This window comes from Thauera sp. (assembly GCF_047601425.1).
GTDB lineage: Bacteria > Pseudomonadota > Gammaproteobacteria > Burkholderiales > Rhodocyclaceae > Thauera.
Map to the genome: position 1 here is coordinate 2,142,555 of NZ_JASGJL010000001.1, position 57,671 is coordinate 2,200,225.

The following is a 57,671-nucleotide window of genomic DNA, read 5'->3' on the forward strand; positions in this document are numbered from 1 at the left end:
CGGCGATCGCCTCGCCGACGAGCCGCCGCAATTCGCGGTTCTCGCCGTTGAGCGCGGCGGCCAGGCTGCCGCCGACGATCGCCAGGCCGTCGCGGCGGGCGAGGATGTCGCCCGCCACCTGGTTCAGCCGCAGGATGCGGCCATCGCGGTCGAGCAGCACCGCGCCCACCGACAGGCGGTCGAGCATGCCGACGTAGAAATGGCGCTCGACCTCGGCGATGTCCAGGCTGGCGCGCAACTGCACGGCGGCGAGCAGATGCGGCAGCAGCAGGTTGCACAGCGCGCGCTCGCGTTCGCCGAAACGTTCGGCGCCGTGCGGGCGCGACACGCGCAGGCGACAGGCCGGTTCGGCCTCCATGCCGATGTCGGCGCCCATGTGGTAGCGCAGGTTCAGCGGTTCGTGGAAGGAACGGTAATAGCTGCTGGCCTGCCAGGCTTCCTCGTCGATCAGCTCGTCGAGCATCACCGTGCGGTCGCGCGGCAGGTTGACGAAGGGATCGACCGCGGCCAATTCAGCTTCGTAGGGCTGCACGATCGCCGGCCGCGCCTCGCCGGCGAACACCACCTGCAAGGGCTGGCCCTCGCGCTGCGAGCGCAGGATCAGCGTGACGTAGTTGGCCTGCAACTGCCTGCGCAGCGTTTCGAGCAGGCGCATCCACGGCACATCCTCCTGGGTGCCGGAATAGGTCATCGCCACCAGGCGGTCGTAATCGCCGAAATCCAGCGCGGCGCGCTGGAACAGCGCATCCCGTCCGCCCGGGTCGAGCGCACGCAGCGGCACCCGCAAGCCGGGCGGCAGCGGCGTCAGCGACGGCCGTGCGCCGCTTTCGTCCTTCGTCATCGTCCCCTCTATCGGTGGTCTGTGCATGACGGCCGCTGCATCGGCGGCCGTGCCAGGAATCCTTTCTGGCGCCGACTCTGCCACGGCCGTGCCCACCGCCTCATCACCAGAATGGATTAGATCCGGCGGCAGACCGGCCGCTCTTCTCCGAAAAAGCCCGGCACCCTAAACAATTTGCACGATGACCGTGCCGGCCGCATGCGAATAATGCTTCGAGACACCCCTGCCTCAAGGAGCTTCCAGTGCGTCTCGACCCGCAAGCCCAGGCCATCGCCGACCAGCTCGCCGCCCTGCCCCGTGCCGACCCCACGACGCTCGACGTCCCGAGCTACCGGGCCGCCCTCGCCGCGATGGCGCCGCCACCTGCCGTGGCCGAGCCGGACGTGGCACGCAGCGACATCGTGCTGCCCGGTCCCGTGGCTCCGCTCAGGGCCCGCCTCTACTACCCACCCGCAGCGGAGGCGGGAACGCTGCCGCTGGTGGCCTACTTCCACGGCGGCGGCTTCGTCAGTTGCAGCCTCGACACCCACGACAACATCTGCGCCCGGCTGGCTGCACGCAGTGGCGCACTGGTCGCGTCGATCGACTATCGCCTCGCCCCCGAGCACCGCTTTCCCGCTGCCTGCGACGATGCGGTCGCGGCCGTGCAGGCTGTTCACGGCCTGGCAGCCTCGTTCGGCGCCGACCCCGCGCGCATCGCCGTCGCCGGCGACAGCGCAGGCGCCACGCTCGCCACCGTCGCCGCCCGCCTGAGCGCCGAAACCGGCCTGAAGCTCGTGCATCAACTGCTGCTCTACCCTGCCACCGACAGCGCCTGCGATACCCCCTCGCACCACGAACACCACGACGCGCCGATGCTCGGCAGCGCGCTGATGGCCTGGTTCTGGCGCCAGTACCTGGCGCGCCCCGAGGACGGCCTCGATCCGCGCGCCTCGCCGCTGCGCGCCGCCTCGCTTGCCAACCTGCCGCCGGCGACCGTGATCACCGCCGGCTTCGACCCGCTGCGCGACGAAGGCGAAGCCTATGCCCGGGCGCTGGCGGCTGCCGGCGTGCCGGCCACGCTGCGGCGCTGGCCGGGACAGTTCCACGGTTTCGCCAGCCTGCTCGGCGCGCTCGACGCCGCCGACGAGGCGCTGGACTTCGCCGCCGCCCAGTTGCGCGCCGCCTTCGCGGCCTGAAAGCACGCCCTGCCCCGATCTGGAGACACGCATGAGCACCGACACCGCCACTCCACCCAGCTTCGCCCCCGTCTACGCCCCGACTGCCCCGGCCACCCGCCGCCTGCGCATCGCCGTCATCGGCGCCGGCATGGCCGGCATCCTCGCCGCCATCCGCCTGAAGCCCTGCGGCCACGAAGTCGTCGTGTTCGAAAAGGCCGACCGCATCGGCGGCACCTGGCGCGAGAACACCTACCCCGGCCTGACCTGCGACGTGCCTGCGCACGCCTACACCTACTCCTTCGCGCCGAACCCGGAATGGAGCAGCTTCCTCGCCCCCGGCGCGGAAATCCAGCGCTACTTCGAGAACGTCGTCCGCGGGCACGGCATTGCGCCGCTGATCCGCTTCAGCACCGCGGTCACGACCTGCGTCTTCGACGACGAACGGCGCCGCTGGACACTGACCGACAGCCACGGCAAGGCAGAAAACTTCGACGTCGTCGTCGCCGCCACCGGCGTGCTGCACCATCCGAACATGCCGGCGCTGCCCGGCCTCGAGCGCTTTGCCGGCGACGCCTTCCATTCCGCGCGCTGGGATCATTCGGTGCCGCTCGACGGCCGCCGCGTCGCCGTGGTCGGCAGCGGCTCGACCGGCGTGCAGATCATCTCCGCGCTCGCCGGCCGCGCCGCACGCCTGTTCCACATCCAGCGCACACCGCAGTGGATCATGCCGATGCCCAACGAGCCCTACACCGACGAGCAGCGCGCCGCCTTCCGCGCCGACCCCGGCCTGATCGACGAGATGCGCTACGGCGAGCAGTACACCGGCCTGGTGCGCCGCTTCACCGAAGCCATCATCGACAAGGACTCGCCCGAGATCCAGCAGATCGAGGCCATCGTCCGCGACAACCTCGAACGCAGCGTGCGCGATCCGCAACTGCGCGAAGCCCTGCGCCCGCGCTACCGCGCCGCCTGCAAGCGCCTGATCTATTCGCCCGACTACTACGACAAGCTGCAGCAGCCCGGCGTCGAAGCGGTGATCGGCGAAATCGACCGCATCGAGCCCGAAGGCGTGCGCATGCGCGACGGCAGCCTGAAGGCCGCCGACGTGCTGGTACTCGCCACCGGCTACCAGGCCGACCGCTTCGTGCGCCCGATGCAGGTACGCGGCCGCGGCGGCGCCGAACTCAACGCCTTCTGGTCGCCCCGGCCCGCGGCCTATCTCGGCATCGCGATGCCGGCCTTCCCGAACTTCTTCATGCTCAACGGCCCCACCGGGCCGGTCGGCAACTTCTCGCTGATCGACATCGCCGAGCGCCAGTGGGCCTACATCGAGCAACTGCTCGCGCCGCTCGCCGGCGGCCGGTACGCCGAGGTCGAACTGCGCGAGGAGACGATGCGCGGCTACGAAGCCGAACGCATCGCCGCCGCCAGCCACACGATCTTCGCCTCCGGTTGTTCGAGCTGGTATCTCGACGCCACCGGCGTGCCGGCAAGCTGGCCCTGGAGCTACGACGAATTCGCCAGGCGCACCGCGCAGCCCGACGGCGCGGACTACCTGTTCCTGGAATGAGGCCAGCCTGCCCCGCCGGCCGGCGGGGCAGGCTTTCAGCGCTGCGAGGAGATGTTGCCGCCGTTGACGACGATCTCGGCGGCGGTGATGTAGCTGGCCTCGTCGGACAGCAGGAAGCGCACCACCCGGCCCACTTCCTCGGCGGCGCCGATGCGCTGCAGCAGGATGCGCCGCTCGAAGAAACCCGGCGCCAGCGCCTCGATCGCCGGCCGGGTCATCGGCGTCTCGATCTGCCCCGGCGACACGCTGTTGATGCGGATGCCGTCGCGCGCCAGCCGGTCGGCAAGCGAGCGCACCAGCGACAGCACGCCTCCCTTTGCCGCCGAATAGACCGGATTGATGCCATTTCCGAGCGTGGCGTTGATCGACGCGGTCGCCACCACCGCCGAACCCGGCTGCCGTTTCAGGTCGTCAAGGAAGACTTGCAGCAGCAGCACGATCGGGCGCAGATGGACGTCCATGCCGTCGGCCCAGCTTTCGAGCGTCACGCCTTCGAGCGAACCGGTGTCGACGATGCCGGCGCAATGCACGATGCCGCCGATCGACGACAGGCCTTGCCGCGTTTCCCCGGCGGCGTCGGCAATCGCCTGCGGGCTGCGCACGTTGACGCCCAGGCCGAGCGTGCGGACGCCATCGAACTCCTCGGCGATCGCCGCCGCCGCATCCTGCGCCCGGCGCCGGTCCAGATCCCAGATCGCCACCGCGCGCCCCACCGCGGCCAGCGCGCGCGCCGACGCCAGCCCGATACCCGATGCTCCGCCGGTGATGACCACCCCCGAAGACGGCGACGACAGCGCCGGTTGCACGTTCTGCATGATTTCCCCCCTGTGAATGGACATGGACGGCGCACGCGGCGGCACCGGCATCCACCTTAGGTGCGGGCCCTCCATCCGCCATCACCAGAATTGATTAAGCCGCCGCCACTCCTCGCGCAAGCGGAGGGCAAACACGGAAGGCAAAAAAAACCGCCTTCCCTGGCGGGAGAGGCGGCGACAAAGAGGAGACACGGGAAGAAATCAGCGCGACGACGAAGTCACATGTACAGGATCACCAGATCATTGATCACCGACGGCCGCTCGCTGCCGACGACGTGGGTGACGATCTCCATGGTCATCTGTGTGCCCTTGGGCAGCTTCTGCACCGCCTTCACACGCGAGCGCGCATGGATGCGCGAGCCGGCGGGCACCGGTGCCGGGAAACGCAGGCGGTCGGAGCCGTAATTGAGCATGTTGTTGAAGCCGGTGACCTCGAAATCGAGCGATATGCGCAGCCGCGATTGCAGCACCTGGACCAGCGCGCCATGGGCGATGGTGCCGCCGAAAGGGCTCTGCTTGCTCGCGCGCTCGGGGTCCGTGTGAATCCAGTAGTCGTCGCCGGAAAGCCGGGCGAACTCGTCGATCAGCGCCTGATCGACGACGACCTGGTTGCTCCACGGCGAGTACTCCTCGCTGACCAGGGCCTGCATCGCCGCCTCGTCGTCGAAGCGCACCTGGCGCCTGGGTTCCGTCGCCGTTGCTGCAGCCGCTTGCTCGGCGGCCGCGGCGAGCGCAGCCGGCGTGCTGTCGATGCGCGCCGGGAAATCCTTGTCCGCGGCGGTGAAGCGCAGCAGCGCGGTGCCGTCCGTGGCGACGGTGTCGATCACCGGCTTGAGCCGCATGCCGACCGCGATCTCGGCTTCGTCGAGGCCGATAAGCGTGGTGTTGATGCGCACGCCTTCGTCGAGCTCGACCACCGCCATCTTCTGCGGCATCTCGTCGGCGAAGTCGGGCATCGTCGGCACACGCGTCAGGGTGTAGGTGTAGAGCGTGCCGGTGCCCTTCACTTCCTTCCATTCCAGATCCTGCGACCAGCACTTGTCGCAATGGCGGCGCGGGAAGAAGATCCAGTGGCCGCAGGACTGGCACTGCGGAATGGTCACGCGGCCTTCCTTGAGGCCGTTCCAGAACGGCGCCGAAATCCCGGTCGGCGTCGGCATCGGTTTGTTGCTCGACATGCTCGTCATGCTCCCTGGAGAATCAGTGCGCCCTGCTCGCTCATCACGCCGCCGGTGCCGGATACGAACACCGTGTCGCAGCGTTCGAGCTGGCGCTCGCCCGCGCGGCCGGCGATCTGGTGGAAGGCCTCGATGACCTGCGACATGCCGCCCGCGGTGCCGCTCTGGCCGAAGCTCAACTGGCCGCCGTGGGTGTTCATCGGGAAGTCGCCCTTGTAGCTCAGGTCGTGCTCGCGCACCCAGCGCATGCCCTCGCCCTTGGGCGCGAAGCCGGCGTCTTCCAGCGTCAGCAGCACGGTGATGGTATAGCAGTCGTAAATCTGCGCGGCGTGGATGTCGCTGCGCTTGATGCCGGCCATGGCGAAGGCGCGCTCGGCCGCCGGGCCGATCGGCGTGTCGGTCATCTCGGCGGCGTAGGTCGGCGACTTGAACGACAGGTGCTCGCCGAAGCCGGTGACGCAGGCGCCGCGATTCCTCGCCCGCGCCGCCACTTCCTTCGAGGCGACGATCACCGCCGCGCCGCCGGCCACCGGCATCACGATCTCCAGCACCCGCAGCGGCTCGGCCACCATCTTGCTGGCCAGCACGTCCTCGATCGTCAGCGGCTTGCCGAAAAAGCTGGCGTCCGGATTGGCGAGCGCATTGGTGCGCTGGTCGACCGCGATCTTGGCCATCGCCACCGGGTCGTAGCCGTACTTGGCGGCGTAGCGCTGGGCGATCATCGCGTAGCCGGTGTTCTGGCCCATGTGGCCGTAGGGCAGGTCGAATTCGGCCTCGGGCGCGCCGAAAGCGGTGCTGTGGCCGCCGAAGCGCATCGCCCGCGCCATCCAGCTCGGGTCCTCGTCGGGGCTGAACGGTGCCATGCGCGACGGAATCACGCACAGCACGGCCTGGCACAGCCCCAGCTCGATCGCCGCCGCCGCGCGCCATACCGCCGCCACCGACGAGCAGCCGCCCAGGTCCACGACTTCGGCGAAGTTGAGCGACAGCCCCAGGTATTCGGCGGCCATCGCCGGCACGAACACCTGGGCTTCGTGGAACTGCGGGCCATGCACCACCAGGCCGTCGATGTCGGACGCCTTCAGCCCGGCGTCGGCCAGCGCGCGGCCGGCCAGGTCGGCCACCTGCTCCAGGTGGAACATGCGCGGCGCAGTCGCGTACTTTTCGGGCTTGTACTGCGCGGCGCCGACGATTGCTGCGTTTCCTTTCAGACCCATGCTTCCTCACCTCGCTGATCGGGGCCGCTTTCGGCCCTGCATTGGCTGCCACGATGCCACAGCGGCCGGCGGCGACAATCGTTCATATCGACTAGGCGGAGCGAACGAGTGCGCTGATGGACGATTTCCCGGCGCACGGCGCACCTGCGGCCGCCGCACGCCGGCCCAGCGCCAAACCCCGCGGCTGCAGCGGCAGCGCGGGGACGCGGGAGATGCTTCGGAACTGCCTCATGCTCCGCCATGCCAGGGCGGCACGGCGCAGTGCGGCTGAATTCAGTGCGACGACAGCATCGCGAAGAACTGGGTGGTCGAAGCCTTGGCAGGCGAGCCGGCATGCTGGCAATGCGCTTCACCAAGCTGACAGGCCGCCGGCATCTGCACCAGCGAATCGACCACGCGCCCATGCCCTTCGTCGAGCATGGTTGCAAAACCTGCGATGCCACTCAGGGCGGCACTCAGAACGACGACTTTGGTGATGACCATGTGCCTCTCCTCCATTCCTGCGATGCGCGGTCCGCGCTGGGGTCTCGCAGGGTTCCGGTACGACGCCGCTTTGCCGCGACTGCCATCCGGCTGCCTCCTCCTGCGTGAACCGGAGAATGCGCGCGGCGCGCAAGACGCTCATCGTCCAAAAGGACTAGATTGCGAAGAGCACGAAAAAAAAGGAGCCCGCAGGCTCCTTGTCGCGCAGCGAAAGCTGCCCGCCAGCCTTCAGGCGAAGGGCGGCAGGCCCGCATTCCTCAGCGCTTCCTCGGAATACGGCTGATAGGTGCCGGCCTTCTCGTCGCGGACGTAGAGCGGATCGTCGAAGGCCGCCGGGTCGTAGCCCTGGCGCTGCAGGTCGACCTTGCGCAGCTTGAAGGTCGTCGTCAGGTCCGCGACGCTCGACACCCGCACGAACTGCGGCGCCGCGTAGCGCGGAATCCGCTGCTCGGTCAGCTCGTAGAAGAGCCTGGGATCGAACACGTGGCCGGGCTGCATCACGATCGCCGCCATGCCGGCGCGGCCTTCGTGCTGCGGCACCTGCACGCCGTAGATGTTGATCAGCTCCATGCCCGGATAATCCGCCAGCGCGTCGGCCACTTCGGCGGTGGACACGTTCTCGCTCTTCCAGCGGAAGGTGTCGCCGATGCGGTCGACGAAGTAGAAATAGCCTTCTTCGTCGTAGCGCAGCAGGTCGCCGGAACTCCAGTAGGCATCGCCATCGACGAAGACGTTGCGCAGGATCTTCTTCTCGGTGGCTTCGGCCGAGGTATAGCCCTCGAAGCGGCCGGCGCCGATCTCCGGATGATCGACGATGAAGCCGATGCCTTCGCCGACCTCGCCCGGCTTGCACAGGATGCAGCGGCCGTCGGCGTCGAGCAGGTGGCTGTCGGTCTCGACGTCGTAGCGTATCAGGCGGAAATTGGATTTTTCCCAGTAGGGGATGCGGCCGACCGAGCCGGGATGATTGTCGATGTTGATCACCGCGGTGTTGGCCTCGGTCGAGCCCCAGCCCTCGAAGATCTGCACGTCGCCGAAGCGTTCGATCCAGCGCCCCCAGCTCTCGGGCGTCAGGCCCGCGCCCAGCATGCAGCGCAGACTGTGGTCCCGATCCTCGGGCTGCGGCGGGGCGTTGAGCAGATAGCGACAGATCTCGCCGATGTACTGCACCACGGTGATGCGGTTGCGGCGCACGTCCTGCCAGAACTCGCGCGTGCTGAACTTGCGCCGCAGCACGATGCTGGCGCCGGCCTTCAATGCGGTCGAAGTGACAGAGGTGGCGGCCGCGCCGTGATACAGCGGCAGGCAGCAATAAAAGACGTCGTGCCCGCCGGCGTCCAGCGTCACTTCCATGACGTCGCCCGACGACATCCAGCGCATGTGGCTGTAGCGCGCCGCCTTGGGCAGGCCGGTGGTGCCGGAGGTGAAGATCAGCAGCATCGTCGTCTCGGCGCGCACGCCGGCGCGGCCCTCGCGCGGGAAGGCGGTGCGCGGCGCCGCCGCCACTTCGGCGCTGATGTCGGCCGACACGATGCTGCGGTGTTCGGTCTCGGCCGGCTTTTCGGCATCGGCGACGAGGTAGAGCGGCTGTTCCGGCCGCCCTTCGGTCAGGGCGAAGTTGGCCAGGCATTCCTCACCGACGATCACCGCGCTGGCCTTGACCACCTCCAGCGCATGCACCAGCGGTCGCCCGCTGACCTGGGTATTGATGACGGCGACGACGGCGCCGAGCTTGGCCAGGCCGAACCAGTAGAAGAAGAATTCCGGCCGGTTCTCCATCGCCAGCGCGCAGACGTCGCCGCAACGCAGGCCGCGATGATGCAGCGCGTGCGCGACCTGGTTGGCGCGCGCATCCAGTTCGGCATAGCTGAAACGCTGTCCGCCGTAGATGAGGAAGTCCTTGCCGCCGAGTCTGGCGGCCTGTTCCTCGACGCGGTCCGCCACGGTATACAGGTCGCCCGGCTTGATCTGCATCGCCGCGCGCGAACGGACGTCCAGCTTGGCCTGGGTTTCGTCGCGCGGCACGACGCCGCCGGCCGGGCTCTTGAAGGGCTTGGATTCGGGCATCTGCCTCTCCAGCTTGTTCGTCGGATGAACGCGCGCCGCTTCAGCGCACGCGGATCCGGGGATCGGGGGTACCGCGGCGCATCGTCGCCAGGAACTTCTCCATCGGCGCGGGCGCGGCCACTTCGGGCAGGCTGTCCTTGTCCGGCCGCTGGGCCCAGAACTCCTGCCAGGACGGGAACAGCGCATGGAACGTGCCCTGGTAGGGTTCGCGTCCCGGCCAGCGCATCTTGCGGTCGCCGATCGGCGGCTTGTTGAGGTCGGAGGCGTACCAGTAGCAGGGCAGGCGGCGACGGAAATACCAGCAGCCGTCGATGCGCTCGTAGTCGTCCCAGTACAGCATCTGCATGACGACCCACTCCGGGCCGGTCTCGTGCTCGTTCTTCGAATACACCACGCCGGTGGCGTGATCCGGATCGGAGAACTCGATGATGTGCTGCCCGAGGTGGTGCGAGGTGCCCGAGAACTGGTTGCGCAAGGTGTCATCCACCCAGGCTTTCAGGTGGGCGCGCCCGGTCTTCTCGCGGCCGACGCGGATGTCGGGCGCGAACAGGTTCACATGGGCATCGAGGTCGCGCATGTCGAGCGACAGTGAATACTTGCCGGCCAGTTGGCGGATGGCATCGAGCGATTCGAGGCGGTCGATGCGCGCGAGCAGGTCGGCCGGGGCCGAAGGCATTGGAGTCGTCATGCCGCTGCTCAGATGAAGGCCATGCCGCCGTTGACGGCGATGTTCTGCCCGGTGATGAAGCCGGCGTCTTCGCTGGCGAGGAAGGCCGCGACGCGCGCGATCTCCTCCGGCTCGCACATGCGGCCGAGCGGGATCGCCTTGATCATCGACTGCATCCACTCGTCGGGGATGCCGGCCATCATCGGCGTATTGGTCGGCCCCGGCACGATGGTGTTGACGCGGATGCCGCTGGCGGCAAGCTCGCGCGCGATGCTGCGCGTCAGCCCCATCACCCCGGCCTTGGAGGCGCAGTAGTGGCTGGGCCCCTCGCCCGACATCGCCGCGGTGCTCGACACGTTGATGATCGCGCCCTTGACCCCGCCCTGCTGCATCAGGCGCGCGCCCTCGCGGCAGCACAGGAAGGTGCCGGTGAGATTGACGCCGACGACGCGCAGCCAGTTGTCGTCCGGCGTGTCGAGGAAGGCATCGACCGAACCGATACCCGCGCTGTTCGACGACGACATCGACACGGCCGAAACGCCCGACGACGGCGGCGAAGGCAGCCTTGACCGAGGCCGGCTCGGCCACGTTGCAGGCCAGCGCCAGCCCCCTGTCGCCGAACCCGGCCACGGCCGCGGCGGCGGCATCGGCATTGATGTCGGCCGCGACGACTTTCGCCCCGGCAGCGCCGAAATGCTGCACGATCGCCTGCCCCATGCCCTGCCCGGCCCCGGTCACGAAAACCACCTTGTCCGCAAAACTCATCTCTCGCCTCCTTGCGTATGTCCGTTCCGGGCCCGCCCTCGCGGCGGACGACCGGCCATGTGGAACGCAGTTTTCTCGGCTTGAGGAGACAGGACATCGTCCACTAAGACTAATGCCGGCGGACTCGGCCCATGCCGGCGGCTTCGCGGCCGCTTGGCGGCATGGCGCGCCGTCGTCTGAATGGACGATGCCGCGCACCGGGCGGGCACCGACGATACGCAGCACTTCGAGGCGGCGCCGCTCCGCCTTCATTCCGGAACCTTGCCGAGGAGGCAGTTCGTGAACGCAAGCCAAGGCCACCCGCAGCGCATCACCTGGCACACCCATTACGCCTTGTCGGTACTGGCGGTCATCTACGTCTTCAACTACATCGACCGCCTGGTGATCTCGATCCTGATCGAACCGATCAAGCTCGAATTCGGCATCTCGGACACCCAGATCGGCCTGCTGTCGGGGGTGGCGTTCGCGATCTTCTACACGGTGTTCGGTTTTCCCTTCGGCCGCCTGTCCGACCGCATCGGCCGCAAGCCGGTGATCGCGCTGGCCTGCATCGCCTGGAGCGGCATGACCATGCTGTGCGGCGTGGCCACCAGCTTCATGATGCTGCTGCTGTTCCGCATCGGCGTCGCGGTCGGCGAGGCCGGCGGCACCGCGCCGTCGGTGGCGATGGTGTCGGACATGTATCCGCCGCAGCAGCGTTCGCGGGCGATGTCGGTGTTCCTGATGGGGCCGAGCCTGGGCGCGGTGCTCGGCCTCGGCCTCGGCGGCTGGATCGCCCAGACCTACGGCTGGCGCAGCGCCTTCCTGATCATCGGCGCGCCCGGCGTGCTGCTCGGCCTGCTGCTGTGGCTGACGGTGCGCAGCCCGGCCGCGCCGGCGCCCGCCGCTTCAGCCAGCGGCGCGAAGGAAAACTGGCGCGACACCTTGCGCGAGCTGCTCGCCACCCCGGCCTTCCTGCTGATCGTGCTGGCCGGCACGCTGGCGGCCGTCATGGGTTATGCCTTCGGCACCTGGAACCCGAGCTTCCTGATCCGCTCGCACGGCCTCAACATGCAGCACGCCGGCCTGCTCGTGGGCCTGGGCGGCGGCATCTGCGCCACCGTCGGCACCCTGATGTGCGGCAGCGTCACCGACCGCCTGGTGGCGCGCGATCCGGGCTGGCAGCTCGGCGTGCCGCTGATCGCCTGCCTCGTCAGCGTGCCGCTGGCCGCGGCCTTCTACCTGTGGCCGGCGGGCACGGCCTTCCATCTCGGCTCGATCGCGGTACCCGAGGCCTACCTGTTCTACCTCGGCTTCAGCTTCGCCGGCACCTGGTGGGCCGCGCCCTGCTTCAGCGCCATCAGCCACCTGTTCCCGGCCAACCGCATGGCGCAGGCGACCTCGATCTTCGTCATGGGCATGACCCTGCTCGGCGTCGGCCTCGGCCCGATCATCGTCGGCAGCCTCAGCGACTTCTTCACCGCCAAGGCCGGCGCCGAAGCCCTGCGCCAGGCCCTGGTCAGCACGGTCGGGTTGTATGCGCTGACCTCGCTGTGCCTGGCGATCGCCATTCCCGCCTACCGCCGCCAGGTGAAGCTGCGCGCTTCGCTGCAGGCCGCCGAAACCCGCGCCTGAACACCCGGCGCCCCCGAATCGACAGGAGACATCCCGATGAACTCACCCGACCTGCCCATCCCGCTCGGCCAGTTCGCCGAACTCGGCAACGGCCTGCGCCTGCACTACCTCGACGTCGGCCAGGGGCCGGCCGTGGTCTGGCTGCACGGCAGCGGCCCCGGCGCCAGCGGCTACAGCAACTTCAAGGGCAACTACCCGGCTTTCGCCGCCGCCGGCTTCCGCAACATCGTGCTCGACCTGCCCGGTTTCGGCCGTTCGGACAAGCCGGCGGACGTGCATTACGACCTCGATTTCTTCGTCGCCAGCCTGGACGCCTTCCTGCGTTGCATCGGCGTCGAGCGCTGCACCCTGCTCGGCAATTCGCTGGGCGGCGCGATCGCGCTCGGCCAGGCGCTGGCGCATCCGCACACGGTCGAGCGGCTGATCCTGATGGCGCCCGGCGGCGTCGAGGAGCGCGAGACCTATTTCCGCATGGAAGGCATCGTGCGCATGGTCGAGACCTTCGCCAGGGGGCCGATGGGGCCGGCCGAGATGCGCCACGTCATGAGCCTGCAGGTGTTCGATCCGGAACTGCTCGACGACACCATCATCACCGAGCGCGCCGCCATCGCGCCATCGCAGCCGGCCAACCTGTTCTCGACCATGATGGTGCCGAACATGACCGGACGCCTGCACGAGATCCAGGCGCCGATCTTCGGTTTCTGGGGCTGCAACGACAAGTTCAACCCGCACGCCGGCGCGCTGAAGCTGATCGAGAACGCGCCCGACGCGCGCATGATCCTGCTCAACCGCTGCGGGCACTGGGTGCAGGTCGAGCATCGCGAGCTGTTCAACCGCAGCTGCATCGATTTCCTGACCGAGGGGTAAGCAGACCATGGGCGCTTTCGACAATCTGCTGCAGCCCGGCCGCATCGGCAGCATGGAGGTGCGCAACCGCATCGTCATGGCGCCGATGGGGTCGAACTTCGCCGAAGCCGACGGCACCTGCGGCGAACGCATCCAGGCCTATTACGAAGCGCGCGCCGCCGGCGGCGCCGGGCTGATCGTCATGGGCGTGGGCGCCATCGCCTATCCGCTGGGCACCGCCGAACCCTACCAGGTCGGGCTGTCCGACGACCGCTTCATCCCCGGCCTGCAGGGCATCACCGAGCGCGTGCACAAGCACGGCGCCAAGATCGCGATCCAGCTCCAGCATGCCGGCAAGAGCTCGATCCGCGACCTCGCCGCAGGCCGCGAACTGTGGGTGCCGTCGATGCCGCCGGCGACGAAGACCGACATGTTCGCCGCGCTGACGCAGGAGGAGCTGGGCGCCTTCATCAGCTCGTCCAAGAGCCGCGAGAAGTCCGGCGTCAAGATCCGCGTCATGGACAAGGCCGACATCGCGCAGATGGTGGAATGGTTCGCCGCCGCCGCCGAGCGCGCCCGCCGCGCCGGCTTCGACGGCGTCGAGCTCCACGCTGCCCACACCTACATCATCGCCGGCTTCCTGTCCGGCCACTTCAACAAACGCGACGACGAATACGGCGGCTCGCTGCAGAACCGCGCCCGCTTCATGCTCGAAGTCATCGCCGCGGTGCGCGCCCGCGTCGGCGCCGGCTACCCGGTGTGGCTGCGCCTGGACGCCTGCGAGCTGCACATGGAAGGCGGCATCACGCTGGACGAGGCCAAGGCCTTCGCCCGCATGGCCGAAGCCGCTGGCTGCGACGCAGTCAGCGTGTCGGCCTACGCCAACACCAGCAGCGGCGTCGCCTTCACCGAAGCGCCGCTGGTGCAGCAGAAAGCGGGCTTCCTGCAGTGGGCGGCCGAGATCAAGGACAAGCTGGCGATCCCGGTCATCGCCGTCGGCCGCCTGGAACCGGAAGTCGCCGACAACGCCGTCGCCGCCGGCCAGTGCGACTTCGTCGCCATGGCGCGCAAGCTGCTGGCCGATCCCGAACTGCCGCGCAAGCTGATCGAGGACCGCCCCGAGGACATCCGTCCCTGTATCTACTGCTACGCCTGTGTCAGCCAGATCTTCGTCAACGAGCGGGTCAAATGCGCGGTCAACCCGATGACCGGCCATGAAGCCGAAATCCGCCTGCTGCCGGCCGAGAAACCCGGCCACGTGCTGGTCGTCGGCGGCGGCCCGGCCGGCATGGAAGCCGCCCGCAGCGCCGCCTTGCGCGGCCACAAGGTGACCCTGGTCGAGCGCAGCGCCCGCCTGGGCGGCACGCTGTTCTTCGCCGCGCTGGCCTATGCCGAGAACGGCGCCCTGCTCGACTACCTGGCGACGCAGATGAAGAAGCTGGACATCGACGTGCGCCTGGACACCGTCGCCACGCCCGAGCTGGTGCGCAGCATCGGCGCCACCGCGGTCGTCGTCGCCACCGGCGCCGAACGCAGCGCGCCGCCGATCCCCGGCGCCGAGCTCGGCCACGTCTGGTCGGGCGACGAACTGCGGCGGCTGATGACCGACGACCGCGCCGACGAGATTGCCCGCCAGAAGCTGTCGCTCACCCAGCGCGCGCTGATGAAGGCCGGCAGCCTGGTCGGCGTCACCGACAGCACCGACGCCATCCAGAACCTGTCGCGGGTGTGGATGCCGCTGGGCAGGAAGGTCGCGATCGTCGGCGGTGGCCTGGTCGGACTCGAACTGGCGGAATTCCTCGTCGATCGCGGCCGCGAAGTCGTGGTGCTGGAAGAAGGCCCCAGCCTGGGCCGCGAACTGTCGATCGTGCGCCGCTGGCGCGTGCTCGACACCCTGCGCCGGCACGACGTGGCCCTGCACACCCGGGTGAAGATCGAGTCGATCGGCAAGAAGACGCTGCACTACACCGACGCCGACGGCAACCGCCACGAACTGGCCGCCGAATCGGTGGTGCTCGCGGTCGGCGCCCGCCCCGACGACAGCCTCGCCCGCAGCCTCGAAGCCGCCGGCGTGCCGGTCAGCGCGGTGGGCGACGGCGCCCGCATCGGCTACATCGAAGGCGCGGTCCGGTCGGGCATGCTCGCCGGCCTGTCGGCCTGAACCCCTCACCCTGGAGCCTCCGATGAGCCAGTCCGCCACCGAAATCTGCAACCTGCTGTACCGCTACGCCGAAGCCATCGACGGCGGCCGCCTGGAAGACGCCGCCGCGCTGTTCCGCCACGCCCGCATCGAAGCGGGCGCCGGCGAGCCGCTCGACGCCGACGGGCTGCTGGCGCTGTGGCGCCGCATCCTGGTCATCTACCCTTGCGGCACGCCGCGCACGCGGCACCTGATCAGCAACCCGATCCTCGACATCGACGAGGAAGCCGGCACCGCCGAGGCACGCTCCTGCTACACGGTGCTGCAGGCCACCGACGCGCTGCCGCTGCAGATCATCGCCAGCGGCCGCTACCTGGATCGCTTCGCCCGCGTCGACGGCAACTGGCAGTTCGTCGCCCGCGACTACCGGCATCTGGATTTCCGCGGCGACATGAGTCAGCACCTGCAGGCGGGCAGCCTGCGCAAGCCGGCAGCGGCAGCCTGAACGCTTCCTGAACCCGAGCCGGCTCTCGTCCGATCGGACGATGCTCCGCCCCTGCCCGCTCTCGTAGCGTAGGAAGCATCGCGCGGCCCGGCATTCCTGCCGCCGCGCCCACTTCCACGGAGACGGACAGATGCTCATCGACAACACCCGGACAATCGGCGTCATCGGCGGCACCGGCAAGCTGGGCGCCGCGCTCGCCCGGCGCTGGGCCAAGGCCGGCCTGCGCGTGGCGATCGGCTCGCGCGATGCCGCCAGGGCCGCCGAGGCCGCCGCCGCGCTGGCGGCGGAGACCGGCGCCAAAGTCGGTTCGGGCAGCAATGCCGAAGTCGCCGCCCGCGCCGGGCTGATCGTCGTCAGCGTGCCCTTCGCCTCGCAGCTCGCCACCCTCGCCGAAATCCGCGACGCCGCCGCCGGCAAGATCCTCATCGACACTACGGTGCCGCTGGTGCCGCCGAAAGTGATGCGGGTTCAGTTGCCGCCCGAAGGCAGCGCCGCGGTGCGCGCCCAGCAGGCGCTGGGCGAAGCCGTGCGCGTGGTGTCGGCCTTCCACAACGTCGCCGCGCACAAGCTCGCCACCGACGAGCACATCGCCTGCGACGTGCTGGTGTTCGGCGACGACAGGGACGACCGCGCCGAAGTCGTCGCCCTGGCCGATGCCGCCGGCCTGCGCGGCCTGCACGGCGGTGCGCTGGCCAATTCGGCGGCGGCCGAGGCGATGACATCGGTGCTGATCTTTCTGAACAAGACCTACCGCGTTGACGGCGCCGGCCTGTGCATCACCGGCGAACTCGACCTGGACGCCGGCGCCTGAGCATACCGCCATGGGACGCCGCCTGAGTTTCGACGCCCTTGCCGGCCTACCGGAGATCCGGCCCGGCGACGCGCTGGCGCCGCTGATCGCCGCCGCGCTGGCACAAAACGGCATCACGCTGGCGGCGGACAGCATCGTCGTCGTGGCGCAGAAGATCGTCTCGAAGTCCGAAGGCCGCTTCGCCTGGCTGGACGAAGTCTCGCCTTCGGCCAGGGCGCGCGAGCTGGCAGCGGTCACCGGCAAGGATGCGCGCATCGTCGAGCTGGTGCTGTCCGAATCCAGCGACGTACTGCGTGCCGTGCCCGGCGTGCTGATCGTGCGCCACCGTCTCGGCTACGTGATGGCCAACGCCGGCATCGACCTGTCGAACGTGCCCGCCGCAGCAGGCCGCGAACGCGCGCTGCTGCTGCCGCTCGACCCGCACACATCGGCGGCCGCGCTGCGCGACGCGCTGCAGGCGCTGACCGGCCAGGCCGCCGGCGTCATCGTCAGCGACAGCTTCGGCCGCCCCTGGCGCAACGGTGTGGTCAACGTCGCGCTCGGCGCGGCCGGCATCCCGGCATTGATCGACCGCCGCGGCGACCACGATCGCCACGGCCGCACGCTGCAGGTCACCCAGACCGCCTTTGCCGACGCGATCGCAGCCGGCGCGGCGGTCGTCATGGGCGAAGGCGGCGAAGGCCTGCCGGTCGCGGTGGCGCAAGGCTTCATGCCCGACGCGCCGCTGGCCGACGCCAGGGCGCTGCTGCGCCCGCTGGAATCGGACCTGTTCCGATGAGGGGCACCCACGTCCTCGCCCTGAGCGGCGGCGTCGGCGGCGCCAAGCTCGCCGACGGGCTGATGCAGGCCGTCGGCGACGGCCGGCTGAGCGTGGCCGTCAACACCGGCGACGACTTCAGCCACCTCGGGCTGCACATCTCGCCGGACATCGACACCGCGCTGTACACCCTGGCCGGCCTGGCCAACCCCGCAACCGGCTGGGGCCGCCGCGACGAAACCTGGACCTTCATGGCGGCGCTGGAGCGGCTCGGCGGCGAAACCTGGTTCCGCCTCGGCGACGGCGACCTGGCCACCCACGTCGAGCGCACCCGGCGCCTGGCCGCGGGCGAGCCGCTGTCGGCGATCGTCGGCGACTTCGCCCGCCGCCTCGGCATCGCCGCCGCCATCGTGCCGATGTCCGACCAGCCGCTGCGCACCCGGGTGCATAGCGACGAGGGCGTGTTCGACTTCCAGGACTACTTCGTGCGCCTGCAATGCCGGCCAGTCACACGCTCGATCGAATTCGTCGGCGCCGACAAGGCCAGCCCCTGCCCCGCGCTGCTGCAGGTGCTGGCCGATCCCGCGCTCGGCGCGATCGTGATCTGCCCCTCCAACCCCTATCTCAGCATCGCCCCCATCCTCGCCGTCCCCGGCCTGCGCGAAGCGCTGCGCGCGGCCGGCGTGCCGGTCGTCGCCGTCTCGCCCCTGGTCGGCGGCGCCGCGGTGAAAGGGCCGACGGCCAAGATCATGGCCGAGCTCGGCATCTCGGTGAGCGCCGACGAGATCGCCCGCCACTACGGCGAGCTGCTAGACGGCTTCGTGCTCGACGTGCGCGATGCCGCACTGCGCACCCGCATCACCCAGCCGGTGCATGTCACCGACACGCTAATGCTGACGCCGGCCGACCGCGTCCGCGTCGCCGGCGAAACCCTGGATTTCGCTCGCCGCCTGCGCGCCCCGCGCTGAGCCTCGGCGGGCACGCTGCATCCCGCCGGCGTCCGCCGCAAAAACCGAGCTTTCTCACTTTCATTCGAAAAGCATCGGCATCGGCTCCGCAGCCATCTGATTCATAAAGATTTTCTCCGCCATTCCGGTGACAGCGCAAGGCGCCAAAGCGAGTAGCGGCAGCCATACCTGAGGTGATTCAATTTTCCCCAGGAACTCACCAAGACCATGCGGACACGAGCCATGCTCCTCTCTTTCGACACCTGTTTCGGCCACCCCGGCAGCGACGGCACAAGCCGCCTGCCGGGCATCGCCGCGGGAGCGCGCCCATGAGCCGCTGGGCCCTGGTGCCGCTGAAGGCACGCCAGCTCGGCAAGAGCCGGCTGGCCGGCCTGCTGGACGCTGCGGGCCGCGCCGAGCTGGTCAACGCGATGCTCGACCAGGTGCTGTCCGCGCTCGCCGCCGCGCGCGAAATCGACCATGTCGCCGTCGTGACCGGCGAACCGGCACGCCTGCCTGCCGGCGTGCTCGCACTTCCGGACGCCGGCCGCGGGCTCAATGCCGCGCTCGGCGACGGCGCCGCGATGCTGCAGGCGCTCGGCGCAAGCGAGCTGCTGATCGTCCATGCCGACCTGCCCGGCGTGCAGGCCGGCGACATCGACCGCTTCGTCCGCGCCGGCCGCCCGGCCGGCATGGCGCTGGCCGCGGATCGCCACGGCAGCGGCACCAATGCGCTGCTGATCGGCGGGGCCGCCGGTTTTCCCGTCAGCGGATTCCCGTTCGCCTTCGGCCCGCACAGCCTGGCCCGCCACCTGGCGGCTGCCCGCGCTCGCGGCCTGTCGCCGGCGCTGCCGCGGATCGGCGGACTCGCGCTCGACATCGACACCCCGGACGACCTGGCCTGCCTCACGGCCCCCGCCGTCGGCACCGCAGCCTTCGCCTCGCCTTCGTCCCCGCTTCTTGCCCAACCCACCGCCAGCCGGAGAACCATGCCATGCCTGACCGCATCCTGAGCCTGCTCGACCATGCCCGCAGCGGCGGCATGCTGGCGGACGACGACATCCATCTGCTCGCCGAACAGGCGCCGCTGGCCGCCCTGCTCGGCACCGCCGAAGCGATGACGCTGGCGGGCCACGGCCGCAGCGTCGGCTATTCGCGCAAGGTCTTCATCCCCCTCACCAGGCTGTGCCGCAACACCTGCGGCTACTGCACCTTCGCCACCACGCCGGGCCGCGTGCCGAGCGCCTACCTGAGCGCCGACGAAGTCCTCGCCATCGCCCGCGCCGGCGTCGCCGCCGGCTGCCACGAAGCCCTGTTCACGCTGGGCGAGCGCCCCGAGTCGCGCTACCGCGCGGCCCGCGACGCCCTCGCCGCGCTCGGCCACGACTCGACCATCGGCTACCTGGCCGAAATGGCCGCGCTGGTGCAGCGCGAAACCGGACTGCTGCCGCATGTGAATCCGGGAACGATGGACGCGGACGAAATCGCCCTGCTGCGTCCGATGTCGGCCTCGATGGGCATCATGCTCGAATCGTCCTCCACCCGCCTGTGCGAGCGCGGCGGCCCGCACTGGAAGTGCGAGGACAAGCTGCCCGGCGTGCGCCTCGACACCCTGCGCCGCGCCGGCGAACTCGGCGTACCGATGACCACCGGCATCCTGATCGGCATCGGCGAAACCCGCCGCGAGCGCATCGATTCGCTGCTCGCGCTGCGCGAGCTGCACCGCCGATACGGCCACCTGCAGGAAATCATCGTACAGAACTTCCGCGCCAAGCCCGGCACGGTGATGGCCGGCGCAGAAGAACCTGCGCTGGACGATCACGCATGGACGATCGCGATGGCGCGCCTGGTGTTCGGCGCCGCGATGTCGATCCAGGCGCCGCCCAACCTGCGCCCCGGCGAACTGGAAGCGCTGCTGCGCGCCGGCATCAACGACTGGGGCGGCATCTCGCCGGTCACGCTGGACCACGTCAATCCGGAAGCCGCCTGGCCGCAGATCGACGCCCTCGCCGCCGAAACCGCGCTGCATGGCCGCCAGCTGCGGCTGCGCCTGCCGCTGGTGCCGTCCTACGTCCGCGAAGCGGCGCGCTGGGTGCCGGCGCCGATCGCCACTGCACTGCTGCGCCGCGCCGACGCCAGCGGCTTCGCCCGGCCCGACGACTGGCTGGCGGGCACCGGCACGCCGCCGTCGGCCGCGGCGCTGCAGCCTTTCGCGCGGCGAGCGGCGGCGATGTCATCCACTGCCTCCGCCCCGGTATCCGCCCCTCTCCGCGCGGCCATCGAACGCGCCGAGCAGGGCCGGACGCTGGGCGAAGACGACATCGTCCGCCTGTTCGATGCCCACGGCGACGAGCTGCACGCGGTCATCGACGCCGCCGACCGCCTGCGCCGGCAGACCGTCGGCGAGGCCGTGAGCCACGTGCGCAACTGCAACATCAACTACACCAACATCTGCCAGCACCGCTGCGGCTTCTGCGCCTTCGCCAAGAGCCACGCCGCATCGACGCTGCGCGGCCCCGCCTACCGGCTCGACGCCGCGCAGGTCGCCGCCCGCGCCGAGGAAGCCTGGCTGCGCGGCGCCACCGAAGTCTGCATGCAGGGCGGCATCCACCCGCACTACACAGGCGACAGCTATCTCGAACTGCTGGCGGCGGTGAAGCAGGCGACGCCGGCGATGCACATCCACGCCTTCTCGCCGCTCGAGATCCGCCACGGCGCCGCCACGCTCGGCCTGCCGCTGCGCGACTACCTGATCCGCCTGCGCGACGCCGGCCTGCGCACGCTGCCGGGCACCGCCGCCGAAATCCTCGACGACGAAGTGCGCGCCCTCATCTGCGCCGACAAGCTCGACACCGCGCAATGGCTGGAAGTGATGGAGATCGCGCACGAGGTCGGCATCCGCAGCACGGCGACGATCATGTTCGGCCACGTCGAGGAACCGCGGCACTGGGCCCGCCACCTGCTGGCGATCCGCGCGCTGCAAGCCAGGACCGGCGGCTTCACCGAGTTCGTGCCGCTGCCCTTCGTGCATATGGAATCGCCGCTGTGGCACAAGGGCGGCGCGCGCTCAGGCCCGACGCTGCGCGAAGCGGTGCTGATGCACGCCGTCGCCCGGCTGGTGCTGCACCCGCTGATCCCGAACATCCAGACCTCGTGGGTGAAGATGGGTGCCACCGGCGCCGCGCTGTGCCTGCAAGCCGGCGCCAACGACCTCGGCGGCACGCTGATGTACGAATCGATCACCCGCGCCGCCGGCGGCGCCAACGGCCAGTCGATGGAAACCGGCGACCTGCGCGCCATCGCCGCAAGCTGCGGCCGCCCGCTGCAGCAGCGCAGCACCTTGTACGAAGTCCTGCCACAGAACGCGGCCGGGCTGCCCCTGACCGGCGGCAGCCCGCCGCCGGACTCCGACCCCAGGCGTATGATCGCGCTCCACAGCAGCGCCTGAGTTTTCCCCTTCCCTTCGCTTCACGCACTTCACCGCACGGCAAGGCCGCGCAGCGGGTGCCCCTACGTCCCCGAAACCTGCATGCAGGCTGGAGAACCCATGACACTGACCCATCTACAACGTCTCGAAGCCGAGAGCATCCACATTCTGCGCGAGGTGGTGGCCGAGGCCGACAAGCCGGTGATGCTGTACTCCATCGGCAAGGACAGCGCGGTGATGCTGCACCTGGCGATGAAGGCCTTCTACCCGGCGGTGCCGCCCTTCCCGCTGCTGCACGTCGATACGCGCTGGAAGTTCCAGGACATGTACCGCTTCCGCGACCGCATGGTGCGCGAGACCGGCATGGAGCTGCTGGTGCACGTCAACCCGGAAGGCGTCGACAAGGACATCAACCCCTTCACCCACGGCTCGGCGATCCACACCGACGTCATGAAGACCGAGGGCCTGAAGCAGGCGTTGGACAAGTACGGCTTCGACGCGGCCTTCGGCGGCGCCCGCCGCGACGAAGAGAAGTCGCGCGCCAAGGAGCGCGTGTTCTCCTTCCGCAGCGCGCAGCACCGCTGGGACCCGAAGAACCAGCGGCCCGAGCTGTGGAAGCTCTACAACGCCCGCAAGCACAAGGGCGAGTCGATCCGGGTGTTCCCGCTGTCGAACTGGACCGAGCTCGACATCTGGCAATACATCCACCTCGAGAACATCCCGATCGTGCCGCTGTACTACGCCGCCGAACGCCCGGTGGTGGAGCGCGACGGCACGCTGATCATGGTCAACGACGAGCGCATGCCGCTGAAGCCGGGCGAAGTGCCGATGCAGAAGAAGGTGCGCTTCCGCACCCTGGGCTGCTACCCGCTGACCGGCGCGATCGAGTCCGAGGCCGACACCCTGCCGGCCATCATCCAGGAGATGCTGCTGGCCCGCAGCTCCGAACGCCAGGGCCGCATGATCGACCACGACTCCGCGGCATCGATGGAAAAGAAGAAACAAGAGGGGTACTTCTGACATGGCACACGTATCCGACCTGATCGCCACCGACATCGAGCAGTACCTGAAGGCGCACGAGAACAAGAGCCTGCTGCGCTTCATCACCTGCGGCAGCGTGGACGACGGCAAGAGCACGCTGATCGGCCGCCTGCTGTACGACGCCAAGATGCTGTTCGAAGACCAGCTCGCCGCGGTCGAAAGCGACTCGAAGAAATACGGCACCCAGGGCGAGGCGATCGACTTCGCGCTGCTGGTGGATGGCCTCGCCGCCGAGCGCGAGCAAGGCATCACCATCGACGTCGCCTACCGCTTCTTCTCCACCGACAAGCGCAAGTTCATCGTCGCCGACACGCCGGGGCACGAGCAATACACCCGCAACATGGTCACCGGCGCCTCCACCGCCGACGTCGCCATCCTGATGGTCGATGCGCGCAAGGGCATCCTGACCCAGACCCGCCGCCACAGCTACCTGGCCAGGCTGCTCGGCATCCGCCACGTCGTCGTCGCCGTCAACAAGATGGACCTGGTCGATTACTCGGAACGGGTGTTCGCCCGCATCGTCGACGACTACCGCGAATTCGCCGCCCGCATCGGCCTCGAGGACGTGAGCTTCATCCCGCTGTCCGCCTTCCGCGGCGACAACATCACCGCGCCGAGCGCAGCCATGCCCTGGTACCACGGCAGCACGCTGATGGGTTACCTGGAAACGGTGGAGGTCAACGACAGCCGCCTGCAGCACACGGCCTTCCGCCTGCCGGTGCAATGGGTCAATCGGCCCAACCTGGATTTCCGCGGCTTCGCCGGCACCATCGCCGGCGGCGCGATCTCGCCGGGCCAGCGCATCCGCGTCCAGCCGTCCGGGCGCGAGAGCACGGTGGCCCGCATCGTCACCCACGGCGGCGATCTGGAACGGGCGGTCGCCGGCCAGTCGGTGACGCTGACGCTGGCCGACGAGATCGACATCTCGCGCGGCGACATGATCTCGACCGTGGAGGCGCCCGCCGAAGTGGCCGACCAGTTCGAGACCACCATCGTCTGGATGCACGACGAGCCGCTGCTGCCCGGCCGCCCCTACCTGCTCAAGATCGGCGCCAAGACGGTGACGGCGACGGTCACCGACATCAAGTACCAGGTCAATGTGAACACGCTCGAGCACATCGCCGCCAAGAAGCTGGAGCTGAACGCGATCGGCGTGTGCAACCTCAGCCTCGACCGCCCGATCGCCTTCGACGCCTACCGCGACAACCGCGACACCGGCGGCTTCACGCTGATCGACCGCCTGTCCAACAACACCGTCGGCGCCGGCCTGCTGCATTTCGCGCTGCGCCGCGCGCACAACATCCACCTGCAGCACGTCGATGTCGACAAGGCGGCGCGCTCGGCGCTGAAGCACCAGCAGAGCTGCGTGCTCTGGTTCACCGGTCTGTCCGGCGCCGGCAAGTCCTCGATCGCCAACCTGGTGGAAAAGAAGCTGCATGCGCTCGGCCATCACACCTACCTGCTCGACGGCGACAACGTGCGCCACGGCCTGAACAAGGACCTGGGCTTCACCGATGCCGACCGCGTCGAGAACATCCGCCGCGTCGGCGAAGTCGCCAAGCTGATGGTCAACTGCGGCCTGATCGTGCTGACCGCCTTCATCTCGCCGTTCAAGTCGGAGCGGCGCATGGCGCGCGCGCTGGTCGCCGAGGACGAGTTCATCGAAGTCTTCGTCGACACGCCGCTGGAAGTGGCCGAGTCGCGCGACCCGAAAGGCCTGTACAAGAAGGCCCGCCGTGGCGAACTGAAGAACTTCACCGGCATCGATTCGCCTTACGAGGCGCCCGAAACGCCGGAACTGAAGCTCGACGCCGCCCGGCTGTCGCTCGAAGCCGCCGCCGACGCGGTCATCACCACGCTGCGCCAGCGCGGCATCATCGCAGACTGAAGCCGCTGCCGCCCCGCCCGCCGCGGGGCGGCCCGCACACCGCCAAGGAAAACCCATGACCCGACCGCCCGACCATTCCGCCCTGCTCGACGCCCTGCTGCCGCTTGCCCGCGCCGCCGGCGACGCCATCATGCGGATCTACGCCACCGACTTCGCCGTGCGCGGCAAGGACGACGCCTCGCCCGTCACCGAGGCCGACGAGCGCGCCGAGGCGCTGATCCTGCCCGAACTCGCCCGCCTGGCGCCGGACGTGCCGGCCGTGTCGGAAGAAGAGGCCGCCGCCGGCCGCATTCCCGCGGTCGGAGAACGCTTCTGGCTGGTCGATCCGCTCGACGGCACCAAGGAGTTCATCGGCCGCAACGGCGAATTCACCGTCAACATCGCGCTGATCGAACACGGCCGGCCGGTGCTCGGCATCGTCTTCGCCCCCGCGCTCGACCGCCTGTTCGCCGGCGCCGCCGGGCTGGGCGCCTTCGTCGAGGACAAGGGCGTACGCCGCCCGATCGCCACCCGCAAGCCGCCCGCCGAAGGCCTGACCGTTGTCGCCAGCCGCTCGCACGGCGACGCCGAGGCGCTGGCCGCCTTCCTTGCCGGCCGCAAGGTCGCCGAGCAGACCAATGCCGGCTCCTCGCTCAAGCTGTGCTTGGTGGCCGCCGGCGAAGCCGACGTCTATCCGCGCCTGGGCCGCACCATGGAATGGGACATCGCCGCCGGCGATGCCGTGCTGCGCGCCGCCGGCGGCTGCGTGCACACCCTGGACGGCAGCCCGCTGCGCTACGGCAAGGCGGACTTCGCCAACCCGCATTTCGCCGCCTGGGGCACACCGGACGCCGCCTGAAGGCAGCGCCGGACGGAGTTCCACGGCCCCGTCCTGTGCCCGAAAAACCGAGCTTTGCTCGGTTTATGCGAACAGCAATCCTACGACTTTCGCAAGCCGCTGTTTTCACACGACTTATTGCACAAAAAGCGCAGTACCCCCTAGTCCGAATGCGAGTAGCCAGGCCAGCGGCCGTTTGCTCAAATGGACCGCACCCGCCAGCAGGAAAACCCCATGGCCTCCAACCCTTCTCCCCTTCGCCGCAGTCCGACCCAATCGCGCGCAGCCGCCACGCTGACGGCGATCCGGGAGGCGGCCCTGCGCATCCTGAAGAACGAGGGACATGCGCGGCTGACGACCAACCGCATCGCCGAAGTCGCCGGCATCAGCATCGGCAGCCTGTACCAGTACTACGCCGACAAGCATGCGATCGCCGCCGACATCTGCAACGAGCTACTGACCTCCGAGCTCGACGAGATCAGGCGCCTCGACCGCCAGGCGATCGCGCTGGCCAAGGCTTCGCTCGACGCCACGCTCGGCTTCTTCGTCGACGAGCAGGTCGCCCGCCACCGCCGGCTCTACCTGCAGTTGCAGGATTTCTATCTCGAAATCCACTGGAAATACGACTTCGAGGCCTATTCGCGGCGGAAATACCCCAACAAGCCGACCACCGCCGAATGGCTGCCGTCTGCGCTCGAAGCCCATCGCGACGCGCTGCGCGTGCAGGACTTCGGGCTGGCGGCGCAGATGGTGGCCAGCACGCTCGAAGGCACGATCCACGCCACGCTGGACCGCAACCCCGAGCTGATCCTGAGCCAGGCTTTCGTCGACGAGCTGCACGCGATGCTCGTCCGCTACCTCAAGAAGATGCCCGGCGAAGCCGGCCCGGACACCGGAAAATAAGGAGACAGGCTTGTCGTACTACTTCGATTTCACCGTCTGGTTCAAGCTGCTGCGCCTGGTTCGCCAGGAAAGCAACCCGCGCCAGCGCCGCGGCCTGTACAAGCTCCTGCTGCTGCACATTCCGCTGCGCGCGGGCGTCACCGCCGTCTGCTTCTTCCTCGACGGCATCCTGTTTCCCGGCCTGTGGCGCACCCGCGTCGAGCGCCCGGTGTTCATCATCGGCCACGCCCGCAGCGGCACCACGCTGGCCCACCGCCTGATGGGCGCGGACGAGCGCTTTTCCACCTTCAAGTACTACGAGCTGCTGCTGCCTTCGCTGCTGCAGAAGAAGCTGGTGCGCCTGGTCGCGCGGCTCGACGCCGGGCTGTTCGGCCGCCGCATCGAGCGCCGGCTGCAGGCCTGGGAGAAGCGCAAGTTCGGCCCCACCCAGCACATCCACAAGATGGGGCTGACGATCCCGGAAGAAGACGACCTGATGTACTTCAACTCCTGCGCCTCGGGCTTCTGGCTGACCAAGCTGCCCTACATGAGCGAGCTGGACTTCTTCCACATCGACCAGCGCTCCGCCGCCAGCCGCCGCCGCATGATGAAGTTCTACAAGGAATGCGTGCGCCGCCAGCTCTACCTGAACGGCGGCCGGCGCATCCACCTCAGCAAGAACCCGACCTACTGCGGCCGCGTCGAGTCGCTGCTCGAGGCCTTTCCGGACGCGCGCTTCGTCGTGCTCTACCGCAATCCCTACGAAACCATCCCCAGCCTGCTGAAACTGCTCAACGTCGGCTGGAAGCTGCAGGGCAACCTGTCGCAGGAGCGCATCCGACGCTCCAACGAGGTCATGACCGGGCTGTCGTACGAGACCTACCTGTATCCACTCGAAGTGCTGCAGCGCCACCCCGAAACGCCTTACGCGGTCATCGACTACCGGCGCCTCACCAGCGAGCCGAAGGCGGCCATCGAGGACGTCTATCGCGAGCTCGGCCTCGAGCTCACGCCGGCCTTCTCTGCCTTCCTCGATGCCGAAGCGGCCCGCAGCCGCAAGCACGAGACCGAGCACCGCTACAGCCTCGCCGAGTTCGGCCTGGACGACGGCGAAATCCGCCGGCGGCTGGCGCCGCTGTTCGAACGATTCCGCTGGGACGACGACGCCCCGGCGGCCAGCCAGGAAGCCAAGGAGACGGCCCATGTATGAACCCAATCCCCTGCACGACGCCGTGTTCGAGACCGTCGAGGCCCACGCCGAAGCCCGCGACCCCGCCGCCCGGGATGCCGCCGCGCTGCTGCGCCAGGCCTGGGAAGGCATGATCGGGCAACTGCAGGAAGCCCGCGACGCGATCGACGACCCCCGGCTGTGGCCGCCGCCGGCAACGCCGCGCAACCTCGCCGAAGGCTACCGCTACGTGCTCGGCTTCCTGTACGGCTCGATCTCGCGCTGCCTCGGCCCGACGCCCGAGTTTCCCTACTTCGTGCGTGCGATCCAGCCGCTCAACCGCTCGACCATCGACAATTGCGACGCCATCTACCTGATGGCGCCGATCGACGGCAATCACAGCTACACCATCCGCGGCCGCGCCGGCGACACCAGCGCCTGGCGCGGCAGGCAGTCGGCGCCCGGCGTGCGCAAGGCGCCGCACTACGTGATCTTCGAAGCGCCGAGCGGCTACTCGGGCGAAAGCGGCAGCCTCAAGGAACTGAAGCCGGGCTCGCGCATCAACTGCGCCGAACTCGACTGCACCGAGCTGAAAGTCGAGGCCGACGGCAGCTTCGAGATCCTGCTGGCGCCGGAAAAGCCGCCCGGCTACGAAGGCAACTTCATGCTCACCCGCGCCAGCCGCACGCGCAGGAACAAGGACGGCGTCAGCGAGACGCGCGAATACGTCAGCCAGCTGGTGATGCTGCGCGAACTCTTCTGCGACTGGGAAAACGAGGACCTGCTCGAACTCTTCATCTACCGCAACGACCTGCTCGGCCAGCCGATGCCGGCCTACACGCCCGAAGCCGCGGCCAGGCAGATCGCCGACATCGGCCGCTTCACCCGCAACCAGGTGCATTTCTGGAACGAGTTCTATGCCGTGGTGTGCGAGTGCTACGGCGACATGAACGGCGACGGCAAATGCTTCATGCCGCGCAACGACGTCAACAAGCCCAATGCCGCCTCGCTCGCCACCGCCGGCGGCATGGCCACCAACGTCTATTGCGGCGGCATGTTCGAGCTGGCGGACGACGAAGCCCTGGTGGTCGAGCTGCACCAGCCGGTCGAGCCGGTCTACATCGGCTTCAGCCTGGGCAACATCTGGGGCGAGTCGCTCGACTTCGCCAACTACCAGAGCAGCCTCAGCGGCCTGCAGGCCCACCGCGATACCGACAACGTCTACCGCTTCGTGATCTCGCACCGCGACCCGGGCATCGCCAACTGGCTCGACACCACCGGCCAGCCCGAAGGCTACATGGCGATCCGCTGGGCCTACCCGGAAAAGCCGATGGACAAGCTGCCCTGGGCGACGGCGAAAAAAGTGCTGCTGGCCGAAGTGAACCAGCACCTGCCGGCGGAGACGCGCACGATCACGCCGCAGGAGCGCCGCCGCCAGATCGCGATCCGCCAGGAACACGTGCAGCGCCGCTACCGCCAGCACTGACCGCTTCATGCCCGCCGCCGGGGGGCGCTCCCGTCTCCCTCGCGGCCCCTGCCATTCCCCGACTCCGCCTTTACCTGGAGCCTTCATGTTCGAGATCTTCGCCTCCACCCCGGAAAACCTGAATCTGGCCGACATGGGCGCGTTCGCCCGCCGCGTCGAAGCCATGGGCTACGACGGCCTGTTCGTTTCCGACGCGATCCACGACGGCCTGCTGCTGGCCTGCCAGGCGCTGTCGGCCACCAGCCGGCTCAAGGTCGGCACCTCGGTGCTGATCGTCTTCCCGCGCAGCCCGATGAACGTCGCCCTCGCCGCCTGGGATCTGCAGAAGATGTCCGGCGGCCGCTTCGAGCTCGGCATGGGCACGCAGATCAAGCAGAACATCGAGGACCGCTATTCCGCGCGCTGGCTGCCGCCGGCCGCCGGCATGCGCGAATACCTCGGCTCGCTGCGCGCCATCTTCCATGCCTTCCGCACCGGCGAGCCGCTCGACTACGTCGGCGAGCACTACAAGTTCACCCGCCTGCAGCCCTTCTTCAACCCCGGCCCGATCGACGCCCCCGACGTGCCGCTGATGCTCGGCGCCGTCGGCCCCAAGATGCTGGAACTGGTCGGCCGGAGCGCGGACGGCATCCACACCCACCCGACCAACACCTCGGTGCGCTACCTGAAGGAAATCATCCTGCCGCAGATCGCCGTCGGCGTGGAGAAGCGCGACCCGGCCTGCGCCCGGCCGCTCGTCAGCGCCAGCCAGTTCGTCGCCACCGGCCCGGACGACGCCACCGTCGCCGCCGAGCGCGAACGCTTCCGCGACATGCTCGCCTTCCTGTTCTCCACCCCGGCCTACTGGGCCAGCCTGGAGCTGTTCGGCTGGCAGGAAGTCGGCGAACGCCTGCTCGCGCTGACCCGCGAGAAGCGCTGGAAGGACATGCCCTCGATCTTCACCGACGAAGTACTCGACACCTTCCTGGTTTCCGGCCGCTACGACCAGTTGCCCGAGCGCCTGGCGTCGCGCTTCGGCGGCCTGGTCGACCGCATCACGCTGACGGTGCCGAACGACCCGGCCCACGACACGGTAGCGGCGGAAGCGATCGCGGCGATCCGGGCCTGGCGCTGAACATCGGGTGCCGCGCCCGCGGGCCGGGCGTCCCTTCTTCCTTTTCCCCGCAGCAAAGCTGGCGAGGAATCGGCGAAGGGGCGCCCGGCCGGGACGGAGAACCGCAAGCTATCGACTCACGGCGTGATGCCCGCGACCCGCCTCGGCCCGCAGGCTTCGGCAAAACGCCCCTCGCCGAGCTCCAGACCGCGCAGCAGCGCATTGCGCAGCTCGCGCGGGTCGATCACGTCGTCATAGACCATGCGATCCGCCAACTGGTAGGAGCCGCCGGCCTGCTCGGCTTCGATCCTGGCCCGGGTGGCCTCGTCCAGCTTGGCCGAATCCGCGCCGCTGGCCGCCGGCGACGAACCCAGCGTCACCGCGGGGAAAGCCAGGCTGAGGGTCTGGCCGTCGAAAGGGTTCATCGCCATGATCGACGAGCCGAAGCCGAAGGCCTTGCGCAGGGTGACGTGCAGCTTGGGCACCTGCAGCCGGCGCTGGGCGACGAACATGCGCGCGGCGTGGCGCAGCGCGCCCGACTGCTCGGCCCGCGTCCCGCTCATGACGCCGGGGTTGTCGGCGAGGAAGATCATCGGCAGGTGGAAGGCGCCCGCCACGTCCATGAAATGGGTGGCCTTGTCGGCGCCGTCGGCATCGATGGTACCGGCCATCACGCTGGGGTCGTTGGCGACGATGCCGACGCTGCGCCCGCCCAGGCGGGCAAGCGCCACCACCACCGAGGCGCCGAACTTCGGCTGTATCTCCAGCAGGCTACCCTCGTCGGCCAGCAGTTGCAGCACCTTGCGCATCCGGTAGGGTTTGCGCGAATTCGGGCTGACCAGATCGAGAATGCCGTCCAGGCTGCGCTCGCCGACGTCGCCTTCGGTTTTGCGGGCCGGCCGCTCCCAGGCATTCGACGGGAAGTAGGACAGGTAGCGGCGGGCCAGTGCGATCGCGGCTTCGTCGTCGGCGGCGAGGTTGTGGGCGACGCCGGACGCCGCCACATGCACCTGCGGACCGCCGAGCTGTTCCTTGCTCACCGCCTCGCCGGTGGCGGCCTTCACCAGCGGCGGGCCGGCGGCGAACATCGAGGCGGCCTCGGTCATGACGACGAAATCCGACATCGGCGCCGTCAGCGCCCCGTGTCCGGCCGCGGCCCCCATCACCAGGCAGACCATCGGCACCTGGCCGGAGAGGTCGGCGAGGCCCTGCAGGTCGTTGGGACGCCGGCCCGCGTGGCTGTTGGTCAGGCGGTGGCCGGCGCCTTCGAGCATGAACACCAGCGGCACGCGCTCCTGCGCGGCGAGCTGGGTCAGCCGGTAGCGCTTGTCCGCGGCGCCGTCGCCGATCGAGCCGCCGAGCACGGTGAAGTCCTCGGCGCCGGCCAGCACCGGCCGGCCATCCACCTTGCCGAAACCGGCGACCAGGGCATCGGCCGGAATGGCCGCGCCATCTTCACCCGCCATGCCGCCGACGAAGGCGCCCAGCTCGACGAAGGTGCCGGCATCGAACAGGTGCTCGAGGCGCTGGCGGGCATCCAGCTTGCCGCCGGCGCGATGGCGCTGCACCTTGTCCTCGCCGCCCATGGCCTCGGCGGCCTCGCGGCGCTGCTGCAGGCCCTGCAGGATCGGGCCCCACTCCGGGTGTTCCAGTCCTTCCGTATGTTCCGTCGTCACCTGAATGTCTCCGTGTGTTTTTCTTCATTTGCCCGGCATTTCAGCGCAGCCGCGGCTCCATGCGCATCGCCACCGCCAGCGCGAGGCCGAACACCAGCGCCAGCAGCAGGAAAGCCTCGACGTAGGCGAGCTGCACGCCGCCTTCGAGCGCGCCGTAAACCGCCGAACGCCATTCGACGAACACCGCCACCACCGCCACGCCGAGCACGCCGCCGAGCTGGCGGTTGTAATTGCTGACCATCGAGGCCTGGCCCAGCCACGGCGGCGGCACGCGCGCCATGGTCGCGACCATCAGCGCCGGAATCGTCAGGCCGAGGCCGAAGCGGCCGATCAGGCTGAAAGCGATCACTTCGGCGTAGCCGGCGGCGGCGCCGCGCCAGGCGAACAGCAGGAAGGACAGGCCGAACAGCAGCAGGCCCCAGGCCATCACGGCGCGCGGCGAGTGGCGGTCGGTCAGCACGCCGGCGAACGGGATCACCACCGCCAGCAGCAGCCCCGAAGGCAGCAGCGCCAGCCCGGCCAGCGTGGCGTCGTAGCCGAGCGCGCTCTGCAGGAAGACCGGAATCAGGTAGGTCGAGCCATAGAGGCCGAAGCCATAGACCAGCGTCACCACGCCGGTCATGGCGAAGTTGCGCTCGGTGAGCAGGCCCAGCGACACAATCGGCGCGGCGGCGCGGCGTGCATGGACGACGAAAGCGATGATGCACAGCGCCGTCAGCGCGAGCAGCGACAGCACCCAGGGATCGAGCAGGCCATGCTTGCGCAGGCTGACGATGAAATCGATCGCCAGCAGCGAACCGGCGCACAGGATGCCGACGCCGAGCCAGTCGAAAGGCTGTGGCGCCGCCGGCTCCGGACTGGGCAGCAGATAGAGCCCGGCGACGCCGGCGATGACGCAGAACGGCAGGCTCATCAGGAAGATCGCCGGCCAGCCGAAGCTGTCCAGCAGCAGGCCCGCCAGCGCCGGCGCCACCGCCGGTGCCAGCACGATGCCGAAGGCGAGGATGCCGTGCGCCCGCCCCTGGCTGCCGGCCGGGAACAGCCGCATCACCGCCAGCATCGGCAGCGGCTGCAGCAGCCCGGCGGCCACGCCCTGCAGCACGCGCATGCCGACGACGAAGCCGAAGCTGTCGCCCAGCGCGCCGGCGGCGCTGGCCAGGCCGAGCAGCAGGTTGGCGCCGAGAAAGAGCCGGCGGAAGCCGATGCGGTCGAGCAGCCACGGCGTCGGCAGCATGGCGACGGTGAGCGCGGCGAGGAAGCCGGTGATCGCCCACTGCACCTGGTGCTGGCCGAGGCCGAAGTCCATGCTCAGCGCCGGCACGGCGACGTTGAAGCTGGTCGTCGCCAGTACCGCCGCGATCGTGCCGACGCCGACCACGGCCAGCACCAGCCACTTGAAGGACTCGCCATGGCGGGCCAGCAGTTCATCGCGCGGCCGGGCCTGCGGAAGCCAGCTCATCGGCGCGTCTCGCCTCAGTCCTCCGCGGTCGCGAGTTCGCCGTAGCGCTGGACGTGGAAATCACCGTCGCCCAGGCTGGCCTGTGCGACGCGGATGCGCTTCAGCAACAGGCCGACGTCGAGCTCGTCGGTGACGCCCATGCCGCCGTGCATCTGCACCGCCTCGCGGCTGATGCGGTGGGCGGCATCGCCGGCCTTCCATTTCGCCAGGCTCGCAAGGCGCGCACGCGCGGCCGCATCGAGCGCCGGATCGTCCATCGCCGCCAGGCCGGCCATCACCGCGCTGCGCGCCAGTTCCTGATGGACGTGGCACCACGCGGCGCGGTGCTGCAAGGCCTGGAAGCTGCCGATCGACACGTCGAACTGCACGCGCGTCTTCAGGTACTCGACGGTCATGTCCAGCAGCGCCTGCGAGGCGCCGAGCAGTTCGGCCGCGAGGCAGACACGGCCACGGTCCAGCGCCGCGTCGAGCACCTCGAAACCTGCGCCTGCGGTACCGAGCAAGGCCCCGGCGCCGAGCTGCACGCCCTCCAGGACCAGCACCGCGTGGTTGCGCGAATCCAGCGTCCGCATCGGCGACACCCGCAGGCCAGGCGCATCGGCCGGCACCAGGAACAGGCTGATGCCGGTCCGCTCGCCCGCCCGGCCGGCGCTGCGCGCGGCGACGACATAGGCATCGGCGCCGAGGCCATCGGCGACGAAGGTCTTGCTGCCGTCCAGCAGGTAGCCGTCCGCATTGGCTGCGGCCCGCAGCGTGATGGCGGCGGGGTCGTGCCGGGGCGACTCGTCGACCGCCAGCGCGATGCGCCTGTCGCCGCCGATCAGCGCCGCCATCCACTCGGCCTGCTGCGCTGCGCTGCCGGCCAGCTCGATGACCGCGCCGCCGAGCACCACGCTCGACAGCAGCGGCGAGGCCGACAGGTTGCGGCCGATCTGCTCGAACACCGCGCCCAGGCCCTTGCAGCCGAAGGCCAGGCCGCCGAGCGCTTCGGGGAAGGGAATCGCGCTCCAGCCCATGGCGGCCATCTCGCGCCACAGCGCGGCGTCGAAACCTTCGGCCGCTCCGGCATCGCGCAAGGCGCGCTGGGCGGCGACCGGGCTCTTCGCCAGCAGGAATTCGGCGGCGGTGTCGGCCAGCAGCTGCTGTTCTTCGGAATAAACCAGACTCATGGCGACTGCCTCCTCACTTGCCTTGCCTGCCGGCATTGCCTTCGGGCAGTTCCAGCACCCGCTTGGCGATCACGTTCAATTGCACTTCGGACGAGCCGCCGGCGATGGTCTGCGCGAAGCTGCCGAGCCAGGCCCTGGCCAGCGCCAGTTCCTGCGCCTCGAAGGCCTCGCAAGCCTCATCCTCCCAGCCCAGCGCACGGTGGCCGAGCACGTCGAGCAGCAGTTCGAACTTGTCCTTCTCCTGCTCGGAATGCACCAGCTTCATGATCGCCATCAGGCCGGACACGTTGCGCCGCGCCCGCGCCTCCTCGCCCATGCGCTGGGCGCTGAGGCTGTAGGCCATCTCGTCCATCGCCATCGCATGGACGCGATGACGCAGCGCGAGATCGGCCGGCGAGGGCGAATCCGCCGGCGGCAGGTAGCGGCCGGCGATCGACAGCAGGTCGAAATGCGTCGGCAGGCTGAACTCGCCGAACTTCGACATCGCCCGGCGCTCGTGCTGCAGCAGCGCCTTGGCCAGCGTCCAGCCGCCGTCCAGCGGGCCGACGAGCTGGCGCTTGGGCACCCTGACGTTGTCGAAGAAGACCTGGCAGAACGAGGACTTGCCGCTGATCAGGTCGATCGGCCGCGCCTCGATGCCGGGCGACTTCATGTCCACCACCAGCAGGCTGATGCCCTGCTGCTTGGGCACGTCGGGGTTGGTGCGCACCAGCATGTACATCCAGTCGGACTTGTCGCCGTAGGAGGTCCAGATCTTGGTGCCATTGACGAGGAAATGATCCCCAGCATCGACTGCCGAGGTCTTGAGGCTGGCCAGGTCGGAGCCGGCATTGGGTTCGGAGAAGCCCTGGCACCAGCGCACCTGGCCGCGCGCCATCGGCGGCAGCAGCTCGCGCTTCTGCTCCTCGCTGCCGAATTCCAGCACCACCGGGCCGAGCATCCAGATGCCGAGGTTGATCTGCGGCGGCCGGCAGCGCAGGCGGCGCAGCTCGCTTTCGAGCACCGCGTTCTGTTCGGCCGTCAGCCCGCCGCCGCCGTACTCCGCCGGCCAGTCGGGGCAGAACCAGCCCTTGTCGCGCATGCGCTCGAACCACAGGCGCTGGTCTGCCGAGCTGAATTCGACCGTGCTGCCGCCCCACACCAGTTCGCCGTCGGGCATCGGCGTGCGCATCGACGGCGGGCAGTTGGCTTCGAGCCAGGCCCGGGTTTCGCGGCGGAAATCTTCGAGGGTGCTCATGTCGTCTTCCTGTGCGTGGTTCAGCGCGAACGCGGCATGCCAAGGCCGAACTGTGCCACCAGTTCGCGCTGGATCTCATTGGTGCCGCCGCCGAAGGTCAGCGTGACCGAGGCGCGCACTTCGTATTCCAGCTCGCCGAGCAGCGCGGCGGCGGCGGAGCCGTCGCGCACCAGGCCGCTGGCGCCGACGATTTCCGACAGCTTGCGCAGGATCTCGACCGCCGACTCGGAGCCATAGACCTTGGTCGACGAGGCCAGCGCCACGTCCACCTGGCCGCTTTCCAGGCCGGCGGCGATGCGGAAGTTGATCAGCCGCATCGCTTCGAGCCGGGCGTAGCATTCGGCGAGCAGGCTGCGCACCCAGGGCCGGTTCGACCGCCCGGCGGCCGTTCTCGTCCGCCGCCCTGGCCCACAGCAGCACGCGCCGGTACAGCCCGGCGACCTTGTCCGACCACGAGCCCAGGCCCAGGCGCTCGTGGTTGAGCTGCGCGGTGATCAGCTTCCAGCCGCCGTTGAGCTCGCCCACCAGCATGTCGCGCGGCACCTTGACGTTGTCGTAGTAGGTCGCCGCGGTCGGGTTGCTGCAGGTCGGGATGACGGTGTGCGAGAAGCCTTCGGCGCGGGTGTCGAGGATCAGGATGGAGACGCCCTTGTGGCGCGGCAGCGCCGGGTCGGTGCGCGCCGCCAGCCAGACGTAGTCGGCGGCTTCGGCGCCCGAGGTCCACAGCTTGTTGCCATTGACGACGAAGTGGTCGCCGTCGAGCCGGGCGCTGGTCTTCAGCGTGGCGAGGTCGGAGCCGGCCTCGGGTTCGGAATAGCCGATGGCGAACATGATCTCGCCGGCGGCGATGCCGGGCAGGAAAGTCTTCTTCTGCATCTCGGTGCCGTGCTCCATCAGCGCCGGGCCGACGGTGCTGATGGTGACGAAGGGCAGCGGCGCGCCGGCGATGTTGGCTTCCTCGAAGAAGATCAACTGCTCGGTGGCGGCGTAGCCCTGGCCGCCGTGCGCCTTCGGCCAGCCCACCGCCAGCCAGCCGTCCGCGCCCATGCGGCGGATGGTGTCGCGGTACAGCGCGCCGCCTTCCTTGCCGCGCAGTTCGCGGCGCAGCTCGGGCGTCATCAGGTTCTGGAAGTAGTCGCGCACCTTCAGGCGCAGCGCGCGTTGTTCCGGGGTCAGATCGACGAACATCGTCCGCTCTCCTTGTCAGGCGCCCAGGATCAGGCCGCTGGTGGGCACGCCGGTGCCGGCGGTGACCAGCACGTTGTCGACGCCGGCGACCTGGTTGGCCGCCGTACCGCGCACCTGGCGCACCGCTTCGGCGACGCCGTTCATGCCGTGGATGTAGGCCTCGCCGAGCTGGCCGCCGTGGGTGTTGATCGGCAGCGCACCGCCGCGGGCATGCTGGCCGGCGCGGATGAAGTCCTTGGCCTCGCCGCGCTTGACGAAGCCGAACTCCTCGAGCTGGGGCAGCACGAAGGGGCTGAAGTGGTCGTAGATCACCGCGGTCTGGAAGGCATCGGGGCCGAGGCCGGACTGGGCGTACAGCTCCTTCGCCACCACGCCCATTTCCGGCAGGCCGGTGATGTCGTCGCGGTAGTAGGAGGTCATGCTCTGCTGGCCGCTGGTGATGCCCTGCGAGCCGGCCTTGATGATGACCGGCTTCTGCTTCAGGTCGCGGGCGCGCTCGGCCGAGGTGATGACCATCGCCACCGCGCCGTCGGATTCCTGGCAGCAGTCGAGCAGGCGCAGCGGCTCGGCGATCCACTTCGACGCCTGGTGCTCTTCCAGCGTGATCGGCTTGCCATAAAAGAAGGCCGCCGGGTTGGTGGCGGCGAAGTCGCGCACCGCGACCGAGACGCGGCCGAAGTCCTCGCTGGTGGCGCCGTAGGCGTGCATGTAGCGGCGGGCGAACATGCCCACCCAGGCCGCCGGGGTGTGGAAGCCGTAGGGCATGTACCAGCCGTAGTTGACGTTCTCGAAGATCGGCGTCGAGCCGAAGCCGTAGGTGCCGGTGCCGAAGCGGTACCAGGAGCGTTCGTTCATCGCCCGGTACACCACCACGGCCTTGGCCACGCCGGTCGCCACCGCCATCGCCGCGTGCAGGATCGGCGCGCAGGCGGCGCCGCCGCCGTGCGGCACGGTGGAGAAGAACTTGACGTTCCTGCAGCCGAGCAGGCGGGCGATTTCGTATTCCGGCACCTTGTCCATGGTGTAGGACGAAAAGCCTTCGACCTCGGACGGGTCGATGCCGGCGTCGGCCAGCGCGGCCAGCGTCGCTTCCATCGCCAGGCGCAGTTCGGTGCGGCCGGAGTTCTTGGAAAATTCGGTCGCGCCCAGGCCGGCGATGGCGGCGCGGCCGGAAATGGAGATGTCCGTCATGTGTGCTGTTCTCCGCATATCAGGGCAGCACCAGCGTGGCCGTGCCGGTCACGTGGCTGCCCATCGAGTTCTTGCCCTTGAGCGCGACGTCCACCTCGCGGCTGGCCGCGTCGGCGCGGACGACTTCGCCGCTGAAAGTCATGGTGTCGCCCGGGTAGTTGGGCGCACCGAGCTTGATCCGCAGGTCCTTGAAGCGCGCCGCCGGGCCGGCCCAGGCCTCGACGAAGCGCTGGGCCAGGCCGCTGGTGGTCAGGATGTTCATGAACACGTGCGGCGAACCGAGCTGCTGCGCGGCTTCCATGTCGTGGTGGCCGGGGAAGTAGTCGCGCGTGGCGATCGCGCACGAGGCGATCAGCGTCGTCGTGATCGGGATCGCCAGCTCGGGCAGCGCCTCGCCGGGGCGCACGTCGTCAAAGCGCTTGCTGTTCTTCGAGGTCATATTTCCATCCCAGCTTGTCGTTGTTGGCGAGCCAGTCGCCGAGTCGTTCGAGCGTGGCGGCGCTGCCGCCCAGGGTGATGCCGAGCGCGCGGCTCCAGTACAGGTAGCGGTGAATCGGGTAGGTCAGATCGACGCCGATGCCGCCATGCACGTGCTGCGCCTTGTGGCCGACGAGGTGGCCGCATTCGGCGGCGAGGTACTTGACCGCCAGCGCCTCGGACGGCGACGGCAGCCCGGCGTCGAGCCGGTACACCAGTTGCCACAGCACCGAGCGCAGCGCCTCGATGGCGATGCGGGCGTCGGCCATGCTCATCTGCACCGCCTGGAAGGTGGCGATGGCACGGTCGAACTGGCGGCGCTCGTTGATGTAGGCGACGGTACGGCTCAACTGCTCGCTGCTGACACCGAGCTGCAGCGCGGCCAGCGCGGCGATGGCGCGCTGTTCCAGCCAGGGCAGTGCGGCTTGCGGCAGCACCGCCGCGGCGGTCAGCCGCAGGCCGTCGAAGCGCAGGTCGGCCACGGCCTCGCCGTGGGTGAGCACGCCGGCGAGCTTGCCGATGCCGTCGGCGCGCAGATCCACCGACACCAGCCGCGGGCCCTCGCCGGTATCGGCCAGCAGCAGCGCGCGGCAGGCCTCGGCGCCCAGCGGCACGGCGCGGACGAGGCCATCGAGCAGCCAGCCCTCGCCGTCGCGCCGCGCCCGCAGCGCGATGCCTTCGGCGCGCGCGGCGCCGTCGAGCGACAGCGTGATCAAAAGCTTGCTTTCCGCCGCGGCGGCGGCGATTTCCGCGCCTTCGGCGCCGCCGAAGCGGGCCAGCGTCGCGGCGCCGAGCTGGTGGCGCCACAGCGGCACCTGGCCCAGGCTTCGGCCCTGGGCTTCGAGCACCAGCATCAGTTCGGTCATGCCGAGGCCGCTGCCGCCGGCCTCTTCCGGAATGGCCAGCGAATGCAGGCCGGTTTCGACGCACTTGGCCCACAAATCGGCCATGTAGGGCTCGCCGGCGGCATCGAAGGCGCGCAGGCGCTCGTCGGTGCCCAGGTCGGCGAACAGGCTGCCGGCCATGTCGGCAATCGCGCGCTGATCCTCGCTCAACTGGAAGTCCATGTCCGCCTCCTCAGCCCGCGACCGGACGGAACATCGGCAAGGTCAGCTCGCCGTCGTCGAAGGACTGGAACTCGACCTGAACGCGCTGGCCGATCTCGATCTCGTCGCGCTTGACGCCGACCAGGCCGGCGACCAGGCGCACGCCTTCGTCGAGGTCGATCAGGCCGATCGGATTGGGATGCTCGAACGGCGGCACCTCCGGGTAGTGCATGACGACGAAGGAATGGATCTCGCCCTTGCCCGAGGCCTCGACCGTGTCCCAGTCGAAGGAATGGCAGTCGATGCACACCGGCGCCGGCGGATGGCGCAGCGTGCCGCAGCAGGTGCAGCGCTGGATCAGCAGCTTGCCAGCCTGCACGCCTTCCCAGAAGAAGCGGGTGTCGTCGCTGACGCCGGGCTGGGGCCGCTTGTACTTGGGCAGCGCCGGCGCCGCGCCCTTCTCCGCCGGCTTGGGCACATTGGCCGGGCGGAACTTGAACACGCGGAACAGCAGCTGGCCGACCTTCTCGTCGCCTTCGGCCTTCTGCGAGAAGAAAGTCATGATCAGCGTGACGAAAAAGCCGGTGCCGAGCGCGGTGGTCTTTTCCTCGCCGATCGAATCGAGCCGGGTGGTGTAGTACAGCTTTTCGCCCAGCTTCAGGTAGCGCTCGAAGCTGAGATCGGAGTTCACCGCCACCACCGAGGGGTAGCCGTTCGCCTCCATCGTCTTCAGCACTTCGTAGGGGTTCTCGTCGGTCGAGCCCGGCGCGTAGTTGTTCATGTGCAGGCCTTCGAGGCACCAGGCCTGCAGCATCGCCGGCGGCGCGACGATGCCGCCGAATTCGCTGGCGGCGGCATGGGCCGCATCGGTGTAGAGCGGGTTGTCGATGCCCATCACCTCGCACCACTGCCGGATCATCGGCGCATTGACCTCGTCCCAGGCGTAGACGCGACCGTACTCGCGACCCACCTTGGCACGCACTTCGGACATCCATTCCTGTTCAGCCAAGTTCGTCTCCTGCTGTTGTGCCAGGCACTGCCGCGCCTGCAGATTTCCGCTGCCGAAAGAGACTGCCGCAACCGCGCAGTACCTCTTTCACAGCACCTGCGGCGAGTCTAAGAGCAGCAGGGAGGAGAGCACTTCGTCTGAACGGACGATGGACAAGCGCGGCGGGGCTCGACATTCGCCGCTGCTCACTTGCCGCTCACTTGTCACTTTCCGAGCCCGGCTTAGTCCCATCAGACGATGTGCCCCCACCCCGCGGCACCGACCATCCGCCCGGCACAAAGGCGGCGCGCACCCGCATGCGCCGCCCCCGGAGACTCCCGCATGGAATCGCGCATCGACACGCGAAAGGCATGGGCCGTGTATGCCGCCCTGCTGTTCGGCACCTTCATCACGATCGAGGCCGCCGCCTTCCAGGCCCCGGCGCTGCCGAGCGTGACCCGCCACTTCGGCATCCAGGTCAACATGGCGGCGCTGGTGCTGATCCTGTATTCGCTGGCGCTGACGGTGTTCGCGCCGATCATGGGCCGGCTCGGCGACCAGTACGGGCGCAAGCGGATCCTCAGCATCGGCATGCTGGTCTTCGCGGTTTCCGAGTTCGCCGCGGCCTGGGCGCCGGACTTCGGCTTCTTCCTCGCCGCGCGCTTCGTCCAGGGCCTGGGCGCGGCCTGCATCCTGCCCGGCGTGTTCGCCTATGCCGCCCACCTGTTCCCCGACAACAAGCGCGGCCTGGCGCTGGGCGTCCTCGCCTTCACGATGACCTTCGGCGCGGCCTCGGGCGGCCTGCTCGGCGGCCTGCTGATCGACCGCCTGGGTTGGCCCAGCGTGTATTGGATCAGCGGCGCGCTGACCCTTATCGGACTGCTGCCGGTGCGCCTGCTGGTGCCGGAAATCGCCCCCGCCAAGGCCCGTTCCGCCTTCGACTACATCGGCGCGATGCTGCTGTTCGCGGTCATCACCGCGCTGCTGTCGCTGCCCACCTGGGCGACCAACTTCGGCAAGGAATCCCTCGTCACCTGGGCGATCGTCACCGTCGGCACCGGCAGCCTGGTCCTGCTGTGGCGGCACAGCCGCAAGGCCGAGAACCCGGTCATCGACGTCGGCCTGCTGTCGCGCCGCGCCTTCGCCACACCCTCGGCGATCTACTGGCTGCACATGATCTTCGCCAGCGGCATCGTCTATTCGCTGGCCTTCTTCATCAACAGCCGCCCGGGCGGCACCGCGGCGCAGTTCGGCTTCGTCACGCTGTTCCTGTACGGCAGCGGCCTGCTCAGCTCGCCGGTCGCCGGCAGGCTGGTTGACCGCATCGAGCCGCGCCTGCTGTCCATCGCCGCGATGCTCGCCAGCCTGATCGGCACCCTGCTGTTCCTGAACATCGAGGTCGATACGCCGCTGTGGATGATCATCGTCATCGCCTGCATCCTGGGCCTGTCGATCGGCTGCAACACGCCGGCGATCATGAAGCTGGCGCTGGGCGCCGTGCCGGCCAAGGACATGGGCGCCGGCAGCGGCCTGTTCAGCATGTTCCGCGACCTCGGCAGCCCCACCGGCTCATCACTGTCGCTGGCCGTCTTCGGCGCCAGCCTGGCCCACGCCACCCACAGCGCCATCGCCCGCCAGACCGCCCCGCTCGGCCTCGACGCGACTACGGTCGACGGCCTCGCCCACGCAGCCAGCAGCCGTGCGCGCGAAGTGCCGGCCGAGCTGGCAAGCCAATTGGCCGATGCCGGGCTTGCAGCCGATGTGCTGATGAATCAGGCGATGCTGGAAGGGCTGAATGCGGCGCTGAGCAACGTGGGATACATGTTGCTGGGGCTGATCGCGCTGGCGCTGGGTTTGAGTCTGAGCCTGATGAAGGCGCGAACGGCGGGGAGCGAAGCACGCACCCCCGCAGTCCCAGCAGAGTGATGGGTGCTGCTCGAGATATATGCGGACGATCAAAAGAATAGGATCTTATCCGCACCTACCACTGCTTCTCTGAGGTTCGGTATCGATTGCAAGATCCTCGTTCTCATCTCCCTGTCGTATCCCATCTGTGACAGCAGATGCCCAACTGCCGATGCCGCATAGCCCCCACCCTTGCTTTGCACAAGTGTCTGGCGAATTTTGCTGATTGTGGCACTCACGACTCTGCTGTCCACAGCTTCTGCGACTTGAGGTGACTGAGGTTCAACCGTTACCGGCGGGGCTTCTTCTTTTGGCAGCGGTTGCGCAGGCGGCTGGGGCAGCGGCAGCACAAGCACCGGCAACTCGGTCGCCAACGGAACGGTCGTTGCCGATCCCCCCAGCACGATCAACACGTGGTGCCCCAATACATGCAGTGACTCCGCCGCGGCCAGCAGCAGATCGTCACGCGACACGACCAGGATCACGGTCTGCGGATCGGGCTGGCTGTGGTACAGGGTCGCCATCTCGAATACCAGACGCACATCGGCCGACTGCTTGCGCAGTGGAGTGACGTGGGCGACAACCTGCACATCGGGCTTGGTATCTTCGAGACTGGCCCGCCAGGCATTTACACGATCGCCGCTACCGTTGCCCGCAATGAAACACTGGACGTCGTCACGTCCGATACTGGCAAGAAACCGCAGCAGCAAGCTGCCCAACACAGGCGACTGATTGTCCGCGTCTACGAAAACAATGGCTCGGGGCTGGTGCATGAACCCGCCCTCGTCGATCGAAAGGCTTTCCATCTAAAGATGGTAAATCCATGCACCGTGTCGACGAGCCTCGGTTCAGAAAGCCACCGTGCAATATTTCCTGTCCTGGCTCCCGAATCGGCAAACTGAGGCGCGAGCCTCCGCCATTACTCCCCCGCATTCGCCGCCGCAAGAAAAGCCGGCCGCTCGCCGCCGCCGTGCAGCAGCAGGTTGGTGCCGGCGAAATACGCAGCCATCGGCGAGGCGGCGTACAGGCAGGCATCGGCGATGTCCTGCGGCGTGGCCATGCGGCCGGCCGGGATGGTGGCGCCGACAGCGGCGATGCCGGCCTCGTCGCCATAGTGCAGGTGGGATTGCTCGGTCTGCACCAGGCCGGGGCTGATGGCGAGCACGCGCACCCTGGGCGCCCACTCCACCGCCAGCGAGGACGCGAGCGACAGCACGCCGGCCTTCGCCGCGCCATAGGCGGCGGTGCCGGGCGACGGGCGCGAGGCGGCGACGCTGCCGATGAAGACGATGACGCCGCCTTCGGCCTGCTGCTGCATCAGCGCGTTGGCCTGCTGGGCGACGTTGAGCGGCGCGATCAGGTTGAGGCGGATGATGCCCTCGTGGAAGCGCGGCGAGGCTTTGTCGGCCAGCGCGAAAGGCGCGCCGCCGGCATTGTTGACCACCACGTCCAGCCGGCCGAAACGCGCACGGATCGCAGCGAACAAGCTTTGCAGGGATTCGACGTCGCGCACGTCGGCGGGGAAGAATTCGGCCGCCCTGCCCTCGGCTTCGGGCAGCGCCTCGGGCGCATTACGACCGCACACCGCCACCGCCGCGCCCGCCGCCAGGAAGGCCCGGGCGATGCCGGCGCCGATGCCCTTGGTGCCGCCGGTGACCAGAACGACCTTGCCGCGGTAGTCCAGAGCCTGTGTGTTCATGCGCGTTTCTCCGCCTTGGTTTGGATGCCTGCGAGTCTAGGTTCGCCCCCCTCGCCCATCGTCGTCTGAACGGACGATGAGCGGCTTGCGCGGCAGGCGGAATAATCGTCCTGTCCCCGATCCCGCCCGGGGCGGTGCTGCCGCCGAGCGGCCACCGCCCCGCAGACCCGCATGGAGCCCCGATGAGCACCGATGCCACACCTCCGTCACCGTCCCCTTCGCTGCTGCTCGAACGCCTGGACGGCGGCGTCGCGCTGCTGCGCCTGAACCGCCCCGAAGCCACCAACGCGCTGTCGCTCGAATTGCAGGCTTTGCTGTCGCAGCGTTTCACCGAGCTGGCGGCGGACGACAGCGTGCGCTGCATCGTGCTGACCGGCGGCGACAAGGTCTTCGCTGCCGGCGGCGACATCACCAGCATGGCCGGCGCCGGCCCGATCGAGATCACCCGGCGCCACACCGAGCGCGTGTGGGGCCCGATCCAGCACTGCCCCAAGCCGGTCGTCGCCGCGGTGTGCGGCTACGCCTACGGCGGCGGCTGCGAGCTGGCGATGCTGGCCGACATCATCGTCGCCGGCGAAGGCGCGCGCTTCTGCCAACCCGAGATCCGCATCGGCATCATGCCCGGCATCGGCGGCACCCAGCGCCTGGTGCGCGCCGTCGGCAAGGCCAAGGCGATGCGCATGGCGCTGACCGGCAAGCCGATCAGCGCACACGAAGCCTGGACGGCCGGCCTGGTCAGCGACCTGGTGCCCGATGAACAGGTGATCCCGACCGCGATCGAGCTGGCGCGCACCATCGCCGCGATGCCGCCGCTGGCCGCCGAGCAGATCAAGGAATGCATCCTGCTGGGCATGGACGCGCCGCTCGAAGCCGCACTGGCGATGGAACGCCGCGCCAACGCCCTGCTGTTCGCTTCGCGCGACCAGAAGGAAGGCATGGCGGCGTTCATCGAGAAGCGGCCGCCGAAGTTTGAAGGACGCTGAGCTTCCTCCCGCAGTTTTCCACCCGGTTCCCCAATCTCGAAGGAAGATGAGCGCGATGTCCGACTCTCCCCTCTTCAGACTGGATGGCTGCGTCGCCATCGTCACCGGCGCCGGCCGCGGCATGGGTCGCGGCGTGGCCGAAACACTGGCCCGCCAGGGCTCCACCGTGGCGATCAACGACTACTTCGCCGAACGCGCCGAAGCGGCCGCCGCCGAATTGCGCGCAGCCGGGCTGAAGGCGCTGGCCGCGCCGGCCGACGTCACCGATTACGACGCCGTGCAGAAAATGGTCGCGGCGGTGCGCGAGCAGGCCGGCATCGTGGACATCTACGTCTCCAATGCCGGCGTGCCGACCAGCGGCATGGGCTACGGCAAGTTCCTGGAGTCGCAGCCCGAGGACTGGCAGCGCTTCGTCGAGCTGAACATGTACGGCCTGATGAACGGCTGCCACGCCGTGCTGCCGGGCATGATCGAGAAGAAATGGGGCCGCGTGGTGGCGATCACTTCCGAGTCCTGGCGCGCGGCGGTGCCGATGGGTATTGCCGCCTATGCGGCATCGAAGGCCGGCGTGGTCGGTTTCGTGCGCCAGCTCGCCGCCGAGGTAGGACGCAAGGGCGTGAATGTGAATGCCTTGTCGCTGGGCACGATGAACAACTGGGAAGGCTCGGAGGAGCTGGCACGCAAGAACTGCATCGTGCCGCGCGCCGGTTCGCCGGCGGACGTCGGCGCCGGTGTGGCCTGGCTGGCCTCGCGCGAGGCCGAGTGGGTGACCGGACAGGTGGTGCCGCTGAACGGCGGCGGCATCACCGCCTGATCCGGCCCACCTTGTCTAATCCGTCGCCGAGCTAGCCCGACGGCGCATCCACCGCCGCGCGACTCCAGTAGCGGAAACACGCGCAGGAAGATGCCCTGCGAGGAGATGCCGTCCTCGGACATCAGAAACGGGCACAGCCAGTCAGCTTTGAGTTCAACTCAACGGGGCGGTGCCCTCGAAACTGCCGGCATCCGAGATGCGTGACGCATATCGCGGCCACCTGGACCTCCCGGAAGTCCAGCAGCCCTCGATCTGCGATAATCAGGCCAGGCTTCCAGCCGCGCGCAAGCATTTCGCATCAGCTCTCATCCCAAGGCTGGTTGCGGCAAGGAGCACTTCGACAACATCGATTTCCCCAGCATGGCCATGCCCCCTTCACCACTCCGGGCTTCGATGGTGAGCTCGTGTCAAAAGCCAGGATCGACGAAGCCGGTGAGCACCTCGCATGATCATGGTGAAGCCTGAGCCGATGGAAACAACGCTGGTGGACGAGGAGCAGGGATGACCGCAGTGACTCCGACCGACACCGAATACGCCACCGTTCGCGCCGATCTCATCTCCCTGCTGGAGTCGGCCCGCCACACTGCCATGCGCAGTGTGAATACGGTGATGACCGCCACCTACTGGAGGGTCGGCCACCGCATCGTCGAGTTCGAGCAAGGTGGGCGTGACAGGGCAGAGTATGGCGAGACCTTGATCGCCCGCCTTGCGGCAGACCTGACAACCCTGTTCGGCCGGGGGTTCAGCAGGCAAAACCTGTGGCAGATGCGGGCTTTCTATCTTGCCTGGCCCGATTCACAAATTCTCCAGACAGTGTCTGGAGAATCTGCTGGGCGTGGAAATCTCCAGACGGCGTCTGGACCATTCGCCGACCTGCACACACTCACTCAGGCCTTCCCACTACCGTGGTCGGCCTATGTTCGCCTGCTCTCGGTCAAGAACCCGCTGGCCCGCAGCTTCTACGAAACGGAAGCATTGCGCTGCGGCTGGTCGGTGCGGCAACTTGATCGCCAGATCAACAGCCAATTCTACGAGCGCATCGCCCTGTCCCGAGACAAGGCAGCCATGTTGCAGAAAGCCGAGGTCGTCCAACCCGGCGACGCCATCACGCCTGAGCAGGCCATCAAGGACCCCTTCGTCCTGGAGTTTCTCGATCTCAAGGACGAATACTCCGAGTCCGACCTCGAAAACGCATTGATCCAGCACCTGGCGGACTTCCTGCTGGAGCTGGGCGACGATTTCGCCTTTGTCGGCCGCCAGCGGCGGCTGCGCCTCGACGACACCTGGTTCCGCGTCGATCTGGTGTTCTTCCATCGCCGGCTCAAGTGCCTGCTGATCATCGATCTCAAGATCGGCAAGTTCAGCCATGCCGACGCCGGCCAGATGCACCTGTACCTCAACTACGCTCGCGAGCACTGGATGAAACCGGGCGAAAACCCACCCATCGGTCTGATCCTGTGTGCCAGCAAAGGCAACGACGAGGTGCGCTACGCCTTGGAAGGACTGCCGAACAAGGTGCTGGCGGCCGAATATCAGACCGTGCTGCCGGATGAAAAACTGCTGGCCGCTGAGCTGGCAAAAACACGGCAGGAGTTGGAAGCACGGCAGATTGGTCGAGGAGCAGAACGCAATGCATCGTGATCGACACCAAGCTCAACGCAATCGCCACCCGTGATTGGCAGCTTCAGCCCGCCGCCCTCACCCGGTTCAGCGCCGGATCGTTCGGCGGATTCAGCACGCACATGGTGCCCGCCGGGTGGTAGATGTAGGGAATGCAGCGGTTGCAGTTGGTACAGCCCGACACCGCAGTTTCGCCGCGGCGGAACTTGTCGATCAGCTTCGGATCGTGAATCAGCGGCCGCGCCATCACCACCGCGTCGAAGCCTTCGGCCATCGCCTGCTCGGCGTTGGCCAGCGAACGCGCGCCGCCGAGGTAGCCCAGCGGCACATCCACCGCGGCGCGGATGCGGCGCGAATATTCGAGGAAGTACATCTCGCGGAAGCTGACCTTGGGCGTGCCGAACTGCGCGGCCTTCATCATCAAGCCGGTCAGCCAGCTGCCCTTGAGCACCTTCTTCATTTCGTCCATGTCGAAGTTGCTGCCGAACATGAACCAGCCCGATTCGATGTTGCGCCCGCCGGACAGCACCAGCAGGTCGGCGCCGGCCTGTTGCAGCAGGCGTGCGGTGACGATGGCGTCGTCCACCGTGGCGCCGCCGGGCACGCCGTCGGCGACGTTGATCTTGGCCAGCACCGCCATGCGCTGGCCGACCTTCTCCTTGACCCGCCGCAGCACTTCGACCGGAAAACGTGCGCGGTTCTCCGCGCTGCCGCCGTATTCGTCGCGGCGCTTGTTGGAGAGCGGCGAGATGAACTGGTTGAGCAGGTAGCCGTGGCCCATGTGGATCTCGACCGCGTCGAAACCCGCCTGGGCACAGAGCTCGGCGGCGACGACGAACTGGCCGATGACGAGATCCATGTCGGCGCGCGTCATCGCCCGCTGGCGCAGGTTGCCGCGCATGAAGCCGGCCTTGTTGAAGCCGCCGCTGGCGCTCATGGTCGGGCCTTCGACCTTCACCGAGGTGACGAAGGAGCCGCCGTGGGTGAGCTGGTAGGAAATGGCGCCGCCTTCGGCATGCACGGCGTCGGCCAGCGCCTTCAGGTCGGGCAGGATTTCCACGCGCATCCACACCTGGTTGGGCAAGGTACGGCCGACCTTGGCGACCGCGCCATAGGCCACGGTGGTCAGGCCGACGCCGCCGGCGGCCATGCTGCGGTGGTGTTCGAGCAGCGCCCGTGTCGGCGCACCGTCGAGCACCATGCCCTCGTTGGCGCCGGCGCGGATGAAGCGGTTGCGCAGCGTGATCGGCCCCAGCCTGAACGGGCTGAACAGCGTGTCGCGATCCGGGTTCCGGTTCATGTGCACCTCGCTGGCGTGGGCGGGACAGGCAGGCGGCGCGACGGATTCACGCAGGAACACGCAGTTGCGCCCGCAATTCGTTCTTGTCGACCTTGTTCGACGCATTGACCGGCAGTGCGTCGAAGAAGCGCACCAGGCGCGGCACCTTGTAGTTGGCCATGCGCTCGCGCGACCAGGCGATCAGGCCGGCTTCGTCCAGCGCCTGGCCGGGGCGCGGCACCACGCAGGCGCAGCCCACTTCGCCCATGCGCTCGTCGGGCACGCCGATCACCGCCACCTGGGCGATCGCGGGGTGCTCGGTCAGGGCGGCTTCGATCTCGGCCGGATAGCAGTTGAAGCCGCCGACGATGAACATGTCCTTGAGGCGTCCGGTGATGCGCAGGTAGCCGCGCGCGTCCAGCGTGCCGACGTCGCCGGTGTGCAGCCAGCCGTCGGCATCGATGGTTTCGGCGGTGGCCTTGTCGTCCTGGAAATAACCCTGCATGACGTGGAAGCCGCGCAGGCAGATTTCGCCCGTCTCGCCGGCGGCCAATGGCCGGTTATCGGCATCGACGATGCGCAGTTCGGTGCCGGGAATGGCATGGCCGCTGGTCAGGGCGACGGTTTCGGCGTCGTCGTCGGCTTCGCAGCAGCTCGCCAGCCCGCCGCATTCGGTCAGGCCGTAGGCGGTGAGCACGACGTCGAAGCCCAGTTCGCGGCGCATGCGCTCGATCAACACCGGCGGAATCGTTGACGCGCCGGTGACGGCCACGCGCAGGCTGGACAGATCGGTCTGCGCCAGCCCGGGATGCGCCAGCATCGACAGGTAGAGCGTCGGCGGCCCCGGCAGCACGCTGATGCGGTCGGCCTCGATGCGGCGGAACACCGCCTCGGCGTCGAACACCGGATGCGGCAGCACGGTGGCGCCAGCGATCAGGCAGGTGACCCAGCCGGCCTTGTAGCCGAAGGTGTGGAAGAAGGGATTGACGATCAGGTAGCGGTCGCCGGCGCGGATGCCGGCGATCTGCACATAGGCGATGAAGGCCTGGATGACCTGGTGGTGGGCGCTCATCACGCCCTTGGGGCGGCCGGTGGTGCCGGAGGTGAACATCAGGTCCGAGATGTCGCCGGGTCGAACGGCCTCGGCGCGCGCGTGGGCCCGGGCTTCGTCGATGCCTGCGCCGCTGGCCAGGAAAGCGGCCCAGTCGGTATCCGCGTGCGGCCCGGCCTCGCCGATGGCGACGACTTTTTCCAGCGTCGGCGGCCGGCAGCCGGCCAGCATCGCCGGGTAGTCGGTATCGAGGAAACGGTTGACGACGAACAGGATGCGGCTGCCGCTGCGGCCGATGATGTCGGCGGCCTCGGCGCCTTTCATGCGGGTGTTGATCGGCACCATCGCCGCGCCAGCGCAGTGGATGCCGAGTGCGGCGATGATCCATTCGGCGCGGTTGGGCGCCCAGATCGCGACGCGGTCGCCGGCTTCGATGCCGTGGGCGATCAAGGCGCGGCTGACGGCGAACACGCGGGCCGGCAGGCCGGCATAGTCGATGCGGGTGTCGCCGTCCTCGATGAAGATGCGTTCGCCGTGGCGGGCCGCGGCTTCGAGGACGAGCGCGGGCAGGCTGCGGGCGAGCGGCGGAACGAAGGCTTCGGTCATGGGATGCCGCGCCTCAGATGCTCATGACGAACTGGCCGCTGTTGACGCGCAGCTCGATGCCATTGACCGCGCGCGAGCCGTCCTCGGCGAGGAACAGGATCGCGGCGGCAACGTCGGCCGGCAGGCAGGCGCGGTTCATCGGGTCGGCGTCGATGGTGAAGCGCGCCGGATCCACGCCTTGCGGATAGCTGCCAGCGGTCATCGGCGTCATGATGCCGTCGGGATGGATGGAGTTGCAGCGGATGCGGTACTTGGCCCGGCGGCAGTGCGCGGCGACCGCGCGCGTGAGGCCGGAGATCGCGGCCTTGGAGGCGCCGTAGGCGGCGTAGTCGTCGCGGCCGGCGATGCCGGCAATCGACGAGATGTTGATGATCGAACCGCCGCCGTCCTTCATCAGCGCCACGCCGGCCTTGCAGCCGAGGAAGACGCTGTCGGCGTTGATCCGCATCAGGCGCTGCCAGTCGTCCAGCGTGGCATCCTCGATCGAGCCCTTGAGCAGGATGCCGGCGTTGTTCACCAGGATGTCGAGGCGGCCGAAGCGCTCGCGCACGGCCGCGGCCACCATGTCCCAGTCGGCGGCCGAAGCCGCGTCCTGGCGAATGAAACACGCCTTGCCGCCCAATTCCGCCGCCAGCGCCTCGCCGGCCTCGACGTTGAGGTCGGTCAGCACCACCTGCGCACCTTCGCGCACGAAGGCCTCCACCGTGGCGCGGCCCACGCCGCTCGCGCCGCCGGTGACCAGCGCGATCCTGCCTTCGATTCGTCCTGCCATGCCTGTCTCCTGATGAAGCGTCACGCCTGCGCGGCGATGTGATTGGCGGCGATGTAGCCGAAAGTCATTGCCGGGCCGAGCGTGGCGCCGGCGCCCGGATAGGCCGTGCCCATCACCGAGGCCGAGGTGTTGCCGATCGCGTAGAGCCCGTCGATCGGCGAGCCGTCGGCGCGCACCACGCGGGCCTGGGCGTCGGTCAGCAGCCCGCCCTTGGTGCCGATGTCGCCCGCATCCATGCGCATGGCGTAGAACGGACCTTTCTCGATCGGCGCCAGGCAGGGGTTGGGCTTGACGTTGACGTCGCCGTAGTAGCGGTCGAAGACGCTGTCGCCGCGGCCGAACTCGGCATCCTTGCCCCTGCGGGCGTACTCGTTCATCTTCGCCACGGTGTCGGCCAGGCCGGCGGGGTTGACGCCGATCTGGCGGGCCAGCGCGTCGAGGGAGTCGGCCTTCCAGTACACCGTGCCCAGCCATTCCTTGCGCAGCCGGCCGTCGGGCATGATCTGCGCCGGCATCAGCGGTCCCATTGCATAGTTGAAGCGGAAGCCGGCATCGAAGATGCACCATGCCGGCACGTTCCTGCCGCCGGTGGCGGCGTTGTCGCGGTACATCGCATCGCCGAATTCGAGATAGCCCTGGGCCTCGTTGCAGAAGCGCCGGCCCAGGCCGTTGACCACGATCGCGCCCGGAAAGGCGCGCTCGGCGAACACGCCGCGCGGCTTCTCCTCGCCGGTCACGGCGATGGTCGGCGCCCACCATGCCCAGTCGAGCAGGTCGGTGGCGGCGCCCGCCGCCAGGCCGGCTTCGAGCGCGGCGCCGGTGTTGTTGCCGGGCGGCGTCGCGCTCCAGCGCGCCTGGGTGGGCTGCGGCAGGTATTTTTCGCGCAGCGCCTGGTTCTGCTCGAAGCCGCCGGCGCCGAGGATCACGCCCCGGCGGGCGGTGAGCGTCATCGGCAAACCGTCGCGCTCGACCCGCACGCCGGCGACGCGGCCGTCCTCGATCACCAGCTCGCGGAAATCGGTCTTCAGCCACAGCGGCACCTTGCGATCCATCAGCGAGGCGCGCAGCGAGCACACCAGCGCGCTGCCGAGCGCGGCGCGGCGGTCGTACTTGGTCTTCTTGCGCCATTTGAAGTCGAGCTTGTAGCGCAGCATCAGGCCGAGCACTTTCAGCCGCCAGCCGCGCTCGCGCGCCATCGCGACGTGGGCGTCGCGCGCCGTCCACGAGATGCGTCCCATCAGCAGCGTGGCCGGCGAAGGGCGGCGCAGATGCTGGAGTTCGTCGCCGAGCACGCTGGTGTCGAACAGCTCGGGGTCGAGCGAGCGCCCGCCCGGCAGCGCGCCCGGCAGGTGCTGGTAGTAGTCGGGATACTTTTCCGCCACCGCGTAGCGCACGCGGGATTTGATCTCGAGGTAGCGGATCATCTCCGGCGCCTGGGCGAGATAGGCGCGCACCTTGGTTTCGTCGGCCTTGCCGCCGCCGGCGGCGAGGATGTAGCGCAGCGCCTCGTCCTGGCTGTCGTGGCCGCCCTTGGCGGCAAAATGGTGGTTGTTCGGGATCCAGATGCCGCCGCCGGAGATCGCCGAGGTGCCGCCGAACTTGTCGCTCTTCTCGATCACCAGCACCGACAAGCCCTTGTCGGCGGCGACGACCGCCGAGGTCATCGCGCCCGCACCCGAGCCGACGACGATGACATCCCAATCCGTCCGAGACCGATCCTGCTCGCTCACGCTCCACCCCAGTTGCTGTTGCAATGTCGCCGATGTTGGCGGCAGTCCCGGCCGCGCTCATCGTCAATGCGGACTATGGTGCAACCATCGTTCAATCGGAGGATGCGGCGACATGCCGGGGTCTCGATGATCGGGCGGGCAGAGCGTGCCGCAGGGACGACGCACGCCGGACACAGACAAAGGAGACTCGGCATGACCCAGGACACGACACCGGCCCACAGCCCCGCCCGCCCCTGCCGCATCGAGGACGTGCCGCGCTGGGACATCGACACCGACGTCGCCGTGATCGGCCTGGGCGCGGCCGGCAGTTGCGCGGCGATCGAGGCACGGCTTGCCGGTGCCCGCGTGCGGGTGTTCGAAGTCGCTTCCGCGCCGGGCGGCAGCGCGGCGCTGTCGGGCGGCGAGATCTACGCCGGCGGCAGCGGCGGCACCAGCGTGCAGCGCGCGCACGGCTTCGAGGACAGCACCGAGGATCTCTACACCTACCTGATGATGGCCGGCGGCCCGGGCGCCGATACCGGGCGCGTGCGCCTGTACGCCGAAGGCGCGGCGGCGCATTTCGACTGGCTGGGAACGCAGGGCGTGCCGTTCAAGGGCAGCTACCTGCCGGGCAAATGGATCGAGCCGACGACCGACGACACCTTGCTGTGGTCAGGCAGCGAAGCCGCCTGGCCGTTCAGCGCCCGGGCCAGGCCGGCGCCGCGCGGCCATACCGCGCAGTTCGAGGGCTGGGGCGGCGGCAAGGTGCTGATGGAAAAGCTGTGTACGCGCGCCGAGGCGCTCGGCGCCACGCTCCACTGCAACAGCCGGGCGCTGAGCCTGATCGTTGACCGCAACGGCAGCGTGGCCGGCGTGGTGGTGCGCATCGACGGCGAGGAAAAATACGTGCGTGCGCACAAGGGCGTGATCCTGTGCGCCGGCGGCTTCATCGTGAACCGCGACATGGTGGCGCGCTATGCGCCGGGCGCGCTGGCCTGCACCCAGCCCGTCTCCGGCGGCAACGACGACGGCTCGGGCATCCGCATGGGCATCAGTGTTGGCGGCGCGACCATCCACATGGATCAGTTCTTCGCCACCATCCCCTTCTTCCCCCCCGAGTCGCTGGTGAAGGGCATCTTCATCAACGCGCGCGGCGAGCGCTTCATCAACGAGGACGCCTACCACGGCCGCGTCGGCCATTACGTGCTGCGCCAGCCGGAAGGCAAGGCCTGGCTGCTGGTGGACAACGAGATTTTCGGCCGCCCGGTGATCGAGCCGGACATCCCGATCGCCGCCGTGGGCGAAAGCTGGGAGGAAATCGAACGGGAGCTCGGCCTGCCGGCGGGCGCGCTGGTGCATACCGTGGAGACCTTCAACCGCAACGCCGCCGAAGGCCAGGATCCGCTGTTCCACAAGGCGGCCGACTGGCTGCGCCCGCTCACCGTTGCGCCCTTCGCCGCGCTCAGCTACTGCGCCGGCGAGCTGAACGCGCACGCTTTCACGATGGGCGGCCTGCACACCCGCCCGAGCGGCGAAGTGCTGGACGCCGACGGCAAGCCGATCGCCGGCCTCTACGCTGCCGGCCGCTGCGCCTGCGGCCTGCCGCGCTGGGGCGAAGGCTACAGTTCGGGCATGTCGCTGGGCGACTCGACCTTCTTCGGCCGCCAGGCCGGCATGACCGCCGCCCGGCGCTGACCGGACGCCCATACAGAAATGCCGCGTCCGCCCTCTCCGGGCGGCGCGGCATTGCCGGCTTCGACAGCGCAGCGCTCAGGGCGTGACCTGCGCCTCCATCATCGCCAGGAACTGGTCGGAATACGGCGGCAGCAGCCCCCATTCGCGGCGCGGATCGTAGGCCGGCGCCTTGAACACCGTGCGCGCGTGGCTGAATTCGAGGAAGCCTTCGCGGCCGTGGTAATGGCCCATGCCGGAATCGCCGATGCCGCCGAAAGGCGCGTCCTCCATCGCCGCGTGGAACATCGCTTCGTTGATCGTCACGCCGCCCGACAGCGTGTGCTCCAGCACCTGCTGCTGCTCGGCCTCGTCCTCGCCGAAGTAGTACAGCGCCAGCGGCCGCGGCCGGGCATTGATGTCGGCGATCACTTCGTCGATGGCGTCGTAGGATCTGACGACGACGGCGGGGCCGAAGATTTCCTCGCGCATGATCGCGCTGTCCGCCGGCGGGTCGATGACGATGCTCAATGGCCGGCGGCGGTCTGCCCCGCCGGCTGCTGCCGGTGCGCATTCGACGCGAGCGCCTGCACGGGCGGCGTCGCCGACACAGGTTTCGACGCGCGCCAGATGGCGGGCGTTGACCACCGCCACCATGTCCGCGTTGCCCACCACGCTCGGAAACAGCTCGCCGAAGCTGCGCTTGAGCGCGGCGACGAAATCCTCGAGCTGCTCGCGGGCGACGTAGACCACGTCCGGGTTGACGCAGAGCTGGCCGGCGTTGGTGGCCTTGGCGACGGCGATGCGGAAGGCCGCGGTGGCGAGGTCGGCGCTGCGGGCGACGATGGTCGGCGACTTGCCGCCGAGTTCCAGCGTCACCGGCACCAGGTTCTGCGCGGCGTTGCGCATCACCGCCCTGCCCACCTGGGTGCTGCCGGTGAACACGATGTGGTCGAAAGGCTGAGACGTGAAGGCTTCGCCCATTTCCGGCCCGCCGGTGACGATGCCGACTTCGAGCGGATCGAACAGCTCGGCCACGGCCTCGGCCACCACCTGGGCGGTGCGCGGCACGACTTCGGAAGGCTTCAGGATCGCCCGGTTGCCCGCAGCCAGCGCGCTCGCCAGCGGGCTGAACAGCGTGAACAGCGGCGCGTTCCAGGTGCCGATGATGCCCACCGTGCCCTTGGGCTGGTACATCACCCAGGCCTGGGCGCCGAGCTGGTCGTAGGGCGGAAAGGCCGTGCGCGGCTCGCTCGCCATCCACGGCTCGAAATGGTCGCGGGCGTACTTCAGCGAGGTCAGCGAACCGAGCACGTCGTTCATCAGCGAGTAGCCCTTGGGGCGGCCGCCGAAGTCGGCGTCCATCGCTTCGGCCAGCGGCTTGTGGTGCTTCACCAGCAGGTCGATCGCGGTCTGGATGCGGCGCCTGCGCTCGGCGGCGCTCACGGCGCCGGCGGCGGCAAAGGCCTGGCGCTGTTGCTGGAGCAGGCCGGCGAGGCCCGCGGCGGTGGTGATGATTTCTTTCGTCACGGTTATCGCTCCGGTTGGGAAAGCGTACGCATACGCCAGGCCGCGACCTTAACCCGCGGCCCCGCCGTTCGCGTAGTCCGATCGGACGAGCGGGACCGGCGGACGGCATGCGAAACGGTAGTCCGTTGGGACGATGACCCTGCCCAGGGCGGATTCCATACTCGGCTCCACCTCCCCTTCCGCCCCTTCGAGACACGACATGACGACGCACAAGGGCTTCGACCCGCAGGCATTCCGCGCCGCGCTCGGCACCTTCACCACCGGGGTCACCATCATCACCACCCGGGCCCAGGATGGCGAACTGGTCGGCATCACCGCCAACAGCTTCAACTCGGTATCGCTGAACCCGCCGCTGGTGCTGTGGAGCCTGGCGAAGAACGCGCGCAGCCTGCAGGCCTTCTCCACCACCACGCACTGGAACGTGCATGTGCTGGCCGCCGACCAGGAAGCCTTGTCCGGCCGTTTCGCCCGCCAGGGCGAGGACAAGTTCGCCGGGCTCGAACTGGACGAAGGCATCGGCAAGGCTCCGCTGCTGCAGGACTGCACCGCGCGCTTCCAGTGCCGCACCGCCTTCAGCTACGACGGCGGCGACCACATCATCTTCGTCGGCGAAGTGCTGGCCTACGACCACGGCGACCGCCCGCCGCTGGTGTTCCAGAGCGGCCAGTACGCGCTGGCCGCCCGCCGGCCGCGCGAGGAAGTACGCCTGGGCGCGACGCCGCCGCCCGAGTGCAGCTACACCGAAGACCTGCTCGGCTACCTGCTGGGCCGCGCGCACTACCAGATGCTGCATGCGCTGCGGCAGTTGCTCGACACCCAGGCGCTGGACGAGCGTTCCTTCTTCATCCTGTCGGTGCTGTCGATCCGCGACCGCCTGACGCTGGACGAACTGAATACCTTCATCGCCTATACCGGCATGCTGGCGACCGCCGATTCGATGGCCGCGCTGGAAGGACAGCGCCTGGTCGCGCTCAAGGACGACGGCGAAGAGGCCCGCTACGTGCTGACCGCCGACGGCCGCGAAGCCTCGCTGCGCCAGATCGCGCTGGCGAAGGCGGTCGAGGAAGACATCGCCGCCAGGCTCGGCACCGGCGACACCATGGCGCTGAAGCTGCTGCTGAAGCGCCTGATCGCCAGCAGCGATCCGGGCATGCCCGATCTCTGGTCGCCGCGCTGATCTCCGCCATTCCTTCCCAACGGCAGCACGACACAGGAAAGCCCATGTCCCTCATCGAACGTTTCCGCCTGGACAATCAGGTCGCCATCGTCACCGGCGGCGGCCGCGGCATCGGCCGCGCGATCGCCCTGGCCTATGCCGAAGCCGGCGCCGACGTGGTCTGCGCCGCGCGCACGCTGGCCGACGTCGAGGCCGTCGCGGCAGAAATCCGCGCCCTCGGCCGCCGGGCGCTGGCGGTG

General features: G+C 68.8%; 49 protein-coding genes and 2 pseudogenes (2 of these 51 cut by a window edge). 25 read left to right on the forward strand and 26 right to left on the reverse strand.

Annotated features, from left to right (window positions below; translation table 11 throughout):
* Positions 1-841 carry the 5' portion of a helix-turn-helix transcriptional regulator gene (locus QM748_RS10495; RefSeq protein WP_415246921.1) on the reverse strand. 395 nt of this gene lie to the left of the window's left edge, so the window shows 841 of its 1,236 coding nt (coding positions 1-841); the start codon lies at positions 839-841; the stop codon falls past the left edge of the window.
* A 242-nt stretch (positions 842-1,083) separates the two neighbouring features.
* Between QM748_RS10495 and QM748_RS10500 the strand changes: the two genes are divergently transcribed.
* Positions 1,084-2,019 carry an alpha/beta hydrolase gene (locus QM748_RS10500; protein WP_415246922.1) on the forward strand — a complete coding sequence of 312 codons (936 nt, stop codon included), beginning with the start codon at positions 1,084-1,086 and terminating at the stop codon, positions 2,017-2,019.
* A 31-nt stretch (positions 2,020-2,050) separates the two neighbouring features.
* Entirely contained in the window at positions 2,051-3,571 is a 1,521-nt protein-coding gene (locus QM748_RS10505) for a flavin-containing monooxygenase (RefSeq protein WP_415246923.1), read from the forward strand.
* Between the two features lie 35 nt (positions 3,572-3,606).
* Here the strand turns inward: QM748_RS10505 and QM748_RS10510 are convergent, their stop codons facing one another.
* The 8 genes and pseudogenes from QM748_RS10510 to QM748_RS10545 form a co-directional block, all read right to left on the reverse strand.
* Entirely contained in the window at positions 3,607-4,386 is a 780-nt protein-coding gene (locus QM748_RS10510; protein WP_415246924.1) for an SDR family NAD(P)-dependent oxidoreductase, read from the reverse strand.
* A gap of 218 nt (positions 4,387-4,604) precedes the next feature.
* Positions 4,605-5,564, reverse strand: coding sequence for an OB-fold domain-containing protein (locus tag QM748_RS10515; RefSeq protein ID WP_415246925.1), 960 nt, complete (start codon positions 5,562-5,564; stop codon positions 4,605-4,607).
* 5 nt (positions 5,565-5,569) lie between these two features.
* The gene (locus QM748_RS10520) at positions 5,570-6,781 is read right to left on the reverse strand and encodes a thiolase family protein (protein ID WP_415246926.1); all 1,212 of its coding nucleotides are present in this window, start codon (positions 6,779-6,781) and stop codon (positions 5,570-5,572) included.
* A 273-nt stretch (positions 6,782-7,054) separates the two neighbouring features.
* Positions 7,055-7,264, reverse strand: a complete 210-nt coding sequence (locus tag QM748_RS10525; protein WP_415246927.1) for a hypothetical protein — start codon at positions 7,262-7,264, stop codon at positions 7,055-7,057.
* A gap of 228 nt (positions 7,265-7,492) precedes the next feature.
* Positions 7,493-9,331, reverse strand: coding sequence for a long-chain-acyl-CoA synthetase (locus QM748_RS10530; RefSeq protein WP_415246928.1), 1,839 nt, complete (start codon positions 9,329-9,331; stop codon positions 7,493-7,495).
* A 40-nt stretch (positions 9,332-9,371) separates the two neighbouring features.
* Positions 9,372-10,019 carry a nuclear transport factor 2 family protein gene (locus QM748_RS10535; protein WP_415248053.1) on the reverse strand — a complete coding sequence of 216 codons (648 nt, stop codon included), beginning with the start codon at positions 10,017-10,019 and terminating at the stop codon, positions 9,372-9,374.
* A gap of 8 nt (positions 10,020-10,027) precedes the next feature.
* Positions 10,028-10,522 carry an SDR family NAD(P)-dependent oxidoreductase gene (locus QM748_RS10540; RefSeq protein WP_415246929.1) on the reverse strand — a complete coding sequence of 165 codons (495 nt, stop codon included), beginning with the start codon at positions 10,520-10,522 and terminating at the stop codon, positions 10,028-10,030.
* A gap of 34 nt (positions 10,523-10,556) precedes the next feature.
* A pseudogene (locus QM748_RS10545) lies at positions 10,557-11,090 on the reverse strand (SDR family NAD(P)-dependent oxidoreductase); the annotation flags it as partial.
* Here QM748_RS10545 and QM748_RS10550 point away from each other — a divergent pair.
* The 16 genes from QM748_RS10550 (at position 11,043) to QM748_RS10625 (ending at position 30,206) form a co-directional block, all read left to right on the forward strand.
* The gene (locus QM748_RS10550) at positions 11,043-12,377 is read left to right on the forward strand and encodes a spinster family MFS transporter (protein WP_415246930.1); all 1,335 of its coding nucleotides are present in this window, start codon (positions 11,043-11,045) and stop codon (positions 12,375-12,377) included. The pseudogene QM748_RS10545 and the gene QM748_RS10550 overlap by 48 nt on opposite strands.
* Positions 12,378-12,413: 36 nt before the next feature.
* Positions 12,414-13,244, forward strand: a complete 831-nt coding sequence (locus QM748_RS10555) for an alpha/beta fold hydrolase (RefSeq protein ID WP_415246931.1) — start codon at positions 12,414-12,416, stop codon at positions 13,242-13,244.
* 7 nt (positions 13,245-13,251) lie between these two features.
* Complete coding sequence (locus tag QM748_RS10560; RefSeq protein WP_415246932.1) at positions 13,252-15,384, forward strand: FAD-dependent oxidoreductase; 2,133 nt, start codon at positions 13,252-13,254, stop codon at positions 15,382-15,384.
* A 22-nt stretch (positions 15,385-15,406) separates the two neighbouring features.
* The gene (locus QM748_RS10565) at positions 15,407-15,868 is read left to right on the forward strand and encodes a nuclear transport factor 2 family protein (RefSeq protein WP_415246933.1); all 462 of its coding nucleotides are present in this window, start codon (positions 15,407-15,409) and stop codon (positions 15,866-15,868) included.
* A 130-nt stretch (positions 15,869-15,998) separates the two neighbouring features.
* Positions 15,999-16,679 carry an NADPH-dependent F420 reductase gene (gene npdG, locus QM748_RS10570; protein ID WP_415246934.1) on the forward strand — a complete coding sequence of 227 codons (681 nt, stop codon included), beginning with the start codon at positions 15,999-16,001 and terminating at the stop codon, positions 16,677-16,679.
* A 10-nt stretch (positions 16,680-16,689) separates the two neighbouring features.
* On the forward strand, positions 16,690-17,457 hold the full coding sequence (cofE, locus tag QM748_RS10575) for a coenzyme F420-0:L-glutamate ligase (RefSeq protein WP_415246935.1): 768 nt from the start codon (positions 16,690-16,692) through the stop codon (positions 17,455-17,457).
* The gene (cofD, locus tag QM748_RS10580) at positions 17,454-18,404 is read left to right on the forward strand and encodes a 2-phospho-L-lactate transferase (protein WP_415246936.1); all 951 of its coding nucleotides are present in this window, start codon (positions 17,454-17,456) and stop codon (positions 18,402-18,404) included. Before cofE ends, cofD begins: the two co-directional genes overlap by 4 nt.
* A gap of 308 nt (positions 18,405-18,712) precedes the next feature.
* Positions 18,713-19,396 carry a 2-phospho-L-lactate guanylyltransferase gene (cofC, locus tag QM748_RS10585; RefSeq protein ID WP_415246937.1) on the forward strand — a complete coding sequence of 228 codons (684 nt, stop codon included), beginning with the start codon at positions 18,713-18,715 and terminating at the stop codon, positions 19,394-19,396.
* Positions 19,378-21,831 (forward strand): 5-amino-6-(D-ribitylamino)uracil--L-tyrosine 4-hydroxyphenyl transferase CofH, encoded by a 2,454-nt coding sequence (cofH, locus tag QM748_RS10590; protein WP_415246938.1) that lies wholly within the window; start codon positions 19,378-19,380, stop codon positions 21,829-21,831. Before cofC ends, cofH begins: the two co-directional genes overlap by 19 nt.
* A gap of 99 nt (positions 21,832-21,930) precedes the next feature.
* Positions 21,931-22,830: a sulfate adenylyltransferase subunit CysD gene (gene cysD, locus QM748_RS10595; RefSeq protein WP_415246939.1), complete on the forward strand. Its 900-nt coding sequence runs from the start codon at positions 21,931-21,933 to the stop codon at positions 22,828-22,830.
* A 1-nt stretch (position 22,831) separates the two neighbouring features.
* Positions 22,832-24,739, forward strand: coding sequence for a sulfate adenylyltransferase subunit CysN (gene cysN, locus QM748_RS10600; protein ID WP_415246940.1), 1,908 nt, complete (start codon positions 22,832-22,834; stop codon positions 24,737-24,739).
* 55 nt (positions 24,740-24,794) lie between these two features.
* Positions 24,795-25,577 carry a 3'(2'),5'-bisphosphate nucleotidase CysQ gene (gene cysQ / locus QM748_RS10605; RefSeq protein WP_415246941.1) on the forward strand — a complete coding sequence of 261 codons (783 nt, stop codon included), beginning with the start codon at positions 24,795-24,797 and terminating at the stop codon, positions 25,575-25,577.
* A gap of 213 nt (positions 25,578-25,790) precedes the next feature.
* The gene (locus QM748_RS10610; protein ID WP_415246942.1) at positions 25,791-26,459 is read left to right on the forward strand and encodes a TetR family transcriptional regulator; all 669 of its coding nucleotides are present in this window, start codon (positions 25,791-25,793) and stop codon (positions 26,457-26,459) included.
* Between the two features lie 10 nt (positions 26,460-26,469).
* Positions 26,470-27,648, forward strand: a complete 1,179-nt coding sequence (locus tag QM748_RS10615) for a sulfotransferase family protein (RefSeq protein WP_415246943.1) — start codon at positions 26,470-26,472, stop codon at positions 27,646-27,648.
* Entirely contained in the window at positions 27,641-29,092 is a 1,452-nt protein-coding gene (locus QM748_RS10620; RefSeq protein ID WP_415246944.1) for a hypothetical protein, read from the forward strand. The genes QM748_RS10615 and QM748_RS10620 overlap by 8 nt, the downstream gene beginning before the upstream one ends.
* 85 nt (positions 29,093-29,177) lie before the next feature.
* Positions 29,178-30,206 (forward strand): TIGR03617 family F420-dependent LLM class oxidoreductase, encoded by a 1,029-nt coding sequence (locus QM748_RS10625; protein WP_415246945.1) that lies wholly within the window; start codon positions 29,178-29,180, stop codon positions 30,204-30,206.
* A gap of 116 nt (positions 30,207-30,322) precedes the next feature.
* Here the strand turns inward: QM748_RS10625 and QM748_RS10630 are convergent, their stop codons facing one another.
* The 10 genes and pseudogenes from QM748_RS10630 to QM748_RS10675 form a co-directional block, all read right to left on the reverse strand.
* A complete protein-coding gene (locus QM748_RS10630; RefSeq protein WP_415246946.1) occupies positions 30,323-31,861 on the reverse strand; it encodes an acyl-CoA carboxylase subunit beta in 1,539 nt (512 codons plus the stop codon).
* Positions 31,862-31,901: 40 nt separating this feature from the next.
* Entirely contained in the window at positions 31,902-33,320 is a 1,419-nt protein-coding gene (locus QM748_RS10635; RefSeq protein ID WP_415246947.1) for a DHA2 family efflux MFS transporter permease subunit, read from the reverse strand.
* A gap of 14 nt (positions 33,321-33,334) precedes the next feature.
* On the reverse strand, positions 33,335-34,489 hold the full coding sequence (locus QM748_RS10640; RefSeq protein ID WP_415246948.1) for an acyl-CoA dehydrogenase family protein: 1,155 nt from the start codon (positions 34,487-34,489) through the stop codon (positions 33,335-33,337).
* 13 nt (positions 34,490-34,502) lie between these two features.
* Positions 34,503-35,726, reverse strand: coding sequence for an acyl-CoA dehydrogenase family protein (locus QM748_RS10645; protein ID WP_415246949.1), 1,224 nt, complete (start codon positions 35,724-35,726; stop codon positions 34,503-34,505).
* 20 nt (positions 35,727-35,746) lie between these two features.
* Positions 35,747-36,085, reverse strand: coding sequence for an acyl-CoA dehydrogenase family protein (locus QM748_RS10650; protein WP_415246950.1), 339 nt, complete (start codon positions 36,083-36,085; stop codon positions 35,747-35,749).
* A 289-nt stretch (positions 36,086-36,374) separates the two neighbouring features.
* Positions 36,375-36,914, reverse strand: a pseudogene (locus tag QM748_RS10655) (acyl-CoA dehydrogenase family protein); the annotation flags it as partial.
* Positions 36,915-36,929: 15 nt separating this feature from the next.
* Complete coding sequence (locus tag QM748_RS10660) at positions 36,930-38,105, reverse strand: lipid-transfer protein (protein ID WP_341643806.1); 1,176 nt, start codon at positions 38,103-38,105, stop codon at positions 36,930-36,932.
* A gap of 19 nt (positions 38,106-38,124) precedes the next feature.
* Positions 38,125-38,544: a MaoC family dehydratase gene (locus tag QM748_RS10665; RefSeq protein ID WP_341643805.1), complete on the reverse strand. Its 420-nt coding sequence runs from the start codon at positions 38,542-38,544 to the stop codon at positions 38,125-38,127.
* Positions 38,516-39,649, reverse strand: coding sequence for an acyl-CoA dehydrogenase family protein (locus tag QM748_RS10670; protein WP_415246951.1), 1,134 nt, complete (start codon positions 39,647-39,649; stop codon positions 38,516-38,518). Before QM748_RS10670 ends, QM748_RS10665 begins: the two co-directional genes overlap by 29 nt.
* A gap of 10 nt (positions 39,650-39,659) precedes the next feature.
* The gene (locus QM748_RS10675; RefSeq protein ID WP_415246952.1) at positions 39,660-40,637 is read right to left on the reverse strand and encodes an OB-fold domain-containing protein; all 978 of its coding nucleotides are present in this window, start codon (positions 40,635-40,637) and stop codon (positions 39,660-39,662) included.
* Positions 40,638-40,958: 321 nt separating this feature from the next.
* Here QM748_RS10675 and QM748_RS10680 point away from each other — a divergent pair, with 321 nt between their 5' ends.
* Complete coding sequence (locus QM748_RS10680; protein ID WP_415246953.1) at positions 40,959-42,542, forward strand: MFS transporter; 1,584 nt, start codon at positions 40,959-40,961, stop codon at positions 42,540-42,542.
* Positions 42,543-42,571: 29 nt separating this feature from the next.
* On the opposite strand, the gene QM748_RS10685 is transcribed toward QM748_RS10680, so the two are convergent.
* Together QM748_RS10685 and QM748_RS10690 are read right to left on the reverse strand one after the other, a co-directional pair.
* Positions 42,572-43,327 (reverse strand): NYN domain-containing protein, encoded by a 756-nt coding sequence (locus QM748_RS10685; RefSeq protein ID WP_415246954.1) that lies wholly within the window; start codon positions 43,325-43,327, stop codon positions 42,572-42,574.
* A gap of 113 nt (positions 43,328-43,440) precedes the next feature.
* Complete coding sequence (locus QM748_RS10690) at positions 43,441-44,220, reverse strand: SDR family oxidoreductase (RefSeq protein ID WP_415246955.1); 780 nt, start codon at positions 44,218-44,220, stop codon at positions 43,441-43,443.
* Positions 44,221-44,402: 182 nt separating this feature from the next.
* Between QM748_RS10690 and QM748_RS10695 the strand changes: the two genes are divergently transcribed.
* The 3 genes from QM748_RS10695 to QM748_RS10705 all read left to right on the forward strand — a co-directional run bounded on the left by QM748_RS10695 (position 44,403) and on the right by QM748_RS10705 (position 47,658).
* Complete coding sequence (locus QM748_RS10695; RefSeq protein ID WP_415246956.1) at positions 44,403-45,203, forward strand: enoyl-CoA hydratase; 801 nt, start codon at positions 44,403-44,405, stop codon at positions 45,201-45,203.
* A gap of 55 nt (positions 45,204-45,258) precedes the next feature.
* A complete protein-coding gene (locus QM748_RS10700) occupies positions 45,259-46,017 on the forward strand; it encodes an SDR family NAD(P)-dependent oxidoreductase (protein WP_415246957.1) in 759 nt (252 codons plus the stop codon).
* A 501-nt stretch (positions 46,018-46,518) separates the two neighbouring features.
* Positions 46,519-47,658 (forward strand): PDDEXK nuclease domain-containing protein, encoded by a 1,140-nt coding sequence (locus QM748_RS10705; RefSeq protein ID WP_415246958.1) that lies wholly within the window; start codon positions 46,519-46,521, stop codon positions 47,656-47,658.
* Positions 47,659-47,701: 43 nt separating this feature from the next.
* On the opposite strand, the gene QM748_RS10710 is transcribed toward QM748_RS10705, so the two are convergent.
* The 4 genes from QM748_RS10710 to QM748_RS10725 are packed head-to-tail and all read right to left on the reverse strand — an operon-like array spanning position 47,702 to position 53,075.
* Positions 47,702-48,937: an NADH:flavin oxidoreductase gene (locus QM748_RS10710; RefSeq protein ID WP_415246959.1), complete on the reverse strand. Its 1,236-nt coding sequence runs from the start codon at positions 48,935-48,937 to the stop codon at positions 47,702-47,704.
* Positions 48,938-48,983: 46 nt separating this feature from the next.
* Complete coding sequence (locus QM748_RS10715; RefSeq protein WP_415246960.1) at positions 48,984-50,573, reverse strand: FadD3 family acyl-CoA ligase; 1,590 nt, start codon at positions 50,571-50,573, stop codon at positions 48,984-48,986.
* A gap of 13 nt (positions 50,574-50,586) precedes the next feature.
* Positions 50,587-51,345: an SDR family oxidoreductase gene (locus QM748_RS10720; RefSeq protein ID WP_415246961.1), complete on the reverse strand. Its 759-nt coding sequence runs from the start codon at positions 51,343-51,345 to the stop codon at positions 50,587-50,589.
* A gap of 20 nt (positions 51,346-51,365) precedes the next feature.
* A complete protein-coding gene (locus QM748_RS10725) occupies positions 51,366-53,075 on the reverse strand; it encodes an FAD-binding protein (protein WP_415246962.1) in 1,710 nt (569 codons plus the stop codon).
* A 192-nt stretch (positions 53,076-53,267) separates the two neighbouring features.
* Between QM748_RS10725 and QM748_RS10730 the strand changes: the two genes are divergently transcribed.
* Positions 53,268-54,749 carry an FAD-dependent oxidoreductase gene (locus QM748_RS10730; protein WP_415246963.1) on the forward strand — a complete coding sequence of 494 codons (1,482 nt, stop codon included), beginning with the start codon at positions 53,268-53,270 and terminating at the stop codon, positions 54,747-54,749.
* A 75-nt stretch (positions 54,750-54,824) separates the two neighbouring features.
* Here QM748_RS10730 and QM748_RS10735 read toward each other — a convergent pair whose 3' ends face one another.
* A complete protein-coding gene (locus QM748_RS10735) occupies positions 54,825-56,255 on the reverse strand; it encodes a coniferyl aldehyde dehydrogenase (RefSeq protein ID WP_415246964.1) in 1,431 nt (476 codons plus the stop codon).
* 199 nt (positions 56,256-56,454) lie between these two features.
* Between QM748_RS10735 and QM748_RS10740 the strand changes: the two genes are divergently transcribed.
* Complete coding sequence (locus QM748_RS10740) at positions 56,455-57,432, forward strand: flavin reductase (protein WP_415246965.1); 978 nt, start codon at positions 56,455-56,457, stop codon at positions 57,430-57,432.
* Between the two features lie 44 nt (positions 57,433-57,476).
* Positions 57,477-57,671, forward strand: partial view of a glucose 1-dehydrogenase gene (locus QM748_RS10745; RefSeq protein WP_415246966.1) — the beginning only. Its footprint extends 579 nt past the window's final position; 195 of the gene's 774 nt are visible here — the first part of the coding sequence; the start codon lies at positions 57,477-57,479; the stop codon falls past the right edge of the window.

Bases quoted from the DNA above. Each gene is read 5' to 3' on its own strand.
- QM748_RS10505 (WP_415246923.1), top strand. From the start codon at position 2,051: ATGAGCACCGACACCGCCACTCCACCCAGCTTCGCCCCCGTCTACGCC.
- QM748_RS10510 (WP_415246924.1), bottom strand. From the start codon at position 4,386: ATGCAGAACGTGCAACCGGCGCTGTCGTCGCCGTCTTCGGGGGTGGTC.
- QM748_RS10515 (WP_415246925.1), bottom strand. From the start codon at position 5,564: ATGTCGAGCAACAAACCGATGCCGACGCCGACCGGGATTTCGGCGCCG.
- QM748_RS10520 (WP_415246926.1), bottom strand. From the start codon at position 6,781: ATGGGTCTGAAAGGAAACGCAGCAATCGTCGGCGCCGCGCAGTACAAG.
- QM748_RS10525 (WP_415246927.1), bottom strand. From the start codon at position 7,264: ATGGTCATCACCAAAGTCGTCGTTCTGAGTGCCGCCCTGAGTGGCATC.
- QM748_RS10530 (WP_415246928.1), bottom strand. From the start codon at position 9,331: ATGCCCGAATCCAAGCCCTTCAAGAGCCCGGCCGGCGGCGTCGTGCCG.
- QM748_RS10535 (WP_415248053.1), bottom strand. From the start codon at position 10,019: ATGACGACTCCAATGCCTTCGGCCCCGGCCGACCTGCTCGCGCGCATC.
- QM748_RS10540 (WP_415246929.1), bottom strand. From the start codon at position 10,522: ATGTCGTCGTCGAACAGCGCGGGTATCGGTTCGGTCGATGCCTTCCTC.
- QM748_RS10555 (WP_415246931.1), top strand. From the start codon at position 12,414: ATGAACTCACCCGACCTGCCCATCCCGCTCGGCCAGTTCGCCGAACTC.
- QM748_RS10560 (WP_415246932.1), top strand. From the start codon at position 13,252: ATGGGCGCTTTCGACAATCTGCTGCAGCCCGGCCGCATCGGCAGCATG.
- QM748_RS10565 (WP_415246933.1), top strand. From the start codon at position 15,407: ATGAGCCAGTCCGCCACCGAAATCTGCAACCTGCTGTACCGCTACGCC.
- npdG (WP_415246934.1), top strand. From the start codon at position 15,999: ATGCTCATCGACAACACCCGGACAATCGGCGTCATCGGCGGCACCGGC.
- cofE (WP_415246935.1), top strand. From the start codon at position 16,690: ATGGGACGCCGCCTGAGTTTCGACGCCCTTGCCGGCCTACCGGAGATC.
- cofD (WP_415246936.1), top strand. From the start codon at position 17,454: ATGAGGGGCACCCACGTCCTCGCCCTGAGCGGCGGCGTCGGCGGCGCC.
- cofC (WP_415246937.1), top strand. From the start codon at position 18,713: ATGAGCCGCTGGGCCCTGGTGCCGCTGAAGGCACGCCAGCTCGGCAAG.
- cofH (WP_415246938.1), top strand. From the start codon at position 19,378: ATGCCTGACCGCATCCTGAGCCTGCTCGACCATGCCCGCAGCGGCGGC.
- cysD (WP_415246939.1), top strand. From the start codon at position 21,931: ATGACACTGACCCATCTACAACGTCTCGAAGCCGAGAGCATCCACATT.
- cysN (WP_415246940.1), top strand. From the start codon at position 22,832: ATGGCACACGTATCCGACCTGATCGCCACCGACATCGAGCAGTACCTG.
- cysQ (WP_415246941.1), top strand. From the start codon at position 24,795: ATGACCCGACCGCCCGACCATTCCGCCCTGCTCGACGCCCTGCTGCCG.
- QM748_RS10610 (WP_415246942.1), top strand. From the start codon at position 25,791: ATGGCCTCCAACCCTTCTCCCCTTCGCCGCAGTCCGACCCAATCGCGC.
- QM748_RS10620 (WP_415246944.1), top strand. From the start codon at position 27,641: ATGTATGAACCCAATCCCCTGCACGACGCCGTGTTCGAGACCGTCGAG.
- QM748_RS10625 (WP_415246945.1), top strand. From the start codon at position 29,178: ATGTTCGAGATCTTCGCCTCCACCCCGGAAAACCTGAATCTGGCCGAC.
- QM748_RS10635 (WP_415246947.1), bottom strand. From the start codon at position 33,320: ATGAGCTGGCTTCCGCAGGCCCGGCCGCGCGATGAACTGCTGGCCCGC.
- QM748_RS10640 (WP_415246948.1), bottom strand. From the start codon at position 34,489: ATGAGTCTGGTTTATTCCGAAGAACAGCAGCTGCTGGCCGACACCGCC.
- QM748_RS10645 (WP_415246949.1), bottom strand. From the start codon at position 35,726: ATGAGCACCCTCGAAGATTTCCGCCGCGAAACCCGGGCCTGGCTCGAA.
- QM748_RS10660 (WP_341643806.1), bottom strand. From the start codon at position 38,105: ATGACGGACATCTCCATTTCCGGCCGCGCCGCCATCGCCGGCCTGGGC.
- QM748_RS10665 (WP_341643805.1), bottom strand. From the start codon at position 38,544: ATGACCTCGAAGAACAGCAAGCGCTTTGACGACGTGCGCCCCGGCGAG.
- QM748_RS10670 (WP_415246951.1), bottom strand. From the start codon at position 39,649: ATGGACTTCCAGTTGAGCGAGGATCAGCGCGCGATTGCCGACATGGCC.
- QM748_RS10680 (WP_415246953.1), top strand. From the start codon at position 40,959: ATGGAATCGCGCATCGACACGCGAAAGGCATGGGCCGTGTATGCCGCC.
- QM748_RS10685 (WP_415246954.1), bottom strand. From the start codon at position 43,327: ATGGAAAGCCTTTCGATCGACGAGGGCGGGTTCATGCACCAGCCCCGA.
- QM748_RS10690 (WP_415246955.1), bottom strand. From the start codon at position 44,220: ATGAACACACAGGCTCTGGACTACCGCGGCAAGGTCGTTCTGGTCACC.
- QM748_RS10695 (WP_415246956.1), top strand. From the start codon at position 44,403: ATGAGCACCGATGCCACACCTCCGTCACCGTCCCCTTCGCTGCTGCTC.
- QM748_RS10700 (WP_415246957.1), top strand. From the start codon at position 45,259: ATGTCCGACTCTCCCCTCTTCAGACTGGATGGCTGCGTCGCCATCGTC.
- QM748_RS10705 (WP_415246958.1), top strand. From the start codon at position 46,519: ATGACCGCAGTGACTCCGACCGACACCGAATACGCCACCGTTCGCGCC.
- QM748_RS10710 (WP_415246959.1), bottom strand. From the start codon at position 48,937: ATGAACCGGAACCCGGATCGCGACACGCTGTTCAGCCCGTTCAGGCTG.
- QM748_RS10715 (WP_415246960.1), bottom strand. From the start codon at position 50,573: ATGACCGAAGCCTTCGTTCCGCCGCTCGCCCGCAGCCTGCCCGCGCTC.
- QM748_RS10720 (WP_415246961.1), bottom strand. From the start codon at position 51,345: ATGGCAGGACGAATCGAAGGCAGGATCGCGCTGGTCACCGGCGGCGCG.
- QM748_RS10730 (WP_415246963.1), top strand. From the start codon at position 53,268: ATGACCCAGGACACGACACCGGCCCACAGCCCCGCCCGCCCCTGCCGC.
- QM748_RS10740 (WP_415246965.1), top strand. From the start codon at position 56,455: ATGACGACGCACAAGGGCTTCGACCCGCAGGCATTCCGCGCCGCGCTC.